Annotated in this window: 43 protein-coding genes, 5 tRNA genes and 1 other RNA gene (2 of these 49 cut by a window edge); 17 read left to right on the top strand and 32 right to left on the bottom strand. The window is 70.0% G+C overall.

The genetic code is table 11. The annotated features are described in order from the left end of the window. Positions 1–507, top strand: the 3' portion of a protein-coding gene (locus tag KF708C_RS22615) for an endonuclease/exonuclease/phosphatase family protein (protein ID WP_059413351.1). The gene continues 363 nt to the left of window position 1, outside the view; only the last 507 of its 870 coding nucleotides appear in the window; the start codon falls outside the window, past its left edge; it ends in the stop codon at positions 505–507. A gap of 94 nt (positions 508–601) precedes the next feature. Here the strand turns inward: KF708C_RS22615 and KF708C_RS22610 are convergent, their stop codons facing one another. The 5 genes from KF708C_RS22610 to surE are packed head-to-tail and all read right to left on the bottom strand — an operon-like array spanning position 602 to position 5,175. Next, a complete protein-coding gene (locus KF708C_RS22610) occupies positions 602–1,450 on the bottom strand; it encodes a 3'-5' exonuclease (RefSeq protein ID WP_029044439.1) in 849 nt (282 codons plus the stop codon). Next, positions 1,447–2,613 carry an RNA polymerase sigma factor RpoS gene (gene rpoS, locus KF708C_RS22605; protein WP_059413350.1) on the bottom strand — a complete coding sequence of 389 codons (1,167 nt, stop codon included), beginning with the start codon at positions 2,611–2,613 and terminating at the stop codon, positions 1,447–1,449. The genes KF708C_RS22610 and rpoS overlap by 4 nt, the downstream gene beginning before the upstream one ends. Before the next feature lie 6 nt (positions 2,614–2,619). Beyond that, complete coding sequence (locus tag KF708C_RS22600) at positions 2,620–3,483, bottom strand: peptidoglycan DD-metalloendopeptidase family protein (RefSeq protein ID WP_059413349.1); 864 nt, start codon at positions 3,481–3,483, stop codon at positions 2,620–2,622. An 8-nt stretch (positions 3,484–3,491) separates the two neighbouring features. Beyond that, complete coding sequence (locus KF708C_RS22595) at positions 3,492–4,391, bottom strand: protein-L-isoaspartate(D-aspartate) O-methyltransferase (RefSeq protein WP_059413348.1); 900 nt, start codon at positions 4,389–4,391, stop codon at positions 3,492–3,494. Between the two features lie 31 nt (positions 4,392–4,422). Beyond that, on the bottom strand, positions 4,423–5,175 hold the full coding sequence (gene surE / locus KF708C_RS22590; protein ID WP_059413347.1) for a 5'/3'-nucleotidase SurE: 753 nt from the start codon (positions 5,173–5,175) through the stop codon (positions 4,423–4,425). A 276-nt stretch (positions 5,176–5,451) separates the two neighbouring features. Here surE and KF708C_RS22585 point away from each other — a divergent pair, with 276 nt between their 5' ends. After that, the gene (locus KF708C_RS22585) at positions 5,452–6,426 is read left to right on the top strand and encodes an NADPH:quinone oxidoreductase family protein (RefSeq protein ID WP_020206724.1); all 975 of its coding nucleotides are present in this window, start codon (positions 5,452–5,454) and stop codon (positions 6,424–6,426) included. A gap of 282 nt (positions 6,427–6,708) precedes the next feature. Next, entirely contained in the window at positions 6,709–8,748 is a 2,040-nt protein-coding gene (locus tag KF708C_RS22580) for an alkaline phosphatase D family protein (protein ID WP_059413346.1), read from the top strand. Positions 8,749–8,940: 192 nt separating this feature from the next. Here KF708C_RS22580 and KF708C_RS22575 read toward each other — a convergent pair whose 3' ends face one another. The 11 genes from KF708C_RS22575 to KF708C_RS22525 all read right to left on the bottom strand — a co-directional run bounded on the left by KF708C_RS22575 (position 8,941) and on the right by KF708C_RS22525 (position 22,675). Then, positions 8,941–9,732, bottom strand: coding sequence for an ABC transporter permease (locus KF708C_RS22575; RefSeq protein WP_020424019.1), 792 nt, complete (start codon positions 9,730–9,732; stop codon positions 8,941–8,943). Between the two features lie 63 nt (positions 9,733–9,795). Further along, on the bottom strand, positions 9,796–10,608 hold the full coding sequence (locus tag KF708C_RS22570) for an ABC transporter ATP-binding protein (protein WP_020206727.1): 813 nt from the start codon (positions 10,606–10,608) through the stop codon (positions 9,796–9,798). Positions 10,609–10,765: 157 nt separating this feature from the next. Then, on the bottom strand, positions 10,766–11,806 hold the full coding sequence (locus KF708C_RS22565) for an ABC transporter substrate-binding protein (protein ID WP_059413345.1): 1,041 nt from the start codon (positions 11,804–11,806) through the stop codon (positions 10,766–10,768). Between the two features lie 219 nt (positions 11,807–12,025). After that, positions 12,026–13,078 carry a Bug family tripartite tricarboxylate transporter substrate binding protein gene (locus KF708C_RS22560; RefSeq protein WP_082079707.1) on the bottom strand — a complete coding sequence of 351 codons (1,053 nt, stop codon included), beginning with the start codon at positions 13,076–13,078 and terminating at the stop codon, positions 12,026–12,028. A gap of 119 nt (positions 13,079–13,197) precedes the next feature. Next, entirely contained in the window at positions 13,198–14,262 is a 1,065-nt protein-coding gene (locus KF708C_RS22555; RefSeq protein ID WP_059413344.1) for a hydroxymethylglutaryl-CoA lyase, read from the bottom strand. Next, positions 14,259–15,455, bottom strand: coding sequence for a CaiB/BaiF CoA transferase family protein (locus tag KF708C_RS22550; protein WP_059413343.1), 1,197 nt, complete (start codon positions 15,453–15,455; stop codon positions 14,259–14,261). Before KF708C_RS22550 ends, KF708C_RS22555 begins: the two co-directional genes overlap by 4 nt. Positions 15,456–15,608: 153 nt before the next feature. Next, on the bottom strand, positions 15,609–16,514 hold the full coding sequence (locus KF708C_RS22545) for a LysR family transcriptional regulator (RefSeq protein ID WP_029044400.1): 906 nt from the start codon (positions 16,512–16,514) through the stop codon (positions 15,609–15,611). 21 nt (positions 16,515–16,535) lie between these two features. Next, positions 16,536–17,150, bottom strand: coding sequence for a recombination mediator RecR (recR, locus tag KF708C_RS22540; protein ID WP_020206733.1), 615 nt, complete (start codon positions 17,148–17,150; stop codon positions 16,536–16,538). Between the two features lie 97 nt (positions 17,151–17,247). Next, entirely contained in the window at positions 17,248–17,580 is a 333-nt protein-coding gene (locus KF708C_RS22535; protein WP_020206734.1) for a YbaB/EbfC family nucleoid-associated protein, read from the bottom strand. A 99-nt stretch (positions 17,581–17,679) separates the two neighbouring features. Continuing rightward, positions 17,680–20,055 carry a DNA polymerase III subunit gamma/tau gene (locus KF708C_RS22530; protein ID WP_059413342.1) on the bottom strand — a complete coding sequence of 792 codons (2,376 nt, stop codon included), beginning with the start codon at positions 20,053–20,055 and terminating at the stop codon, positions 17,680–17,682. Positions 20,056–20,161: 106 nt separating this feature from the next. Then, positions 20,162–22,675 carry an adenosylcobalamin-dependent ribonucleoside-diphosphate reductase gene (locus KF708C_RS22525; RefSeq protein WP_059413341.1) on the bottom strand — a complete coding sequence of 838 codons (2,514 nt, stop codon included), beginning with the start codon at positions 22,673–22,675 and terminating at the stop codon, positions 20,162–20,164. A 148-nt stretch (positions 22,676–22,823) separates the two neighbouring features. Between KF708C_RS22525 and ffs the strand changes: the two genes are divergently transcribed. After that, positions 22,824–22,922: signal recognition particle sRNA small type (gene ffs, locus KF708C_RS22520), an RNA gene on the top strand. Between the two features lie 250 nt (positions 22,923–23,172). Here ffs and KF708C_RS22515 read toward each other — a convergent pair. The 3 genes from KF708C_RS22515 to KF708C_RS22505 all read right to left on the bottom strand — a co-directional run bounded on the left by KF708C_RS22515 (position 23,173) and on the right by KF708C_RS22505 (position 30,102). Beyond that, positions 23,173–26,790, bottom strand: a complete 3,618-nt coding sequence (locus tag KF708C_RS22515) for a UvrD-helicase domain-containing protein (RefSeq protein ID WP_059413340.1) — start codon at positions 26,788–26,790, stop codon at positions 23,173–23,175. Then, a complete protein-coding gene (locus tag KF708C_RS22510) occupies positions 26,787–29,702 on the bottom strand; it encodes a PD-(D/E)XK nuclease family protein (protein ID WP_059413339.1) in 2,916 nt (971 codons plus the stop codon). Before KF708C_RS22510 ends, KF708C_RS22515 begins: the two co-directional genes overlap by 4 nt. A 133-nt stretch (positions 29,703–29,835) precedes the next feature. After that, the gene (locus KF708C_RS22505) at positions 29,836–30,102 is read right to left on the bottom strand and encodes a hypothetical protein (RefSeq protein ID WP_059413338.1); all 267 of its coding nucleotides are present in this window, start codon (positions 30,100–30,102) and stop codon (positions 29,836–29,838) included. A gap of 485 nt (positions 30,103–30,587) precedes the next feature. Here KF708C_RS22505 and trxA point away from each other — a divergent pair, with 485 nt between their 5' ends. The 6 genes from trxA (at position 30,588) to KF708C_RS22475 (ending at position 37,404) form a co-directional block, all read left to right on the top strand. Continuing rightward, positions 30,588–30,914: a thioredoxin TrxA gene (gene trxA / locus KF708C_RS22500; protein WP_020202914.1), complete on the top strand. Its 327-nt coding sequence runs from the start codon at positions 30,588–30,590 to the stop codon at positions 30,912–30,914. A 189-nt stretch (positions 30,915–31,103) separates the two neighbouring features. Further along, entirely contained in the window at positions 31,104–32,366 is a 1,263-nt protein-coding gene (rho, locus tag KF708C_RS22495) for a transcription termination factor Rho (RefSeq protein ID WP_029043590.1), read from the top strand. A gap of 162 nt (positions 32,367–32,528) precedes the next feature. Further along, complete coding sequence (locus tag KF708C_RS22490; protein ID WP_020202913.1) at positions 32,529–33,389, top strand: M90 family metallopeptidase; 861 nt, start codon at positions 32,529–32,531, stop codon at positions 33,387–33,389. A 218-nt stretch (positions 33,390–33,607) separates the two neighbouring features. Beyond that, on the top strand, positions 33,608–33,871 hold the full coding sequence (locus KF708C_RS22485; protein ID WP_020202912.1) for a type B 50S ribosomal protein L31: 264 nt from the start codon (positions 33,608–33,610) through the stop codon (positions 33,869–33,871). Between the two features lie 277 nt (positions 33,872–34,148). After that, complete coding sequence (locus KF708C_RS22480; RefSeq protein ID WP_059413337.1) at positions 34,149–35,933, top strand: ArnT family glycosyltransferase; 1,785 nt, start codon at positions 34,149–34,151, stop codon at positions 35,931–35,933. Positions 35,934–36,051: 118 nt separating this feature from the next. Beyond that, positions 36,052–37,404 (top strand): MATE family efflux transporter, encoded by a 1,353-nt coding sequence (locus KF708C_RS22475; protein WP_059413336.1) that lies wholly within the window; start codon positions 36,052–36,054, stop codon positions 37,402–37,404. Positions 37,405–37,611: 207 nt separating this feature from the next. Here the strand turns inward: KF708C_RS22475 and KF708C_RS22470 are convergent. The 4 genes from KF708C_RS22470 to gltX form a co-directional block, all read right to left on the bottom strand. Continuing rightward, positions 37,612–37,688: transfer RNA gene (locus tag KF708C_RS22470), tRNA-Asp, on the bottom strand. A gap of 69 nt (positions 37,689–37,757) precedes the next feature. Continuing rightward, a tRNA-Glu gene (locus KF708C_RS22465) sits at positions 37,758–37,833 on the bottom strand. 110 nt (positions 37,834–37,943) lie between these two features. Further along, positions 37,944–38,019: transfer RNA gene (locus tag KF708C_RS22460), tRNA-Ala, on the bottom strand. Between the two features lie 281 nt (positions 38,020–38,300). Then, the gene (gltX, locus tag KF708C_RS22455; RefSeq protein WP_059413335.1) at positions 38,301–39,707 is read right to left on the bottom strand and encodes a glutamate--tRNA ligase; all 1,407 of its coding nucleotides are present in this window, start codon (positions 39,705–39,707) and stop codon (positions 38,301–38,303) included. Positions 39,708–39,956: 249 nt separating this feature from the next. On the opposite strand from gltX, the gene KF708C_RS22450 reads away from it, so the two are divergent. After that, positions 39,957–40,898: a patatin-like phospholipase family protein gene (locus KF708C_RS22450; RefSeq protein ID WP_059413334.1), complete on the top strand. Its 942-nt coding sequence runs from the start codon at positions 39,957–39,959 to the stop codon at positions 40,896–40,898. 144 nt (positions 40,899–41,042) lie between these two features. Here KF708C_RS22450 and KF708C_RS22445 read toward each other — a convergent pair whose 3' ends face one another. From KF708C_RS22445 to KF708C_RS22425, 5 genes are all read right to left on the bottom strand, one after another. Beyond that, entirely contained in the window at positions 41,043–41,732 is a 690-nt protein-coding gene (locus KF708C_RS22445) for a C40 family peptidase (protein WP_029043588.1), read from the bottom strand. Positions 41,733–42,039: 307 nt separating this feature from the next. Beyond that, positions 42,040–43,680, bottom strand: a complete 1,641-nt coding sequence (locus KF708C_RS22440) for an ABC transporter ATP-binding protein (protein ID WP_059413419.1) — start codon at positions 43,678–43,680, stop codon at positions 42,040–42,042. Between the two features lie 80 nt (positions 43,681–43,760). Next, on the bottom strand, positions 43,761–44,888 hold the full coding sequence (locus tag KF708C_RS22435; RefSeq protein ID WP_020202904.1) for an ABC transporter permease: 1,128 nt from the start codon (positions 44,886–44,888) through the stop codon (positions 43,761–43,763). Continuing rightward, complete coding sequence (locus KF708C_RS22430) at positions 44,885–45,934, bottom strand: microcin C ABC transporter permease YejB (protein WP_059413333.1); 1,050 nt, start codon at positions 45,932–45,934, stop codon at positions 44,885–44,887. Before KF708C_RS22430 ends, KF708C_RS22435 begins: the two co-directional genes overlap by 4 nt. A gap of 27 nt (positions 45,935–45,961) precedes the next feature. Continuing rightward, positions 45,962–47,842 carry an extracellular solute-binding protein gene (locus KF708C_RS22425; RefSeq protein WP_059413332.1) on the bottom strand — a complete coding sequence of 627 codons (1,881 nt, stop codon included), beginning with the start codon at positions 47,840–47,842 and terminating at the stop codon, positions 45,962–45,964. A gap of 239 nt (positions 47,843–48,081) precedes the next feature. Between KF708C_RS22425 and fabI the strand changes: the two genes are divergently transcribed. Further along, positions 48,082–48,870, top strand: coding sequence for an enoyl-ACP reductase FabI (fabI, locus tag KF708C_RS22420; RefSeq protein WP_059413331.1), 789 nt, complete (start codon positions 48,082–48,084; stop codon positions 48,868–48,870). An 84-nt stretch (positions 48,871–48,954) separates the two neighbouring features. On the opposite strand, the gene KF708C_RS22415 is transcribed toward fabI, so the two are convergent. The 3 genes from KF708C_RS22415 to KF708C_RS22405 form a co-directional block, all read right to left on the bottom strand. Next, positions 48,955–49,857 carry an alpha/beta hydrolase gene (locus tag KF708C_RS22415; protein ID WP_059413330.1) on the bottom strand — a complete coding sequence of 301 codons (903 nt, stop codon included), beginning with the start codon at positions 49,855–49,857 and terminating at the stop codon, positions 48,955–48,957. A 215-nt stretch (positions 49,858–50,072) separates the two neighbouring features. After that, positions 50,073–50,149 (bottom strand) — tRNA-Arg (locus KF708C_RS22410). A gap of 100 nt (positions 50,150–50,249) precedes the next feature. Next, the gene (locus KF708C_RS22405; protein WP_059413329.1) at positions 50,250–51,467 is read right to left on the bottom strand and encodes a GGDEF domain-containing protein; all 1,218 of its coding nucleotides are present in this window, start codon (positions 51,465–51,467) and stop codon (positions 50,250–50,252) included. A 407-nt stretch (positions 51,468–51,874) separates the two neighbouring features. On the opposite strand from KF708C_RS22405, the gene KF708C_RS22400 reads away from it, so the two are divergent. The 4 genes from KF708C_RS22400 to KF708C_RS22385 all read left to right on the top strand — a co-directional run bounded on the left by KF708C_RS22400 (position 51,875) and on the right by KF708C_RS22385 (position 54,854). Then, a tRNA-Pro gene (locus KF708C_RS22400) sits at positions 51,875–51,951 on the top strand. Between the two features lie 771 nt (positions 51,952–52,722). After that, positions 52,723–52,944: a translation initiation factor IF-1 gene (infA, locus tag KF708C_RS22395; RefSeq protein WP_017230249.1), complete on the top strand. Its 222-nt coding sequence runs from the start codon at positions 52,723–52,725 to the stop codon at positions 52,942–52,944. Positions 52,945–53,343: 399 nt separating this feature from the next. Further along, positions 53,344–53,820 carry a SixA phosphatase family protein gene (locus tag KF708C_RS22390; protein ID WP_020202898.1) on the top strand — a complete coding sequence of 159 codons (477 nt, stop codon included), beginning with the start codon at positions 53,344–53,346 and terminating at the stop codon, positions 53,818–53,820. Positions 53,821–53,999: 179 nt separating this feature from the next. Continuing rightward, a complete protein-coding gene (locus tag KF708C_RS22385; RefSeq protein ID WP_082079703.1) occupies positions 54,000–54,854 on the top strand; it encodes a GNAT family N-acetyltransferase in 855 nt (284 codons plus the stop codon). A 103-nt stretch (positions 54,855–54,957) separates the two neighbouring features. On the opposite strand, the gene ppx is transcribed toward KF708C_RS22385, so the two are convergent. Next, on the bottom strand, positions 54,958–56,490 hold the full coding sequence (gene ppx / locus KF708C_RS22380) for an exopolyphosphatase (RefSeq protein WP_029043585.1): 1,533 nt from the start codon (positions 56,488–56,490) through the stop codon (positions 54,958–54,960). A gap of 145 nt (positions 56,491–56,635) precedes the next feature. Between ppx and ppk1 the strand changes: the two genes are divergently transcribed. After that, a protein-coding gene (gene ppk1, locus KF708C_RS22375) for a polyphosphate kinase 1 (RefSeq protein WP_081651385.1) crosses the window boundary here: on the top strand, positions 56,636–56,944 show its beginning. It continues 1,815 nt past the right edge of the window; only the first 309 of its 2,124 coding nucleotides appear in the window; its start codon is at positions 56,636–56,638; the stop codon falls past the right edge of the window.

Here is a 56,944-nt window from a genome sequence, read left to right as displayed (position 1 = left end):
GAAGCCACCGTGGTGGCCGGCGAGCGCCACCTGCGCGTGATCTGCACCCACCTCGAGTATTACTCCACGCACCAGCGCGCGGCGCAGGCCGACGCGCTGCGCGTCTGGCACCGCGAGGCATGCGAGCATGCCAGCCAGCCGGGCCGGCGCGAGCACAAGCCCGGCCCGTTCACGCCCGAGCCGCGCCCGGTCTCGGCCGTGCTGTGCGGCGACTTCAACAGCGCGCCCGACGACATCGCCTACCTGCGCATGCTGGCCCCCTACGACAGCCCGCACGAGCCCGCCACGGTGGCGTGGCACGACGCCTGGATGCGCGCCCACCCGGGCCAGCCGCACGCGCCCACCTGCGCGCTGCACGACAAGGAGCAATGGCCGCAGCCGCCGTTCGCCTGCGACTTCGTCTTCCTCACCGAAGACCTGATGCCGCAACTGCTGTGCTGCGAGGTGGACGGCGAAACGCAGGCCTCCGACCACCAGCCCATCTATCTGTCGCTCGCGGACGAATAGCCGGCGGCCGTGGCCGCATGGCAAACGCCCCGGCGCGGCATGGCCGGACCGGGGCGCGACAGGACAGCCGGCAGAACCGGCCATCGCGGCGGGGTCAGATCTCGGGTTCTTCCTCGTCATCGCCGCCGGCGTACACCGGCTTGATGCGGAACGCGCGCAGGTAGTCCATCCACTGCGCGCCGGGCAGTTCGGCCAGCGACTGCTGCACGAACTCGACCTCGGTATCGAACTGCCGCGGCGTGAGGCCGCCGCGCATCAGCTGGAAGCGGCAGTACACCAGGTAGGTGTTGACGACGTCGGTCTCGCAGTAGTCGCGGATCGCGCCCAGCTGGCCGTCCTGGTAGGCCTGCCAGACCTTGCTGCCGTCCATGCCCATCTTGCCGGGAAAGCCGCACAGCTTGGCGAGATCGTCGAGCGGCGCGCTGGCGCGCGGCTGGTACATCGCCAGCAGGTCCATCAGGTCCAGGTGCCGCATGTGGTAGCGGCTGATGTAGTTGTTCCACTTGAATTCGCGGCTGTCGGACTCGCTGCCCTCGCCCATCTCCCAGTAGCGCGGCGCCACGATGCCGTGGACCAGCCCGCGGTAATGCAGCACCGGCAGGTCGAAGCCACCGCCGTTCCACGACACCATCTGCGGCGAGTAGCGCGCCACGAGGTCGTAGAACTTCTGGATCAGCACGGCCTCGCCGTCTTCCGGCGTGCCGAGCGAGCCGACGTGGAACACCGGGCTGCCGTCGCGCTGGTTGCGCCGCAGGACGCACGAGATCGCGGCGACGCGCTGCAGGTAGTGGGGCAGGAAATCGCTGCCGTTCTTCTCGCGCCGCGCCGCGAAGGCATGCTCCGCGACTTCGGCGTCGGTCATGGAATCGGGATGGTCGTGGAGACGACGCAAACCATCGACATCGGGAATCGTCTCGATGTCGAATACCAGCACAGGTGTCATAGAACGGCGTCCTTGCGCACGCCTTGGGAAGCGAAATGGCGCTTGAGCTTGACCAGCGCCTCTTGCTGGATCTGGCGCACGCGCTCGCGCGTCAGCCCCATTTCCTCGGCAAGTTCTTCCAGCGTGGCCGGCTCGATATGGTTGAGTCCGAAGCGGCGCTCGACGACGTAGCGATGTTTCTCCGACAGCCGCGCGAGCCACTGCTTCATCAGGTTTTCCAGCTCGCGGTGCGCGACTTCCTGGTCGGGCGCGGCGTTATGCTCGTCCGAGAGGAAATCCAGCAGGCTGGAGCCGGGGTCGAGGTCGAACGGGGTGTCGAGCGAGGTGGTGTGCTCGTTGAGCGCGAGCACGTCCTGCACTTCGTCCGGGGTCTTGCCCAGCAGGTGGGCGATGTCTTCCAGGCTCGCGTCGCGCCCGTCCGTGCCGCCCTTCTCCAGATGGCGCTTGGCGCGCAGCACCTGGTTGAGCTCGCGGATGACATGGACCGGCAGGCGCACGGTGCGCGCCTGGTTCATGATGGCCCGCTCGATGCTCTGGCGGATCCACCACGTGGCATAGGTCGAGAAACGGAAGCCGCGCGAGGGATCGAATTTCTCGATGGCGTGCATCAGTCCGAGATTGCCTTCCTCGATCAGGTCCAGCAGCGGCACGCCGCGGTTGAGGTAGCCCTTGGCGATGCTGACCACCAGCCGCAGGTTGCGCTCGATCATGACCTGGCGCGCGGAGAAGTCGCCGCCCTTGGCCAGCGTGGAGAAATGCAGCTCCTCGGGCGCGGACAGCAGCGGCTTGATGCTGATGCGGTTCAGGTAGTGCTGGACGGTGTCGGCTGCCAGCTCGGTGTGCAGCACGGTGCGGAAGTCGTCGTGGTCGGGCGCGGCGGCCTCGCTCTCGCCCTCTTCCTCGTCGTCGGATTCCTCGTCCTCTTCGTCGCGGGCCTGGCGCTCGACTTCCTCGACCATCAGGTCGGCCTCGCGCAGGCCGGCGGTGCCGCCCGCCGTGATCGGCTCATCGGTCAGCGGCACCAGCTCGGCGGCCGGGTCCTGGTCGTAGGCATCGGCCTCGGCATCGGCCTGGGCCACGCCAGCGGTCTGCTGCATCTCCGGCTGCTTGGAACGCCGGGTCCGGCTGGTGCTTCCGGTTGAGACAGTTTTCTGGCGTGCCATGAATCCTCACTGTGGCGGCAGATACCGCATCGGATCGACTGGTTTCCCGTTCTTTCTTACCTCGAAATGCAGTTTCACACGATCGGTGTCACTGTTGCCCATCTCTGCAATCTTTTGCCCCTTGCGGACCGTTGCCTGCTCTGTGACCAGCACCTTGTCATTGTGGCCATACGCAGTGAGATATGTATCGTTGTGTTTGATGATGACAAGATTCCCGTAGCCGCGCAAGGGGCCAACGTGAATCACGCGGCCATCGTCCGCCGCCTGCACCGGATCGCCTTTCTTGCCGGCAATATCGATGCCCTTGTTGCCCTTTTCGTCGAAGTGGCCGATCAACTGGCCGGTCACCGGCCAGGCCAGCTTGATGCCGCTGTCGGCCGCCGCGGCCGAGGCCGGCGCCGCCGGCGCGGCGGTCGCGCCGGGCGCCGACGATGCCGAGGCCGCCGGCAGCGGCACGAGCACCGGGCGTGCCTGGTCGATCGGCTGGCCCTGCACCGCGCCCGGCGTCACCGGCATGGTGGCCACGCCGGTGCCGGCGTTCACGTCCGCGCCCGGCGGCGCCACGCGCAACAATTGACCCACTTCGATCTGGTTCGGATTGGTGAGCTGGTTCCAGCCCGCCACGTCGCGATAGGATTGGCCGTTCTCGAGCGCGATTCGATAAAGCGTATCGCCTCGCTTGACGCGATAGTAGCCGGGCGGCGCCGGCTCCAGCGGCGCGACCCCGGCCACGCCGGCACCGGAAGTGCGGTCCACCACGGGAGCCGGCATCGGCGAAGAGGCGCAGGCCGCCAGCAGCGACAGCAGCAACGAGGCGGTGACAAGCTGCCCGGCGCGGGCGAAACGTTCCGTATTCACGATATTGTGCATAGTTCGACTCAGATAGTGCCCGATTTTAATGGCACAAAGAAAACGGCTTCAAGCGCGGTCCGGTGAAATCGATGGCGGTTGCGCCGCTCGATCAACAATAACTGCTGCGTGATGGTCTGGCCCGGCCCGCCGGCGGTGGGCGCCACCGCCACCGGGGCGATCAGGCGCCCGCCGATGGCGAGCTGCTCCAGCAGCGCCTGCGGCACCTCCATGCCGGCAGCCGCCAGGATGATCGCGGAAAACGGCGCCGCCTGCGGCAGGCCCAGCATGCCATCGCCGTAATGCAGGCGCAGGTTTGGCACGCGCAGCGGCCGCAAGTTCGCCTTGGCTTGTTCGTGCAGCGGACGGATCCGCTCGATGGAGAACACTTCGCTGGCCACCAGGCTCAGCACCGCCGCCTGGTAGCCGCAGCCGGTGCCGATCTCCAGCACGCGCGCGAGCGGCTCGTCGGCGGCCAGGCCGTCGCGCAGCAGCTCGATCATGCGCGCCACCACCGACGGCTTGGAAATGGTCTGCTGGTGGCCGATCGGCAGCGCCGCGTCCTCGTAGGCCTGCGACGCCAGGCCCGGCTCCACGAACAGGTGGCGCGGCACCGTGGCGATGGCGTCGAGCACGCGCTCGTCGCGGATGCCGGCCGCGCGCAGCCGGGCCGCCAGCGCGCCGCGCGCGCGCCCGGAGGCCATGCCGCCGCCGCCCGCGGTGGCGGCGCTGGCGCGGGCCTGCACCGCGCTGGCCGGCGGCACCGGCGCGGGCACGCCCGGCGCGCGCGCCTTCGCCGCCTTGGCGACCGCCGCGCCGCGCGCGCCGCCCACGGCGGGCAGCCCCGCGGTGCGTGCCGGCGCGGGCTTGCGCTCGACGACGGCGTCCAGCGAGAGCGGGAATTTCGGGCGGCGCGGGGCAGTGCTCATGTCGGCCGGGGACAGCGCAGGAAAGACGGGCTTATGCCAGCCACTGGTTGATCTGCTCGAGCTGGGCGCGGTGCGTCAGGTCGAGCTGCAAGGGAGTCAGCGAGACGTAGCCTTCGCCGGTGGCATGGAAATCCGTGCCCTCGCTCGCGTCGCGCGCGTCGCCGGCGGGGCCGATCCAGTAGTTGGTGTCGCCGCGCGGGTTGACCTGCGTGATCACCGGCTGGGACGGATGGCGCTTGCCCAGGCGCGTGGCGCGGTAGCCGCGGATATGCTCGAACGGCAGGCTGGGAATGTTGACGTTGAGCAGGAACGGCTCGGCCGCGGGCCTGGCGATGTAGCGCTCGACGATGTCGCGCGCCACGCGCGCGGCGGCGTCGAGATGGGTCCAGCCCTTGTCCACCTGCGAGAACGCGATCGAGGGAATGCCGAGCAGGAAGCCTTCGATGGCGGCGGCGACGGTGCCCGAGTACAGCACGTCCTCGCCCATGTTCTGGCCCTGGTTGATGCCGGACACCACCAGGTCGGGCCTTTCCTCGAGCAGGCCGGTCAGCGCGATGTGCACGCAGTCGGTCGGCGTGCCGTTGACGAAGCGGAAACCCTTCTGCACGCCTTCGCGCGCCTCGTAGATCGACAGCGGGCGTTGCAGCGTCAGCGAATTCGAAGCGCCGCTGTGGTTCTGCTCCGGCGCGATCACCGTGATGCGCCCCAGCGGCGCCAGCGCGGCATGCAGCGCGGCGAGGCCGGGGGCCAGGTAGCCGTCGTCGTTTGCGAGAAGGATATGCATGGCCGCGATTGTACCTGACAAGAATGCCGCGCAAGCCGCGCGCGCGCCGCAAAAGGCAGCGCGCCGCCGCGCCGCGGCGATGCCCGCGCGGGAGCTAACAGAACGACCGTGCTATTTTGCGCTACACTTGCCCGGGCCTGTTGCAGGATGTTGCAGGACCCGCCTGGCGCGAGGCCCGCGCAGCCGGCACGGCGCGCGCGTGCACCCGTGTCCGCGCCCCCGTGCGCCGCCGCGCGGGGGACACGACGACGCCGACGACCATATACCGGAGACATGATGAAAGCCGTACTGTGCAAAGCCTGGGGCCCGCCCGATTCGCTCGTGCTCGAAACCCTGCCCGACCTCGTGCCCGCCCAGGGCGAGGTGGTGATCGACGTGAAGGCCGCCGGCGTGAACTTCCCCGACGTCCTCATCATCCAGAACAAATACCAGGCCAAGCCGCAGCTGCCCTTCTCGCCGGGCTCGGAACTGGCCGGCGTGGTCAATGCCGTCGGCGCGGGCGTGACCCACGTCAAGCCCGGCGACAAGGTCATCGCCTATCTCGGCAACGGCGCCTTCGCCTCGCAGGCGAAAGCCCCCGCCAGCGCCGTGGTGCCGATGCCGCCGGGCATCGACTTCGAGACCGCCGCCGCGTTCACGCTGACCTACGGCACCTCGCACCACGCGGTGGTGGACCGCGGCGAGCTGAAGGCCGGCCAGACCATGCTGGTGCTCGGCGCGGCCGGCGGCGTGGGCCTGGCGGCCATCGAGATCGGCAAGGCCATCGGCGCGCGCGTGATCGCGGCCGCGTCCACCGACGAAAAGCTGGCGGTATGCAAGGAACACGGCGCCGACGCGCTGATCAACTACAGCACCGAGGACCTGCGCGAGCGCGTCAAGGCCCTGACCGACGGCAAGGGCCCGGACGTCATCTATGACCCGGTCGGCGGCGTCTATGCCGAGCCGGCCTTCCGCTCGATCGGCTGGCGCGGCCGCTATCTCGTGGTGGGCTTCGCCAACGGCGAGATCCCCCGCATCCCGCTGAACCTCGCGCTGCTCAAGGGCGCCTCGCTGGTGGGCGTGTTCTGGGGCGACTTCGCGCGCCGCGAGCCCAAGGCCAACCAGGCCAACATGGCGCAGATGCTGGGCTGGATGAAGGAAGGCAAGATCCGCCCGCACATCTCCGCGCGCTATCCGCTCGAGCAGGCGCCGCAGGCGCTCAAGGACATGGAAGCGCGCAAGGTCACGGGCAAGATCGTGATCGTGCCGTGACCTTCATGCCGTGACCCACTGACGCGCGCCTCGCGGCGCCGCGCGGCACGCCCAGCGGAAGCCGGGAAAAAAGCGCCCGGATGCTCGACGCATCCGGGCGCTTTTCCGTTTCGGGCGCGGCCGCGGCCGCGCCGGGAGCGCCGCGCGGCGATTCGTAGGAAACCTCTATATCGCGGGTATCCCCGGACACACAGCAGTCACGCGGCGAGGCAAGAATCGCGGGCTGAGCCAACGCGCGCGTGCGCGGCAGCCAACGCATCCACCTATAAGGAGAAACAAGCCATGGATCGCCGCCGATTCTTGAAATGGGGAAGTTTCATCACCGTCTCGGTCGCCACCACCGGCCTGGCCGGCTGCGGCAACGACGACAGCGCGACGCCGGATCCGGCGCAGCCCGCCGCGCCGGCCGCGCCGAACCCCGCGGACAATTTCAGCTTCCTGCACGGCGTGGCCTCGGGCGACCCCAAGCCCGACAGCATCGTGCTGTGGACCCGCGTGGAAGGCGACAACGGCAAGCAGCCGGTCGCCGTCAAGCTGCAGGTATCGGCCCAGTCCGATTTCTCCACGCTGCTCGTCAACGACACCCTGAACGCGCTGCCCGACTGGGACTACACGCTGCGCAACAAAGTCACCAACCTCGCCGCGGCCACCACCTACTACTACCGCTTCGTGGTCGGCAGCAAGACCAGCCCGGTCGGCCGCACGCGCACCGCGCCGGCCGCCGGCACGCCGCTCACCCAGCTCAAGTTCGCCTTCGTCAGTTGCCAGGACTGGAGCGTGAACCACTGGGCCGGCATGGAAGAGCTGGCGACGCAGGACCTGGATTTCATCGTCCACGTGGGCGACTACATCTACGAGACCGTGGGCGCCAGCTTCCAGACCGGCGCGGTGGAAAGCCGCCACGCCCAGCTCAAGCTGCCCGACGGCACGCTGCGCGACGACGGCGCCACCTACGCCACCACCGTCAACGACTACCGCTATCTGTACAAGTCCTACCGCAGCGACGCGCGCCTGCAGGCCCTGCACGCGCGCTTCCCGGTGATCGCCATCTGGGACGACCACGAGTTCTCTGACGACTGCTGGCAGGACCGCCAGACCTACAGCGTCGCCGACGACGCCACGCCGCGCACCGCGCGCCGCCGCAGCGCCAACCAGGCCTGGTTCGAGTTCATGCCGGCCGACGTGAGCCTGGACCTGAACAACCCCTCGTTCCAGAACATCCAGATCTACCGCGCCTTCACCTTCGGCAACCTGGCCACGCTGGTGATGACCGACGAGCGCCTCTACCGCGCCGACCACGTGATCCCCGAGCAGGCCGCCGGCAGCGAGATCGGCAGCCGCTACTTCGTGCCCAAGGCCACGCTGGCCGCGCTCGAAGGCGCCAAGATCGCCGGCGCCGGCAACGCGCTGACGCCGGTCTCCATCCTCGGCGACACCCAGCGCGCCTGGTGGCAGACCCAGATGAGCAGCGCCGCCACCACCTGGAAGCTGTGGGGCAACGAGGTCTCGCTGCTGCGCATGCAGATCGACGGCACCCAGGCCATCGCCGCCATGTTCGCCACCGCGCTGGTCCAGGCCAACGCGGCGCTGGCGCCGCTGCAGGCCGCCATGACCGCCGCGCTGGCCGCCGACCTGAGCGCCGCCAAGAGCGGCGGCACCTACCCCGGCGCGGTGACCTACGCCAACCTCAAGGCGCTGCTCGGCGCGGCGCCCGTCAACATGCCCGGCGCAACCTTCGACGCCGGCATCAAGCCCCTGCTGGACGCCCAGCTGCCGCCGGTGGCGCTGCTCGACCAGTACATCCTGAACGCCGACCAGTGGGACGGCTACAACGCCGAGCGCAAGAGCCTGATGGCCTTCCTCAAGGCCCAGGGCATCGCCAACGTGGTGGCGCTGACCGGCGACATCCACGCGTTCTTCGCCGGCCCGGTGATGGACGACTACGACGCCGCCACGCCGGTGCCGGTGATGGTGGACCTGGTCACGGCCGGGTTGTCGAGCAATTCGTTCCAGAGCTACTTCAAGAGCGTGGTGGACACCGACGCCGCCTTCGCCGCCGCCAAGCCGCTGGTGTACGTCACGCAGGGCGGCACCGTGGTCAACACCTTCAACGACACGCTCAAGGCCTTCAACCCGTGGATCAAGCACGTCGATTCCGACGCCCAGGGCTACGCCGTGGTGACGCTGACCGCGGCCAAGCTGAGCTGCGAGTTCCACAAGCTCAAGACCCAAGCCAACGGCACCGCGCCGGCGCTGCCGGCCACGGCCAGCACGCAGGTGATCGAGGTGGCGGCGGGCGTGGCGGCGGTCACGGTGGTTTGATCTGGTGGTCTGATCTGGAGGTTTGCTGACTTGCTGGCTTGAGGACTTGCCGGCTTGCCGGCGACGCCACGGTCGGCCGCCGGTTTGCTCCCCTCTCCCGCCTGCGGGAGAGGGGTCGGGGGAGAGGGCCGGCGCGGGCGAATGCCGCCGTGCCGATAAAAATCGGTGGCGTCGTTCATTGCCCCAGCGACCCTACAGCTTCTCCGTCTCCCCCGTGCGCGGCTGCCACTTCATCAGCCGCTTTTCCACGCTGCCCACCAGCGTGTCCAGCACCAGCGCCGCCGCGGTCAGCACCACGATGCCGGCGAACACGGTGTTGATGTCGAAGGTGCCTTCGGCCTGCAGGATCAGGTAGCCCACGCCGCTGGCCGAGCCCAGGTACTCGCCCACCACCGCGCCGACGAAGGCCAGGCCGACCGAGGTATGCAGCGACGAGAACACCCAGCTGGTCGCGCTCGGCAGATAGACGTGGCGCAGCAGTTGCCGCTGGTTGGCGCCGAGCATGCGCGCGTTGGCCAGCACCACGGGGCTGACTTCCTTGACGCCCTGGTAGACGTTGAAGAACACGATGAAGAACACCAGCGTCACCGCCAGCGCCACCTTGGACCAGATGCCGAGGCCGAACCACACCGCGAAGATCGGCGCCAGGATCACGCGCGGCATCGAGTTGGCCGCCTTGATGTAGGGGTCGAGGATGGCCGAGGTGAGCGGGCTGAGCGCCAGCCACAGGCCCACGCCGAGGCCGGCCGCGGTGCCGATGCCGAACGCCAGCAGCGTCTCGGCCAGCGTCACGCCGAGGTGCAGGTAGATGTCGCGCTCGACCACGAACCAGCTCCAGATGCGCTGGGCCACCATCAGCGGCTCGCCGAAGAAGAACGCGACCTGCTGCGAGCGCGTGGCGAAGTGCCACGCGGCGAGGATCACAACGAGGACGAGCAGTTGCCAGAAGCGCAGCATGCCCTTGGAATCGGGACGGAATGCCATGAGGATAGAAATAGAGTCGGACCGGATTGGATGGCGGATGCCGGGGTTGCGGCGGCGGCCGCTTCAGGCCACCTTGCGCTGCTGCGCGTAGCCCTTGAGCACTTCCTCGCGCAGCACGTCCCAGATGGCGGCATGCAGCTCGACGAAGCGCGGGTGGTTGCGGATCTCGGCCACGTCGCGCGGGCGCGGCAGGTCGATGGCGAACTCGCCGATCGGGTGCGTGCCCGGCCCGGCCGACAGCACCACCACGCGGTCGCTCATGGCGATGGCCTCGTCGAGATCGTGGGTGATGAACAGCACCGCCTTGCGCTTGGCCGCCCACAGCTCCAGCACCTCGTTCTCCATCAGCTGGCGGGTCTGGATGTCGAGCGCGGAGAACGGCTCGTCCATCAGGATGATGTCCGGGTCCAGCACCAGCGTCTGCGCCAGGCTCACGCGCTTGCGCATGCCGCCCGAGAGCTGGTGCGGATAGCGGTCGCCGAAGCCGCCCAGGCCGACGCGGCGCAGCCAGGCCTCGCCCTGCCGCGCGGCCTCGGCGCGCGGCACGCCGCGGAACTCGAGTCCGGCGATCACGTTGTCGAGCGCGCTGCGCCACGGCATCAGTGCCTCGGCCTGGAACATGTAGCCGGCGCGCGCGTTGATGCCGCGCAGCGGCTCGCCGAACACGCGCACCTCGCCGGCCGACGGCTGCAGCAGGCCGGCGCCGACGTTGAGCAGGGTGGACTTGCCGCAGCCGGTCGGCCCCACCACGGAGACGAACTCGCCCGGCGCGATGGCCAGGGTGACGTCCTTGACGGCGGTATAGCGCTGGCTGCGGTCCTCGCGCGAGACGAAGGTGCAGGTGACGTTGTCGAGGGAAAGTGCGGCAGTGCTCATGGCTGGCTCTGTGCCGGCCCGGGGCGACGGCGGTGCCGGGCACCGCCGCGCGGCCCCGGGCCGCGGTGGAATACTGGCGCCGCGGGTTGCCCGCGGCGCAAATGCAAAGGCCCGCTGCGCGCAGCGGGCCGCCGGTTCCCGTGGCGCGGGCGGTGGCTTACTTGTACTTGGCGTTGGCCTTCAGCACGAAGGCGTTGGTGAAGGTGTCATCCAGCCTGATGGCCTTGCCCTTGAGCTCCGGGTCGAACTGCTGCAGCGTGTTGAGCGCGGTCCGGGGGCCGTCGGCCGGCATCACGCCGTCCGGCGAGATCGCTTCCTTGACCTTGTCCCACGCCGCCAGGTACAGCGCGCGGTCGCCCAGCAGGTAGCTCTCCGGCACGGTCTTGACGATGTCGGACGGGCCGGCCTTCTGCAGCCACTTGAGCGCGCGCACCATCGCGTTGGTCATGGCCTGCGTGGTGTTCGGGTTCTGCCGGATGAAGGCGGCCGAGGCATAGAGGCAGCCCGACGGCATGTTGCCGCCGAACACGGCCTGGGTGTCCTTGAGCGTGCGCGTGTCCGAGGCGATGCGCACTTCGTTCTTCTGCGTGAGCATCGACACCACGGGATCGAGGTTGGCCATCGCGTCGATCTGGCCCGAGCGCATCGCGGCCACCGCGCCGGCGCTGGCGCCCACGCCGATGAACGACACGTCGGACGGCTTGAGGCCGGCCTTGGCCAGCACGAAGTTGGCCATCATGTTGGTCGACGAGCCGGGCGCGGTGACACCGATCTTCTTGCCCTTGAGGTCGGCGACGGACTTGAAGTTGGGCAGGTTCTTGTTGGAGACCACCAGCACGATCTGCGGGGCGCGGCCCTGCAGCACGAACTCCTGGTACTGCTGGCCCTTGGCCTGCAGGTTCAGCGTGTGCTCGTAGGCGCCGGAGACCACGTCCGCGCTGCCGCCCACCACGGCCTGCAGCGCCTTGGCGCCGCCGGCGAAGTCGACGATCTCGACGTCGAGGCCTTCGTCCTTGAAGTAGCCGAGGCGCTCGGCGATGGTCAGCGGCAGGTAGTAGAACAGGTTCTTGCCGCCCACGGCGACAGTGACCTTGGTCTTCTCGGGCTTGCCCTGGGCCTGGCTGCCGAAAGTGAACCAGCCCGCCAGGAACAGCGCCAGCGCGATCAGCGCCTGCTTCCAGAATTTCTTGTTATACATTGCTTTCTCCTACCTGTTCTATCCGCTCGTCCTGCCCGCTCGTTCTGCCCGTTGTCTCCGCGGCGCAGTGCCGCGCAGCGGCAAGCTGCGATGCTAGCGGATGCGGCGCATGCCCGCATCGGGACCAACACCTATGCCGCGTGCGGCGGCCAGCATACAGGACATGCCTTTCGACGGGCTTTCGACGGGCTGCCGGCAGCCCGCCGCGGCCCGCCAGCCTCACTCGGCGTGGATGTCGGCGGACTTGATCACCTTGGCCCAGCGCGCCAGCTCGCCGCGCTGGTAGGCATCGAGCTGCTTCGGCCCCATGAACTTCGCCTCGGCGCCGAGCTCCTCGGCCTTCTTGCGGAAGGCCTCGGTCTGCATGATGCGTTCGATCTCGCCGGCCAGCTTGTCGACGATGGGCCTGGGCGTGCCGGCCGGCGCGTACATGGCGAACCACGACGACACGTCGAGGTCGGGATAACCGGCCTCGGGCGCCGAGGGCACGTCCTTCAGGCTGGGCAGGCGCTGCTTGCTGGTCACGACCAGCGGGCGCAGCTTGCCGCCCTGGATATGCCCCATCAGCGGCGGCGGCGTGGTGATGGTGAGGTCGACCGAGCCGCCCAGCAGGTCGGTCATGGCCGGGCCCGTGCCTTTGTATGGCACATGGGTGATGCGGATGCCGGCCATCTGGTTGAGCAGCTCGGTCGAGACGTGCTGCAGCGAGCCGTTGCCCGACGACGCGTAGTTGAGCTTGTCGGGATTGGCCTTGGCGTAGGCCACCAGTTCCTTGAGCGACTTGACCGGCAGGCTCGGCCGCACCACCAGCACCTGCGGCGCGGACAGCAGGTTGGCCACCGGCGCGAAGTCCTTGACCGGGTCCCACGCGGTCTTGGTCAGCAGCGGCGTGATGACCTGGTAGCCGGAATACTGCACCAGCAGGGTGTAGCCATCCGGCTTGGCGCGCGCCACCACCTGCGCGGCGATGCCGCCCGAGCCGCCGGGCCGGTTGTCCACCACCACCGGCTGGCCGAGGGCCTTGGCCAGCGGCTCGGAAATCATGCGCGCGGCGAGATCGGTGGTGCCGCCGGCTGCGGCCGAGACCACCAGCGTGACCGGCCGCTGCGGCCAGGCGCCGTCCTGCGCGAAGGCCGACGTGCCGGCCAGGCCCGCCACGGCGAGCGCGGCGGCGGCGCCGAGCGCCCTGCGGCGCGCGGCCGAGGCGCCGCGCGGCGCGCGGGTGTGGGAAAGCGGCGAACGTGCGGCGGCAAATGCCTGGATGCTGGACATGGGTGTCTCCTGCCTGATGCGTGTTGGTCTTGATCTGGTCTTGCGCCCGCGGCGGCCCTCGCCGCGCGGTGCGCGCCCGTTGCTACGGGGTGATGCGGCGAATCTCCGGCGCGCGCCGCTCAGCGCCGCGCACCGTCCTGCGAACCGTTCCGCAAATCTTCGTGCGGTGCTTGCGGTGCCTGCTGCAATGCCTGCTGCGCGGCTTCCTGCGCGGCGAAATGCGCCGCCATCCAGGCCGGCGGCTGGTGCGTGCGCAGGCGCGGGCCGGCGCTCAGCAACTGGCTCGGCGTGTCGCGCCGCACCAGCTCCGGCAGCCCCGCCACCACCTCGAGCAGGCGGCCGAGGTCCACGCCGGTGTCCACGCCCATCGAAGCGAACATGTGCACCAGTTCCTCGGTGCTGACGTTGCCGCTCGCACCGGGCGCGTAGGGGCAGCCGCCCAGGCCGCCGGCGGCGGCGTCGAAGCGCGCCACGCCGGCCTGCCACGCGGCCAGCGCGTTGGCCAGGCCCATGCCGCGCGTGTTGTGCAGGTGGATGGTCAGGCCGGCCTGCGGCAGCTCGCGCCGGAAGCGCTCGCACAGCGCGGCGACCTGCGTGGGATAGGCCATGCCGGTGGTGTCGCACAGCGTGATGCCGGCCGCGCCGGCGGCGGCGAACGATGCCGCCAGCGCCATCACCGCGTCCGCGTCGACCTCGCCTTCGAACGGGCAGCCGAACACCGTGGACAGCGAGACATTGACCGGCACGCCGGCCTGCCCCGCCGCCGCGATCATCGCCAGCAGTTGCGCCTGCGACTGCGCGCGCGTCATGCGCAGGTTGGCGCGGTTGTGCGTCTCGCTGGCCGACATCACGAGGTTGAGCTCGTCGGGCCGGCACGACAGCGCGCGCTCCATGCCGCGCAGGTTGGGCACCAGCGCGGTGTAGCGCACGCCGGGCGCGCGCGCCATGCGGTGCATGACGGCCTCGGCATCGGCCAGCGCGGGAATCGCCTTGGCGGAGGTGAAGGAGGTCGCCTCGATGCGGGCAAAGCCGCACGCGGACAGCGCGTCGAGGAAGGCCACCTTGGCGTCGGTCGGCACCACCACCGGCTCGATCTGCAGGCCGTCGCGCGGCGCCACCTCGTTGATCTCGATGCGGGCCGGGCCGGCGGAGGCGGCGGAAGCGGCGAACGTGGCGGCGCTCATGCCACCACCCCGCGCGCGCGCAGGTCGGCGATGGTGGCGGCATCGAAGCCCGCCTGCGCCAGCACCGCGTCGGTATGCTCGCCCAGCGCGGGCGCGCGGTCGTGGATGGCGCCCGGGCTGGCCGACAGCTTGGGGATGATGCCCGGCACTTCCACGGTCAGCCCGGCGGCCGAGGTCACGCTCTCGATCACGCCGCGCGCGCGGTAGTGCGGGTCTTCGGCGATGTCCTTGACGGTGTAGATGCGGCCCGACGGCACCTCGGCCTGCCGGAGCACGGCCAGCGCGTCCTCCACGCTGTGGGCGCGGGTCCAGGCCGCGATGGCGGCGTCGATCTCCTCGACGCGCTGCACGCGCCCGTCGTTGCGCGCGAGTGCCGGGTCCTCGGCGAGGTCGGCGCGGCCCAGCGCATGCATCAGGCGCTTGAAGATGGCGTCGCCGTTGGCCGCCACCAGCACGTACTCGCCGCTGGCGCACGGATAGGCGTTGGACGGCGCGATGCCCGGCAACGCGCCGCCGGCCGGCTGGCGCACCGCGCCGAACGCGGAGTATTCCGGCAGCAGGCTCTCGCTCAGGTTGAACAGCGATTCATACAGGGCCACGTCGATGACCTGCCCCTTGCCGCCGCGCGCGTCGCGCTCGTACAGCGCCAGCAGCACGCCCAGCGCGCCGTGCAGGCCGGCGATGGTGTCGCCCAGCGACAGGCCCGCGCGCACCGGCGCGCGGCCGGGCTCGGCGGTCAGGTGGCGCAGCCCGCTCATGGCCTCGGCCACCGCGGCGAAGCCGGGTTCGTCCTTCTTCGGGCCGGTCTGGCCGTAGCCCGAGACCCGCACCATGATGAGGCCGGGGTTGTCGGCGCTCAGCGTGTCGTAGCCCAGGCCCCATTTCTCCATCGTGCCGGGGCGGAAGTTCTCGATCAGCACGTCGGCCTCGGCGGCCAGGCGGCGCACCACGGCCTGGCCCTCGGCCTGGCGCAGGTCGATGCAGATCGACTGCTTGTTGCGCGACTGCGCTTCCCACCACACCGAGGTGTCGCCATGCAGCATGCGCCATTTGCGCAGCGGGTCGCCCTGCCCGGGCGGCTCGACCTTGACGATCTGCGCGCCGAAATCGGCCAGGGTCTTGGCGGCGAAGGGGCCGGCAATCAGTTGTCCGAGTTCCAGGACCCGGATGCCCTCTAGAATCTGTCGCGCCATGTGCGGGGTCTCCATGCATTTCGATTGCGGCGGGCCGCGCTGACGATCGCGCCGGCGCCACGCCTTGTTTCGACGCAGTGTGCCCCAGCCGCGCGCATGGCGGAATCGGCATTCGGAGAAGCGGGCCTTCTTGGAACGCGAAAGGCGGGGGCGTCAGAAAGGGGCGCGGTCGCCGCAGAGATGCGTGATGAGCAGGCGCGCCGACACCGTCAGCCCGGCCGGGTCGCGCATGCCGATCAGCAGCGTGCGGCGCGCCCAGGCGTCCTGCAGCGCCACCAGCGACAGGCCCATCGACTGCACGTGCGGCTCGGCCGCGATGCGCGGCAGCACGCCCACGCCCAAGCCCGCCATCACCATGCGGCACATGGCATCGAAGCTGCGCACCTGGATGCGCAGGCGGAACGGCCGCTCCAGCCGGCTGCTTTCCTCGAGCAGGCGCGCGGCCAGCGAAGTCACCTGCGGCAGGCTGACGAAGTCGTATTCGAGGGTGTCGGCATAGCGCACCGGGCCGCGCTCGGCCAGCGGGTGGCCCGGCGGCGTGACCACCACCAGCTCGTCCTGGCGGTACTCCACCGTGACCAGCCCCGCGCTCGGGGTGCGGTCGGCGAAGATGCCGACGTCGGCGCGGTTTTCCACCAGCGCGGCCACGATCTCGCTGCTGTTCTGCTCTTCGAGCTCGATGCGGATGGTGGGATGCAGCGCCATGAAGCTGGCGAGGTCGTCGGGCAGGAACTGCGTGATGGCCGAGGTATTGGCGCACACGCGCACCTGCCCGCGCACGCCGCTGGCGTAGTCCGACATCACGCCGGCCATGCGCTCGACGTCCTGCAGGACGGTGAGCGCGTGGTGGAAGCAGGCCTGCCCGGCCTCGGTCAGCTGCACGCCGGCGGCATGGCGGAAGAACAGCGGCGCGCCGACCGCGGCCTCCAGGTCGGAGATGCGCTTGCTGGCCGCCGCCACCGCCAAATGGGACTGGCGCGCGCCCGCCGAGATGCTGCCCTGGCGCGCCACGGCGACGAACAGACCCAGCGTGACCAGATCGAAACGGGCGAGATTCATGCGCATGCGCTGGCGGCGCGCTTACACCGAGCGCCGGTCCATCACCGCGCGGGCGATGGTGCCGGCATCCACGTACTCGAGCTCGCCGCCCACCGGCACGCCGCGCGCCAGGCGCGTGACCTTGAGCCCGCGCGCCTTGAGCATCTCGCCCACGTAGTGCGCGGTGGCCTCGCCCTCGCTGGTGAAGTTGGTGGCGACGATCACCTCGGACACCGGCCCGCCCAGCGCCGGGTCGGTGGCGCGCGCCAGCAGCCGGTCCAGGTGGATCTCGCGCGGGCCCACGCCGTCCAGCGGCGAGAGCCGGCCCATCAGCACGAAATACTGGCCGCGGTAGGTCAGGGTCTGCTCGATCATGGCCTGGTCGGACGGCGTTTCCACCACGCACAGCAGCGAGGCGTCGCGCCGCTCGTCCAGGCAGGTCGAGCAGATTTCCTGCTCGGTGAAGGTGTTGCAGCGCGAGCAGTGCTTGATGCCGTCGGCCGCGCCGCGCAGCGCGTCGCCGAGCTTGCGCGCGCCGTCGCGGTCGTGCTGCAGCAGGTGGTAGGCCATGCGCTGCGCGGACTTGGGGCCCACGCCGGGCAGGACCCGCAGCGCTTCGATCAGCGCCTGCAGCGAAATCGGGGGCGCGTTCTTCAAGCGACGCCTCCGCCGGCGAACACCACCATGCCCGCCGGCGGCGCGCGATGCGGTGCGGATTCGAGACTCATTGCCGGCTTCCTTGCGCGTGCCTGGCTCAGAACGGCATCTTGAAGCCCGGCGGCAGCGGCAGGCCGGACGTCATCGAGCCCATCTTTTCCTGCGTGGTCGCCTCGGCCTTGCGCACCGCGTCGTTGAAGGCGGCCGCCACCAGGTCTTCCAGCAGTTCCTTGTCCTCGCCCTCGGCCAGCAGGCTGGGGTCGATGGTGACGCGCTTGACGTCGTTCTTGCAGGTCATGACCACCTTGACCAGGCCGGCGCCGGACTGGCCCTCGACCTCGATCAGGGCAAGCTGCTCCTGCATCTTCTTCATGTTCTCCTGCATCTGCTGGGCCTGTTTCATCAGCCCGGCCAGTTGACCCTTCATCATGGAAAGCTCCTGATAGCGTGTTGGATGGAAACCACGGGCCGCCGCGCGTCATGGGCGCCGGCGGCCCGTCATAAAAAGAAACGGTGGCGCGGCAGGTGGTCAGGCCGCGCGTGGCTGGATCGATCCCGGCAGGATATGGCCGCCGAACTCGCGCAGCAAGCCTTGCACGAACGGGTCCTCCCCGATGGTGGCCTCGGCCTCGCGCTGGCGCTCGGCGCGGGCCTGCGCATCGGCCGCCGCCGCGGTGTCCGCGACCGCGCCGATCTCGCACTGCACGCGCACCTCGGTGCCAAGCTGCTCCGACAACGTCTGCTGCAGGCGCTCGACCACGCCGGCCTCGGTGATCGGCGCCACCGGCGCGCGCAGGTGGAAGGTGCGCCCCACCACCTGCACCAGTTCGCTCTGGTAGGCAAGCTGCTGCGCCAGGCCCTTGAGCGGCAGGCTGGCGGCCAGCGCCGGCCAGGCGCCGGTAAACACCGGCGGCGTGCCGTCCTCGCCGGCCACGGGCGGCCTGGGCGGCGCCAGGCGCACCGGCGCGGCCGCTTCCGCCGGCGCGGCGGCGGGAGCGGGCTGTGCCGATTGCGCCGATTGCGCGGACGGACGCGACGGCTCGCGGCGCGGCGCGGCCTGCCGCATGGGCATGGGTTCGGGATCGCTGTCGTAGGGGCCGATGACCGGCAGGTCCGGCGGCAGGTCTTCCCACGGCGGCACGTCGCTACTGCCGGCGAACTCCCACGGCGGGACCTCGTCCGACGGACCGTGATTGGCGGCTTCGGCGGCTTCGGCGACTTCGGCAGACGCGGCGGCCGGCGCGCGGCGCTCGGGCGACCCGGCGCGGGCCGGAGCCGGAGCGGGCGGCGCGGGCCGCACCGCGGCGGCGGCCGGGCCGGGCGGGCGCAGCGGCTGGGCCGCCGGCGCGCGCGCGGCGGGCGCGGCAGGCGCGGAAGGCGGCATGGCAGCCGGCGTCATGCGCGGACTGCCGCCGCGCGCGGCGGAAGCCTGGCGCGCGGCGGCCAGCGCGGCGCGCGCCGGCGACAGCGGCGCCGTGGCGGCGGGCGCGGCGGCGGCCGCTGCCGCAGCGGGCTGCGCCGGCGCCGGTTCGGGCGGGCGCGCGGGCGCGGGCGCGGGCTGGCTGGCGGCGGGCGCCGGCGCGGCGGCCGGCGGGCGCAGCGAGTGCACGGCCGGCGCGGCCGGCGCGACAGCAGGCGCGGGCGCAGTGGACGCAACGACAGCAACAGCAGGAGCGACGACGGCGGCAGGCGCCGCCGCAGCCGTGGCGGCGGCCGCATCGGCGGCCACGCGGCCGGCGGGCGCGGCGGCGCCACGGGCGGACCGGGCCTGCTGCCCGCCGCCCTGCGCCGGCGCCGCCGGGCTGGCCGACGGGCGGAACGCCAGCATGCGCAGCAGCGTCATGGTGAAGCCGGCGTATTCGTCCGGCGCCAGCGCCAGCTCGCTGCGGCCGAGATTGGCGATCTGGTAGAACAGCTGCGCTTCCTGCGCGTCGAAGGCGGCGGCCAGGCGGCGCACCTCGGCGGCTTCCGGCCATTCTTCCTGCACCGAGGCGGGCACCGCCTGGGCCAGCGCGATCTTGTGCAGCAGCGAGGCCAGATCCTGCAGCGCGCCCGCGAACGACAGGCTGCGGTCGGCCATGCCGTCGGCCACCGCCAGCATGGCGGCGCCGTCCTCGGCGGCCAGCGCGTCGAGCAGCTGGACCAGGTAGCTCTGGTCGATGGCGCCGAGCATGCCGCGCACGGCGGCCTCGGACACCTGGCCGGCGCTGTAGGCGATGGCCTGGTCGGTCAGCGACAGCGCGTCGCGCATCGAGCCGTGCGCGGCCTGCGCCAGCAGGCGCAGCGCGTTGGCGTCGCGCGCGATGCCTTCCTCGCCCAGGATGTGGTCGAGGTGGCTGACGATGTGGCCCGGCGGCATCTGCTTGAGGTTGAACTGCAGGCAGCGCGACAGCACCGTGACCGGGATCTTCTGCGGGTCGGTGGTGGCGAGGATGAACTTGACGTGCGCGGGCGGCTCTTCCAGCGTCTTCAGCATGGCGTTGAAGGCGTGGTTGGTCAGCATGTGCACTTCGTCGATCATGTAGACCTTGAAGCGCCCCGCGGTCGGCGCGTAGACCGCCTTGTCCAGCAGCGACGCCATCTCGTCGACGCCGCGGTTGGAGGCCGCGTCCATCTCGATGTAGTCGACGAAGCGCCCGCTGTCGATCTCGGTGCAGGCCTTGCACACCCCGCACGGCTGCGCGGTGATGTCGCCGCGGCCGTCAGGGCCGACGCAGTTGAGCGCCTTGGCCAGGATGCGCGACAGCGTGGTCTTGCCGACCCCGCGCGTGCCGGTGAACAGGTAGGCGTGGTGCAGGCGCTGTTGCTCCAGCGCGTGCGTGAGCGCGCGGACCACGTGCTCCTGGCCGACCAGCGTGGTGAAATCCCGGGGGCGCCATTTGCGCGCTAGCACTTGATAACTCATGGCGGCGATTGTAGCAAAAGGCGGCCGCCCGTCAGGGACGATCGGCGGCGGCGCGCGCGCATCCGCGGCGGATCGGGCGCCGCCGGCCGCGCCCGGGGCGATCCGGCTAGCCGCACTCCCCCACGTAGCCGCAGTTGGCGCACTTGGCGCAGCCGTCGACCTTGTGCAGCGCATGGGCGCCGCATTCGGGGCAGGTCTTGCCCGAGCCAAGGCCCAGCCCGAGGCCGGCTGACGGCCGGGCGCCCGCGCCGGCGGGCTGGCCGGCGGCCGCGTCCTGCGCGCCGGGGCCGGCGCCCCCGCCCGCTTCCTGCGCGGCCAGGCGCGCGGCAAGCGCCGCCACCGGCACCTGCACGCCGTCGGCATCGAGGAAGCCGCGCTTGATCAGGATGCGCTGCAGCGCGTAGCCGATCGCCGCCACCTCGGAGTCATGAAAGCGCGGCGCCTCGCTGCCGTCCTGGCGCTGCAGCGTGCCGTAGCGCACCGTGCCCTTGTCCCACACCACGTTGCGCATATCGGCCAGCGCCTTGGCGATCGAGCCGCCCGAGCGCGCCACCATCGACAGCAGGCGCATGGTGGAAGTGATCCACTGCTGGCCGTCGTTGCGCTGGCCGGCCGGCATGAAGAATTCCACCGGCCGCTCCACCGCCACCGGCTTGCCGTCCAGCACGCCGGCCACGCGCATGAAGTTGACGGTGAGGTAGACCGTCTTGTGGCCCTCGTAGGTCATGTACTCGACCTTGGACGTCACCCCTTCGAGGTCGCCCACGGGGCGGCTCTCGAACGGCTTGCGCAGCGGGTCGTCGGCCGGCGCCCCGGCGGCGGGCGCGGCCGGCGCGGCGGGCGTCACCGACAGCACCGCGCCGAGCACGCTGTTGGGGCGGTAGGTGGCCAGGCCCTTGAGCCCGGCGCGCCAGGCATCGAGGTAGAGGTTGCGGAAGGCCTCGTAGGGATAGTCCTCCGGCACGTTGACGGTCTTGCTGATGCTGGTGTCGATGTAGGGCTGCACCGCCTCGAGCATCTTCATGTGGTCGAGCGCGGACATCTGCAGCGCGGTGACGAAGCTGTCCGGCAGCCGCGCCATGTCGCCGCCGAGATGGCGGTACAGCCGCCAGGCGTGGTCGGCCACCTCGAACACCTGGTAGGTGTCGTCCGGCATGCGCTTGCGGCGGTTGTAGGTCCACGAGAAGGCCGGCTCGATGCCGTTCGAGGCATTGTCGGCGAAGGCCAGCGTGATGGTGCCGGTGGGCGCGACCGAAAGCAGGTGCGAGTTGCGGATGCCGTCGCGCGCGATCGTCTCGCGCAGCGCCGGCGGCAGCCGCCGGGCGAAGCCGCTGGCCAGGTATTCATCGGCCTTGAACTGCGGGAAGGCGCCCTTCTCGCGCGCCAGCGCGGCGGAGGCCTGGTAGGCCGTGTCGCGCAGCACCTCGGCGACGCGCGCGGCCAGCGCGCGGCCGGCCTCGGCGTCGTAGCGGATGCCCAGCATCACCAGCGCGCTGCCCAGCCCGAGGAAGCCCAGGCCGACGCGGCGCTTGGCCTGGGCCTCGGCCTGCTGCTCGGGCAGCGGCCAGAAGGTGACGTCGAGCACGTTGTCGAGCATGCGCACGGCCAGCCGCACGACCTCGGCGAAGGCGTCGAAGTCGAAGCGGCTGTCCGCGGCGAACGGCTGGCGCACGAAGCGGGTCAGGTCGATGGAGCCGAGGCAGCAGCAGCCGTAGGCGGGCAGCGGCTGCTCCGCGCACGGGTTGGTGGCCTCGATGCGCTCGCAGTAATAGAGGTTGTTGTCGTCGTTGATGTGCGAGAGGAACAGGATGCCGGGCTCGGCGTGGTCGTAGGTGGCCTGCATCACCTGGTCCCACAGCTGCCGGGCCGGCACGCGGCGGTAGACCCACTGGCCGTCGCCGCGCCGGTACGCGCCGGCGGCGATGGCCTCGGCGGCGGGCTCGGCCTCGTGGATCAGCTCGACCTCGCCGTCGGCCTCGACCGCGCGCATGAAGTCGTCGCTCACGCCGATCGAGATGTTGAAATTGGTCAGGTCGCCGCGGTCCTTGGCGTGGATGAAGGTCTCGATGTCCGGGTGGTCGCAGCGCAGCACGCCCATCTGCGCGCCGCGGCGCGAGCCGGCCGACTCCACCGTGGCGCACGATGCGTCGAACACCTTCATGAACGAGACCGGCCCCGAGGCTCGCGAATGCGTGCCGCGCACCAGCGCGCCGGCCGGCCGTATCGCGGAGAAATCGTAGCCCACCCCGCCGCCGCGCCGCATGGTCTCGGCGGCCTGCGCCACCGCGGTGTAGATGCTGGGCTTGCCGCCGCGCGCGTCGGACACCGAATCGCCGACCGGCTGCACGAAGCAGTTGATCAGCGTGGCCTCGATGCGCGTGCCGGCCGCCGAGGCGATGCGCCCCGCCGGCACGAAGCCCTGCTCCTGCGCCCACAGGAAGCGCCCGGCCCACTGCTCGCGCTCGGTCGGGGCCTCGGCCTCGGCCAGCGCGCGCGCCACGCGCAGGCGCACGTCGGCAACGCTGGCCTCCTCGCCCTTGGCGTATTTCTCCAGCAGGACTTCGGTGGAGATGTCTTGCGGCGGCAAGGTGGCGTGGAGCATCTGGTCTTTGGCGTTCATCGCTGGTCTCGCTGGTTGTGGTGGCGGCCCTGCGCGCCGCGCCGGCACGGTTCCACTGTAGTACCGGCCCGGGCCGGCCATGCGGCTTGCCGGGTCAATTTCACGGGAAATAGGCGGGCCCGCCCGCACTGGGTTACAATGCGCACCGGACGGGCCTCCTCGCATGGCGGCGCGGTCAACCTGGTCAGGTCGGGAACGAAGCAGCCACAGCCGTTTTCCGCCAGTGCCGAGGGTCAGGCTCGTCCCCCTATTCCGCTATTCCGCTATTCCCCTGTCTTCTGCCTTCTTGCCGGATCTTCCGCCGGACCCGCTCACGAACCCTGTCGCCAGGTCCTTCCCCGCGGAATCCGCGCCGCAGGACTTCCCGGCAAAGCCATTCGTCCCCCGGTCATTCGCTCCCCGGCAGTTCCCCGGCCGCGTCCGCGCGTTGCGCCCTGCGCACCGGTGCGGCTATTGTGCCGCGCATGGCAAGCCGCGCGTCATGACACAGGACAAGTCTAGAACAATGCCCCCTGGCGCGGAACCTGCAATGCATCCGCCGCGATCCACTCCCCGTCGGCCGTGGCCACGCCGGCCTCGACGCGCCGCCCCGGGAACATCGGCCTGACCGCCGCCACGTAGCGCGCGAGCTGCTGCGCGTAGGCCGCGTGCTCCTGCGGCAGCAGGCGCAGCTTGTAGTCGACGATGACCACGCGCTCGTCGAACTCCACCAGCCGGTCGATGCGCAGCAGGCGGCCGCGCGCGTCATATAGCTCGACCTCGTTGCGCGCGCTGCGCGCGTCCTGCGGGAACAGCAGCGGGCGCAGCGCGGGCGCTTCCAGCATGCGCCGCGCCGCGCCGATGGCGGCCTCGGCCTGGGCCCGCCACTGCGCGCGCGCCTGCGCATCGCCGCCGCCGGCCAGCGGGAACCAGCGCATCACCACGTCCGGCCCGGGCAACGCTTCGAACGCCTCGGGATAGCGCGTGATGCGCTCGACCAGCGCGTGGATCAGTTCGCCGTGGCGCGCCGCCTCGGCGTCGAAGACGATGGCGTGGCTGTCCTCTTCGACGTCATCCCGCGCCGCGTCCTCGTCTTCCCATTCGTAGGCCGGCACCAGCGTGTCCGCCGCCTCGCGGTAGCGCTCGCGGAAATCGGCATAGCGCACGCGCGCGTCGTGGCCGGGCCGCTGCCAGGCGTCGTCGCCGGCCGTCGCCGGCGGGAACGCCTCCACCGGCGCGCCCGTGCCGGCCGACTGCAGGCGCACGTACCAGCTCCCGGCGATCTCGCGGTTGCCTTCGCCCTCGGCGCCGCGCGCGGCGCGCCCTTTCACGCCGCTCACCAGCAGGCCCTGGCACGCGCGCGTCATGGCCACGTAGAGCAGGTTCCAGTTCTCGCGCTCGGCCAGCGCGGCCTCGGCCTCGAACAGCGGCGCGCGCGCCAGCCCGCGCGTGCTGCGCTTGCCGTAGGCGGAAAAATGCACCGGCACCGGCGACGACGGCGGCCAGTCGATCAGGATGCCGCCGTTGTCGGCGGCGGGCTCGCTGTGGTTGGCGTCGAGCAGCACCACGAACGGCGCCTCCAGGCCCTTGGCGGCGTGCACGGTGAGGATGTGCACGGCGTCGAGCGCGCTGTCCGCCGCATCGGCCGCATCGGCATCGCCTTCTTCGGCGCGGTCCGCCATGCCGCCTTCGTCGGGGCTTTCGCCCTCTTCGCCGCGGCGGATCTCCTGCAATTCGTCGATGAACTTGGGCAGGCTCGGATAGCGCCCGCCGTCGAGGTCGAGCGAGAGCTTGAGGAAAGCGTCGAGATTGGCCAGCACCTGGTCGCGGATGTCGGCGGGCGCGGCCTCGGCATAGCGCCGGCGCACCTCGCCGCCGTGATAGATGTGGTCGATCAGGTCGTGCACGGGCCGGTGCGGCGCGACTTCCAGCCAGTGCCGCAGGCGCGCCACGCCGTCGCGCAGCGCCGCGCTGGCGAACTCCGGCAGGCCCTGCCCGCGCAGGCAGGCCCACCAGCCCGGGCGCGGCTCCTGCGCCTGCACCTGCTGCGCGATGGCGATCAGGTCTTCGTCGGTGGCGCCGACCAGCGGGCTCTTGAGCACGTGGGCGAGGTCGAGGTCGGACTCCGGCGTCATCAGGAAGGCCAGCAGCGCCGACAGGTCGAGCGCCTCGAGCGTGGCCAGCAGGCCGCCGCGACGCGGGCTCAGGCACGGAATGCCGGCCTCGCGGAAGGCGCGCTCGTATTCCGCCAGATAGGTCTTGCGGCGCACCAGCATGTGGAAATCGCTCCAGCGCGCCGGGCGCGTGCCGCCGCCTTCGGCCACCGGCACGGTGGCGCGGACGTGGCGCAGCCACGCCGCCACGCGCCGGCCTTCTTCGAGGCGCAGCGAGTCGCCTTCGTGCCGGCGCGGCTGGGTCAGCGTGTCGCGGTGGATGGCGGCGGTTTCCAGCGCGCCGTCTTCGGCCGCCTCCGCACCTCCGGCATCTTCCCCGGCATCTTCCGCCGCCTCCGCTTCGGGCTCGACCAGCGGCAGCAGCCATACCGGGCCGCCCGGCTCTTCGAGCGCGGTGGTCTGCGTCTCGAACAGCGGATAGCGGCCGTCGGCGCGCGCGGCATCGAACACCGCGTTGACCCACTCAAGCACCTCGGGCCGGTTGCGGCGGGTGCGGTTGGTGCGCAGCACGGTGGCGCCGAACGCGGCCTGCAGCATCTCGCTGGCGGTCTGGAACAGGCGCGCGTCGGCGCGGCGGAAACGGTAGATGGACTGCTTGGGGTCGCCCACGAGGAATACCGAGGGCCGCTCGCCGAGGCCCGCGTAGCCGGCCAGCCAGCCTTGCAGGATGCGCCACTGCAGCGGGTTGGTGTCCTGGAATTCGTCGAGCAGCAGGTGGCGATAGCGCGCGTCGAGCCGCACCTGCAGGTAGGTGGCGGTTTCCTCGTCGCGCATGAGCCGCGCGGCCAGCCATTCGAGGTCGGCGAAGTCCATCGCGCGCTGCTCGGACTTGTGATGCTGGTAGCGCGTCAGCAATGCGTCGCCGAGGCGGTAGAGCGCGAGGTTGACGGCCAGCACGGCGGCCTCGCAGCGGCGCTGCGCCACCTGTTCGAGCGCGGCGCAGCGCTCGCCGTGCGCGGCCACGAACGCCTCGACCGCGGCCTCGCCGCCGAGCGCCTTGGTCAGCGCGGCGGTCGCGCGCAGCGAGCGCGGCTTGCCGGCGGCGGTGAAGAACGCATCGCGCAGGACCGCGAAGGCGCGCTCGGCCGGCGCGCCGTCCGCCGCCCCGCCCTCGCGCCACGCGCGGATCGCCATGACCGCGTCCGCCAGCCGCGCGGCATGGGCCTGCTCGGTCTTGCCGCCGCGGCCCAGTTGCGAGGCCATGTCCTGGCAGGCGTCGAGCCAGGCGTCGTCGGCCAGCACTTCGGGCAGCACGTCGACGCGCGCGTCGTCGCCGAGATCGGCGGCCAGCGCTTCGGCGGGATCGGCGCTTTCCTTGAAGGCGAACCACTCGCTGCGCGCATGGAACATCGCGTCCAGCAGCGCGCGCGCCTGGAACTCGCCGATGGCGTCCACCAGTTGCTCGAAGGCGGCGCGCAGCTCGGCATACGGCGGCGTGGCCAGCGCCTGCCAGAACGGCGCCCAGGCCTCGCGCTTCATGCGCAATGCGTCCTCGCGCAGCGTGGCGCCGGGCACGATGCCCGAGGCCAGCGGCGCGCCGCGCAGCAGCGTGCCGAACCAGCCGTGGAAGGTGTCGATGGCCATGCGCCCCGGCGCGGCCAGCACCTGCGCGTGCAGGCCGCGCGCGCGCGGCAGCGCGGCGCGCGCGGCGTCGGCGGACAGGCCGCGCTGGACCAGCGCGGCGATCACCGCGTCGTCGTCGTCGCGCGCCAGCTGGGCCAGCACTTCGAGCAGGCGCTCGCGCATTTCCTCGGCGGCCTTGCGCGTGAAGGTGATGGCGAGGATCTCGTGCGGCGCGGCGCCGGCCAGCAGCAGGCGCAGCAGGCGCGCCACCAGCAGCCAGGTCTTGCCGCTGCCGGCGCAGGCCTCCACCACCACCGAGGCGGCGGGGTCGCAGGCCGCGCGCGTGAACTCGGCTTCGGCGACCGGCGCGCCGTCGCGCAGATAGGCGTGCGCGCTCATGCGCGGCCTCCCACCTGCGGCGGCAGCGCCGTGCTTTCCCAGAAGCCCTTGCGGCACAGGCCGCGCGCGGTGCAGTAGGTGCACGCGCCGGCATCGCCGAAGGCCGGCAGCGGCGCGTCCCGGCGCAGGCGCATCACGTCCTCGCGCAGCTGGCGCTCCAGCCAGGCCACGGCGGCGTCGAAATCGGGCAGGCCGACTTCGCGCTGGGCCGCGGGCGGGCCGTCCTTCGTGCCTTCCAGCGCCACCCAGCTGCCGACGCGCACGTCGGCGCGCAGCAGGCCGTAGAACGGCAGCTGGCAGTCCTCTTCCACGTCGTCGACCTTGCGCTTGAGGCGCAGCACGCTCTGCGTCTTGTAGTCCAGCACGGCGCGGCTGCCGTCGCGCGCGCGGTCGAGCCGGTCGATGCGGCCGTTGACGCGCAGCGGCTGGCCGTCGGGCATGGGCAGGTCGACGGTGGCGTCGATCTCGCCGCCGTCCCAGAACCAGCCCTGCGCCTCGCGCTCGGCCTGCCACGCCACGTAGGACGGCAGCACCTCGCACCAGCGGCGGTAGTAGCCGATGGCGTTGCCGTCCTCGCGCATCAGCGCGCCGAATTCGTGGTCGGAAATCTCGCGCAGCCGCGCCAGGCGCGCGTCGTCGTGGCGCAGGCCGTCCTCGCCGGCCTCGCGGTGATAGCGCAGCAGGATGCGGTGCAGCAGCTCGCCGATGTCGCGCTTCTCCAGATCGTCGCTGACCACTTCCAGCCCGGCCAGGCCGAGCATGCGCCCGGCGAAGAACTGGTAGGGACAGCGGCGCAGCATGTTGTACGCCTGCGCGCTCCAGCGCGCGGGCACCAGCTCCGCGGCGGCCGGCGCCGGCATGCCGCCCGCTTCGGCGAAGGTCTCGTGCAGCGCCGGCAAGGCGCTCGCCTCGATCGGCGCGCCGGCGCGCGAGCACAGCGCGCCGAGCCGCTCGATCCAGCCCGACACGTGCTTGGGCTCGCCGCGCGCGCCCAGGCGCTGCCAGGTCAGCACCACGTCGTCGTTGTTGAGCAGCACTTCGGCCAGGTCGCGCGCCTGCTGGGCGAAGCGGATCTCGCGGTCTTCCAGCGCCAGCTCGCGGCGCATCTGGTTGGAGAAGAACATCAGCTCGGCCGCGCTCGACGGCAGTTGCGCGTCGTCGCAGCCGACCACCACCACGCCGTCGAAGCGGCGCATGCGCGCGCCGTTGAGCGGCAGGATGGTGATGCGCGCGGCGCCGCTGGCCGAGGGCTCCTTGTAGGCCACCGATTCGAGCAGCGCCGAGAGCATCGAGCGGAATTCCGCCAGGTCGAGCGTGGCGGCCGCGCCGGTTTCGTCGTGCGGCAGGTCGGCCAGGCGCGCCAGCGCGTCGAGCAGCTGGCGGCCGGCATCGTCGGCGGCCAGCGCCGCGCGCATGGCGAGCGCGTCGAGCGTGGCGTCGAGCCGTTCGAGCCAGGTGGACACCGGCTGCTGCGTCCGGCCGCGCGGCCACGCGCCGGCCTCGGCGGCGAGCCGCTGCACCAGTTCGCAGGCGGCCTGGCGCGCGGCGTGGCGGGCATCCTCCCCGCCGGCGGCATCGTCCGCGTTGTCGACGTTGCCGGCCGCGGTCTCGCGCCGGGCGTCGGGCGCGAAACGCTGCTGCAGGCGGCGCCAGCCGCCGCTGATGCCGTCGCGGCGGATCCGCTGCTCGAGCGCGGCGATGGCGGCGCCGCGCGCGGGGAAGTCCGGCAGGCAGAACGGGCTCTTGAGCAGGTCGAGCAGCGCCGCGGTGTCACCGTCCTGGTTGAGCAGGTCGAACCAGCGCATCAGCGCGGCGGCGGCGCGCGTGGTGGAGAGCTTCCAGCCGGTCTCGTCGCGCACCGGCGCGCCGGCGCGCGCGAGCAAGGCGCGCGCGCGGCGCGCCACCACGCGGTCGTGCGCGACCAGCGCCACGTGGCGCCGGCCCTGGTTGAGCCACGCCACCAGCTGGCTGGCCGCGGCCGCGGCCTCGTCCTCGAAGCGCGCGCTGCCGACCACGCGCACGCGCGGGCGCGTTTCGGGCAATGCGCGTGGCGGCGCGCGGCGCGCGGCGGGCTCGCCGGCGCCGGGCAGGCGCGCCTCGGGCCACAGCGCGAGCAGCGTGTCGTACCAGTCGCCGGGTTCCGGGCCCTCCTGCGCCGTGCCCGCTTCGGCATCGTCCGCCTGCGCGCTCCAGTCGTAGCCGATGCGCATCACCGGCACCAGTTCCGCGGCCTGGCGCAGGAACGCTGCGTCGATGGGCGTGGGCGGCGTGGGGCCGAGCCAGATGACCGGGCCGTCGACGTGCGTGGCCAGCCGGTGCAGCATGCGCCGGCGCGCCGGCAAAGGGTCGTCCGGGCCGGACAGCGCCTGCCAGAACGCCATCACGATGCGCGCCTCCTCGCCGAGGAAGCGCGACGACAGATGGGCGTAGGTCCGCTCCAGCGCGCCTTGCAGCAGCGCCGCGCGGTCGTCGCCGTCGATCTCGTCGTCGCGGATGGCGTCGTCGTCGAGCCAGCGCGCGCTCAGTTCGTCGCTGACCGTGAGCAGCGTCTGCGCCAGGCCCCAGGCGGCGGCCTCGGTCTGCGCGCCGAACGCGCGCCGCAGCCAGTCCTGCGCGCGGATGGCCTGCTGCACGGCGAGCAGCCGCGCCGCGTGGCTACGCACCGGCTGCGCCTCGGGCGGCAGGTCCAGCAGCCAGTGGCCGAGCGTGAGCACGCGCGGCAGCAGGCGCGGCGCGCCGGCCGCGCGCGCGGCCGCGTCGAGCGCCTGGCGCACGCCGGGAATCTGCGCCGCGGTGGGCACCACCACGTGCGCGGCGGCCTGCTGCCCGCCGCAGCGGTCGAGGAAGTACCAGGCCGCGGCGGCGGCCTGCGGCAGGAAGTCCGGGCCGGGCCGGAATTGCAGCGCGGTCATGAAGCTGGCGTGGCGGGAAAAGCGAAACGCCGGGCGCACGGCGACCGGTCCGTGGCGCGCGCCGCGGGCACGGACGATGCCGTCACTGGCGCCTGCGCCCGCAAGCCGGGAATGCCGGAAATACCCGCAGCCTTCAGTGGCCGCCGCCCTCGACGCGGGCGCGGATCTCGCGCGCGGTCTCGAGCAGGCCCTGGTAGCCGGAGCGCGCGTGCTCGGGCAGGTCGGGGTCGCCGATCAGCGCGCCGAGCGTCTCGATCACGCTGAACAGCAGGCCCCTGGCCGCCCCGCCGGCAATGCTGTTCTGCTCGACCGCGGTGTTGATGTGGTCCAGCGCGTCGCTCAGGTGCTCGACGGTGGGCGATTGCTGCGGATCGGTCTTGGGAGAATGGTCGGACGTCATGGTTGGTGGCCTTGTCTGGAGCGCGTGATTCTATCTATTCTACGCGCCGCATTCCCCGGGACCTTGTTCCGGGACAGCGAAAAGCCGGATCGCAGGCACTTTCGCGGTGTGCTCGGTAATTCATACGCGAATCATGCGCGAGCCATATGCGAAGGCCGCGCGCGATTGAGAAAAGCTCTCGCGCCCATTAATACAATCACTCCACGGCACCGGCATTCCCGGGCAGAATGTCCCCCAAGTGCCACCGTGCCGGCAAGGCTTCGCGCCATGTACGGCAACGCACCGCCAGCCTGCCGGGGCCGCTATTGAATTCCAGGCAACTGGTAACATATCAGCAACATCCGCGTTGGCCGGCCATCCCGTCGCTCGGGACTGCCGGCACCGGGTAAGGCGCCCGCCCACGGGCATGCGCAAACTCGTGTAATGTAGCGGTTCGGCAAATCCCGCCTTCAAAATCAACAGAGCGAAACCAGAGGTTTTCCGCCATGAGTGAACAAATCAAGTATGTGAGCGACGCCTCCTTCGACGCCGACGTGCTCCAGTCCGACAAGCCTGTCCTGCTCGACTTCTGGGCCGAATGGTGCGGTCCGTGCAAGATGATCGCCCCGATCCTGGACGAAGTGGCCAAGGACTACGGCGAGAAGCTGCAGATCGCCAAGATCAACGTCGACGAGAACCAGCAGGTGCCGGCCAAGTTCGGCATCCGCGGTATCCCCACGCTGATCCTGTTCAAGAATGGCGCGGTGGCCGCGCAGAAGGTCGGCGCGCTGTCCAAGTCGCAGCTGACCGCATTCCTCGACGGCAATCTGTAAGACGATTGCGCGGGGCGCGGCGCCACCAGGCGCGGCCCCGTTTGTCGCCACAATCCGACGTGCGTGCGCCAGCCCTGGCGCACCGGCCGGATTGTGCTAAGATGGCACCAACAACTTCCCCGAGCGTCCGCTCATTTCTTCCCCCCTCTTTAGGTCCAGCCCGTCCGGGCGCCTCTGTACCCCTCGTCTATGCACCTGACAGAACTCAAATCGCTTCACGTGTCTGCGCTTCTCGAAATGGCCGCGACCCTCGAGATCGACAACGCACAGCGGATGCGCAAACAGGAACTGATGTTTGCCATCCTGAAGAAGCGCGCCAAGCTGGGCGAAACCATCTTTGGCGACGGCACGCTGGAAGTCCTGCCTGACGGATTTGGCTTCCTGCGCTCGCCCGAGACGTCGTACCTGGCGAGCACGGACGATATCTACATCAGCCCTTCGCAGATCCGCCGCTTCAACCTGCATACCGGCGACACCATCGAAGGCGAGGTGCGGACCCCCAAGGACGGCGAGCGCTACTTCGCGCTGGTGAAGGTGGACAAGGTCAACGGCCAGGCGCCCGAGGCGGTGAAGAACCGCATCATGTTCGAGAACCTGACGCCGCTGCATCCGAACCGGCCGCTCACGCTCGAACGCGAGATCCGCGCCGAGGAAAACATCACCGGCCGCATCATCGACATGATCGCGCCGATCGGCCGCGGCCAGCGCGCGCTGCTGGTGGCCTCGCCGAAGTCGGGCAAGACCGTGATGCTGCAGCACATCGCCCACGCGATCGCCAACAACCATCCGGAAGCCGACCTGTTCGTGCTGCTGATCGACGAGCGCCCGGAAGAAGTGACCGAGATGCTGCGCTCGGTGCGCGGCGAGGTGGTGGCGTCGACCTTCGACGAACCGGCCATCCGCCACGTGCAGGTCGCCGAAATGGTGATCGAGAAGGCCAAGCGCCTGGTCGAGCTCAAGCGCGACGTGGTGATCCTGCTGGACTCCATCACGCGCCTGGCGCGCGCCTACAACACGGTGGTGCCGGCCTCGGGCAAGGTGCTGACCGGCGGCGTGGACGCCAACGCGCTGCAGCGCCCGAAGCGCTTCTTCGGCGCCGCGCGCAACCTGGAGGAAGGCGGCTCGCTGACCATCATCGCCACCGCGCTGATCGAGACCGGCAGCCGCATGGACGACGTGATCTACGAAGAGTTCAAGGGCACCGGCAACATGGAAGTGCACCTCGAGCGCCGCCTGGCCGAGAAGCGCGTCTATCCGTCGATCAACCTGAACAAGTCGGGCACGCGCCGCGAGGAGCTGCTGATCAAGCCGGAAATCCTGCAGAAGGTGTGGGTGCTGCGCAAGTTCATCTCCGACATGGACGAAGTGCAGGCGATGGAATTCATCCTCGACAAGATGAAGGCGACCAAGAACAACGCCGAGTTTTTCGATATGATGCGCAGGGGCGGCTGAGCGCTGGCCATGCCGCGCGCGGTGGCTCGCCACGGCGCGCGCGTATCGCGCAGGAGGGCGTGCCACGGCACGCCCTTCTTGCTTTGCGGCGCGCTACGAGCGCGACCTACGAGCGCAACCTGTCGGCGAAGCACGCAGTCCGAAGAACCAGGCAGGAGAACCATGTTCGGCAAACTCAGCCACTTCCTGCGGGGCCGCTCGCGCGAGCGCAAGCTCGAGCACTACGCCATCCCCGACGCATTGTGGGCGCACACCGTGGCGACGCTGCCGTTCGTGCAGCGCTACGGCGCCGCCGACCTCGCCACGCTGCGCGAGCTCGCCACGCTGTTCATCGCCGAGAAAGAATTCTCCACCGCGCACGCGCTGCCGCTGGCCGACGAGATGGTGGCCAGCGTGGCGACGCAGGCCTGCGTGCCCATCCTCAAGCTCGGCATCGAGTGGTATCGCGGCTGGCGCGGCATCGTGCTGTATCCGGGAGAGTTCATCATCCGGCGCACCGTCGAGGACGACATCGGCCTGGTGCACGGCGTGGTCGAGGAAGCCAGCGGCGAGGCCTGGGAGCACGGCCCGGTGATCCTGTCCTGGCCCGACGTGCAGGCCCCCGGCGCGGGTGCGGGCGCGCATCACGCGCATCACGCGCACCCCGACGACAGCTACAACGTGGTCATCCACGAGTTCGCCCACAAGCTCGACATGCTCGACGGCGAGCCGGACGGCGTGCCGCCGTTCTCGCGCGTGCTGCACCCGGGCGTGGACCGCGAGCAGTGGGCCGAGACGCTGCTGGGCGAATACGACCGCTTCGCCGATGCCTGCGACCGCCAGTCCGACCATGCCTGGGACCATCCCGAGCGGCTGCCGCCGGCGCTGCGCGTGATCGATCCCTACGGCTGCGAGGCGCCGAGCGAGTTCTTCGCGGTGGCATCGGAGACCTTCTTTGTCGAACCGGCCGGGCTGCGCAGGCACTGGCCGGCGCTGTATGGCGCATTGGCCACGTTCTACCGCCAGGACCCGGCCGCGATGTGACGCATCTGGCCTATTTCCGGGCGCCCGGCCGACACTGTCGGCACGCTCGCAAATCTTGCCCATGTTTTTGTTTTTCTGCGATAATCCCGGTTTGTCCGTTATCGGCAAGTGGTTCGTTCGCCGCAACACTGCCAACCGGTTCGACCGGAACCCCGGAAACCCCGGCAGCGGCAGCGCGGCATGCAGCGGACTGGCTACCCAACCTGAAAGGAAGCACCATGAAAGAAGGCATTCACCCGAATTACCGCGAAGTCGTGTTCCACGACGTGTCGAACGACTTCAAGTTCGTGACCCGCTCGACGATCCAGACCCGCGACACGATCGAATACAACGGCAAGGAATACCCGCTGGCGAAGATCGAAGTCTCGTCGGAATCGCACCCGTTCTACACCGGCACCCAGAAGATCATGGACACGGCCGGCCGCGTCGAGAAGTTCCGCCAGAAGTTCGGCAGCAAGCTGGGCAAGGCCGCGGCGAAGTAATTCGCTGCGCGAGCCTGCTCGCAGCCCGGCCTCGGACGATGCTCCGGCGCCGCGCACCCAAGCAAAGAGGCAGCATCGGCTGCCTCTTTGCTTTTGCGGCCCGCGCCGCCCGGCCCTGCTTCCGCTGTCTTTGCGGCGGTCGTTCCGGCAGCTGTTCCGGCAGTCGTTTCAGTAGTCCCTTTTGCAGTCCCTTTTGCAGTCTTCGCGCCCCGCGCGCCGGCGACAGACGCAGCCAACCGCAGGCGCCCGCCCGGCCGCCACCCAGCCCTACCCATCGATGAGCGCAGCCAAGACCTCCCGAGTCCACCTCACCGCAGCCGCCACCGGCACGCTCCCGCGCGCGCTGCTGCTGGCCATCTGCATCATCTATGGCCTGGCCGGCCTGTTCGGCCGCGACCCGTGGAAGAACGAGGACGCGGCCGGCTTCGGCGTGATGTGGCAGCTGGCCACCGGCGGCGCCCAGGACTGGCTGATGCCGAACATCGTGGGCCGCCCGTACAGTGACGACGGTCCGCTGGTGTTCTGGGTCGGCGCCGCCATGATCCGCCTGTTCGGCGGCTGGCTGGGCGCGCCCGACGCCTCGCGCCTGGCCACGGCGCTGTTCTACTTCGGCACCTGCGCGCTGATCTGGTATGCCACCTACCTGCTCGGCCGCCGCGCCGAGGTGCAGCCGTTCGCCTACGTCTTCGGCGGTCAGCCCAACGCGCGCGACTACGGCCGCACGCTGGCCGACGGCGCGCTGCTGATCTTTCTGGCCTGCGTGGGCCTGGCCATGCGCGGGCACGAGACCACGCCGCAGGTCGGCCAGGTCTGCTTCGTCGCCATGAGCCTGTACGGCATGGTGCGCAGCCTGGACAAGCCGCTGCAGGGCGGGCTCTGGCTCGGCGCCGGGCTCGGCGCGCTGACGCTGTCGAGCGGGCCGATGCTGCCGGTGGTGCTGCTGCTGGCCGTGATCGCCTGCGGGCTGGCCTGCAGGCCGCTGCCGCTGCCGCGCCTGCTGCTGGCCAGCGTGCCGCTGGCGCTGGCCCTGGTGGCCGCGTGGATGGCGGTGGCCTACCTGGGCGCTGCCGACCACAACGACGCCGTGACCTTCATCCGCGAGTGGTCGCGCGACGACCGCCGCACCTACGGCGCGCCCAACGCGCTGGCGCTCAACTTCATCGCGCGCAACCTGCTGCTGTTTACCTGGCCGGTGTGGCCGATCGCGTGCTGGGCGTGGCTGAGCTGGTCGGGCATGCGCCGCGCGCCGCATGTGGCGCTGCCGCTGTCGCTGCTGGTGCCGCTGGTGCTGCTGCTGTTCCTGCTGCGCCAGCCCGGCGACGTGCAGTTCATCCTGCTGCTGCCGCCGATGGCGGTGCTGGCCGCCTTCGGGCTGCCCACGCTGACGCGCGCGGCCATCAATGCGATCGACTGGTTCGCGCTGCTGTTCTTCACGATCTTCGGCGGCTTCGTCTGGTTCATGTGGATCGCCCGCACGACCGGCCAGCCGCCGCGCATCGCCGCCAACATCTACCGGCTGCTGCCGGGCTTCCAGCAGGACTTCACCGTCAGCGCGGTGGTCTACGCGCTGATCGTCACCGCGGCCTGGGTGCTGATCGTGCGCTGGCGGCTGTCGCGCGCGCCCAAGCAGATCTGGCGCCCGGTGGTGATCTCGGCCGCCGGCACCACGCTGATGTGGGTGCTGGCGATGACGCTGTGGATGCCGTCGATCAACTACGGCAAGACCTACCGCGACGTGGCGCAGGCCGCGTCGATGGCGCTGCCGGCGACCTACAACTGCGTGCAGCCGATCCGCATGGGCGACGCGCAACTGGCCTCGTTCGCCTACTTCGGGCACATCCGCTTCGGCGGCCCGAGCGACGGCTGCGACATCCTGCTGCGCCACGATTCGGTGGACTACGGCGAGCCGACCAGCATCTCGCATTTCGAATGGCGGCTGGTCTGGGAAGGCCGCCGGCCGTCGGACCGCGACGAGCGCTTCCGCATGTACCGCCTCGTCGATATGTCGAAGGCGCCGCCGCCCAAGCCGGTCCTGCCGCAGCGCCGCCTGCCGCGCCGCTAGGACGCGCCGGCGGGACGTACCAACGGGGCGTGCCGTCACAACCGACGCGGACAATGCGGACAACACGCACTCAACAGCCACAGCTATCCGGCAGCGCCGCGGCGCGCCGGCCCATCGGATGAAACTGCTGCAGGATATCCGCCGCATCGGCGAACTGGCCGCGCCAGTCCTGGTCGGCCAGCTCGCGGTGATCGCCTTCGGCGTGATCGACACCATCATGTCCGGGCGCGCCTCTGCCACCGACCTCGCCGCCGTGGGGCTCGGCGGCTCGATCTACGTCACCGTCTACATCAGCCTGATGGGCGTGCTGCAGGCGCTCGCCCCGATCGCCGGGCAGTTGCACGGCGCGGGCCGCGCGGCGGAGATCGGCAGCGAAGTCAGGCAGGCGGCGTGGCTGGGCGTGGCACTGGCGGTGCCGGGCATGCTGCTGCTGGCCTTTCCCGGGCCGTTGCTGCAGTTCGCGCAGGCGCCGCCCGAACTGGTCGAGAAGGCCACCACCTACCTGCACATCCAGGCCTTCGGCCTGCCCGCCGCGCTCGGCTTTCGCATCTACTCGGCGCTGAACAACGCGCTGTCGCGGCCGGTGATGGTGACGGTGCTGCAGATCGTCGGGCTGGCGGTGAAGATCCCGCTCAATGCCTGGTTCATCGACGGCGGCCTCGGCCTGGCGGCGATGGGCGGCCCCGGCTGCGCGCTGGCCTCGACGCTGATCAGCTGGATGTGGTGCGTCTCCGGCGTGCTGATCCTGCGGCGCAACGCGGCCTACCGGCCGCTGCAGATCTTCTCGAGCTGGGCCTGGCCGCAGGCGCGGCCGATCCGCGCGCTGCTGCGCCTGGGCGTGCCGATGGGCCTGACCTACCTGATCGAGATCACCTCGTTTACGCTGATGTCGATCTTCATCACGCGCATGGGCACGGTGGTGCTGGCCGGCCACCAGATCATCGCCAACCTCGGCGCGGTGGCCTACATGCTGCCGCTGTCGCTGGCGATCGCCACCTCCACGCTGGTGGCCCAGTCGATCGGCGCGCGCGACCTGCCCGCGGCGCGCCGCATCGCGCGGCGCGGCATCTGCCTGGCGGCGCTGCTCGCCGTCATGGTCGGCAGCCTGCTGTGGATCCTGCGCGAGCCGCTGCTGCACGCCTACGCCAAGGACCCGGCGGTGGTGCGGGCCGCCCTGCCCCTGATGCTGTTCATCGCGTTCTACCAGGCCTTCGACGCGGTCCAGGTGATGACCGCCTTCATCCTGCGCGCCTACAAGATCGCGCTGGTGCCGACGCTGATCTACGCGCTGTCGCTGTGGGGCGTGGGGCTGGGCGGCGGCTACGTGCTGGGCTTCGGCCTGATCGGCTCGCTGCCGGCCCTCACGCGCGGCGCGGCGGGCTTCTGGCTGGCCAACAGCGTGAGCCTGGCGCTGGCCGCGACGCTGCTGGTGCGCTATTTCGTCACGGTAAGCCGGCGCCCGCAGGACTGAAGCCGGCGCCGGGATAATCGCTCGCCGGCGCGCCGATAATGCGCCGCGGCGGTATCCGGCCAGCGAGGCGGGCGATTATCGAGGCACGGCCGGAGCGAATACCGCGAACGCATGCCGCGGCAGGAAATGCAGCAGGAAAAACCGAAGACGGGAAAATGCGGGCGGAAAAAGAAAAACCCGCATGGCATAACCATGCGGGTCTTGATTTGGCGGAGTGGACGGGGCTCGAACCCGCGACCCCCGGCGTGACAGGCCGGTATTCTAACCAACTGAACTACCACTCCAATACTTCTACTTGCTGCCGGCAGCGATGCCGCCGACGACAAACCGGACGTTTGGTTACGTCCGTTATCTGGCGTCCCCTAGGGGATTCGAACCCCTGTACTCACCGTGAAAGGGTGATGTCCTAGGCCTCTAGACGAAGGGGACAGAAACTTGTCTTCCGACTTGTTCCGTCTGGCGCGGCGAATATCCGGATAATCCGGTCTTCACCACACCGGGAAGTTTCGCCATGACCGCAATCGAAACTTCCGGCATTTTGGTGGAGCTAAGCGGGATCGAACCGCTGACCTCTTGCATGCCATGCAAGCGCTCTCCCAGCTGAGCTATAGCCCCAAGGCACTACGTTACTGCTGATTTACTGCTCCAGCTTGCTGCTGCTGTCGTTTCGCGTTTGTTTCTTTGTTTCAGCGAAGACAAGATTATATAAACAACCTTGCTTTTTGACAACCCCTTTTTTTAACTTTTTTCAGCGATCCGCATTACTGCGGGAATTACTACTGTTCGCTGCCGTCCGTTAAGCCCGCTTGGTTTTTGTCCGCGCTGCAGGGAGAACGAGATTATGCTCAAGTCGCGGCAGGAGCGCAAGCCCCTTCCGCGACTTTCCGCAAAAAATTTCAGGCGAGGCCAGCTTGCAGCCGGCGCAGCACCGTTTCGCGGCCGAACAGCTCCAGCACCGCGTCGATGGCGGGCGTCTGCAACTGCCCCGCCACCAGCAGGCGCACCGGCATGGCCAGCTTGGGCATCTTCAGGCCGAACTCGGCCAGCACGGCCTTGAAGGCCGCGCCGATGTCCTCGCGCTTCCACTCGGCCAGCGCGCCCAGGCGCGCCGCCAGGGCCTGCAGGGCGGGCAGCACGTCGGCGTTGAGGTGCTCGGCCTTGAGCGCGGCGTCCGGCTGCGTCTCGCCGCGGTAGAACAGCAGCGCGGCCTGGGCCACGTCCTTGAGCGTGTTGGCGCGGTCCTTGACCAGGCCGATCACCGCTTCGAGGCTGGCGCCGCCTTCCACCTTGCCGCCCAGCGCCTCGATGAACGGCCGGGTCAGCGTGGCCAGGCGCGCGTTGTCGCCCACCTTGATGTAGTGGTTGTTGAGCCAGGCCAGCTTTTCCGGGTTGTACTGCGCCGGCGACTTGCCCAGGTGCTCGAGGTCGAACCACTCGATGAACTGCTCGCGCGAGAAGATCTCGGCGTCGCCGTGCGCCCAGCCCAGCCGGGCCAGGTAGTTGAGCACGGCCTCGGGCAGGTAGCCTTCGTCGCGATAGCCGGTCACGGGCATGGCGCCGTGGCGCTTGCTCATCTTCTCGCCCTGCTCGTTGAGCACGGTCGGCAGGTGGGCATAGACCGGCGGCGTGCCGCCCAGCGCGCGGATGATGTTGATCTGGCGCGGCGTGTTGTTGACGTGGTCGTCGCCGCGGATCACGTGGGTGATCTTCATGTCGAGGTCGTCGACCACCACGCAGAAATTGTAGGTGGGCGTGCCGTCGGGGCGGGCGATCACGAGGTCGTCCAGCTCGTCGTTCGCGATCTCGATGCGGCCCTTGACCGCGTCGTCCCACACCACGCTGCCGCCGATCGGGTTCTTGAAGCGGATCACCGGCTGCACGCCGGCCGGCGGCGCGGGCAGCACCTTGCCCGGCTCGGGGCGCCAGAAGCCGTTGTAGCGCGGCTTCTCGCCGCGCGCGCGCTGGGCCTCGCGCAGCGCGTCGAGTTCCTCGGTGCTCATGTAGCACGGGTAGGCCAGCTCGCTGTCCAGCATCTGCCTGACCACCTCGCGGTAGCGGTCCATGCGCTGCATCTGGTAGTAAGGGCCTTCGTCGATGTCCAGATCGAGCCAGGCCATGCCTTCCAGGATCACGTCCACCGCTTCCTGGGACGAGCGCTCGACGTCGGTGTCCTCGATGCGCAGGATGAAATCGCCCTTCATGCGGCGCGCGAACGCCCAGGGGTAGAGCGCGGAGCGGATGTTGCCGAGGTGGATGAAGCCGGTGGGGCTCGGCGCGAAGCGGGTGCGGACGCGTTGTGTCATGTCGGAGCGAAACAAAAAAGCCCGCGCGCGGATGCGCGCAGGCCGGGGTGTAGGATCGCCGCATTATAGCAAGCGGGGGCGCGCCGCCCGGCCCCGCCGCGCGCCGGGTGCCGCCGCGCGTGGAATCATTTATGCTTTGCCCGGTCTGAAATGCTGCCGCGCCAACGCGGCGCCGGCGCCGGCGGCACATTCGCCGCGGCACCGCACCGGCTGTGACGGCCGCGGCATTTCCCCTTCCCTCACGGATCCATGCAACGACGCCATTTCCTCGGCGCGGGCGCGGCAGCGCTGCTCGCCGCCTGCTCTTTCGGCCCCAAGCCCGGGACCCTCACCGCCCAGCCGGAAGCGCCGGCAGCCGCGCCGCCAGCGCCGCCGCGCCCGCTCAAGATCGGCCTGGCCCTCGGCGGGGGCGCCGCGCGCGGCTTCGCCCATATCGGGGTCATCAAGGCGCTGGAAGCGCAGGGCATCCACCCGGACCTGGTCGCCGGCACCAGCGCCGGCGCGGTGGTCGCCGCGCTCTATGCCTCGGGCATGAGCGGCTTCCAGCTCAACAAGCTGGCGCTGACCATGGACGAAGCCGCCATCGCCGACTGGGCCCTGCCCTTCGGCACCCGCTTCGGCGGCTGGCTCAAGGGCGAGGCGCTGCAGAACTACGTGAACAAGCTGGTCGGCAACCGCCCCATCGAGGCCATGAAGCTGCCGCTGGGCATCGTCGCCACCGACCTCAAGACCGGCCACGGCATCCTGTTCCGGCGCGGCAACACGGGGCAGGCGGTGCGCGCCTCCAGCAGCGTGCCCGGCGTGTTCCAGCCGGTCTCGATCCAGGGCCACGATTACGTCGACGGCGGGCTGGTGGAACCGGTGCCGGTGGATTCCGCGCGCGTCATGGGCGCGGACTTCGTGATCGCCGTGAACATCTCCGCCGACCCGTCCAGCCAGAAGAACGGCGGCCAGAGCGGCGTGCTGCTGCAGACCACCGCCATCATGGGGCAGTCGCTCAACAAGATGGCGCTGGCGCGCGCCGACGTGGTGATCCGCCCCGACCTGCCCGACATGGGCGGCAGCGACTTCACCGCGCGCAACCGCGCCATCCTGGCCGGCGAGCAGGCCACCGCGGCCGTGCTCGCCAGCCTGCGCGACAAGCTCGCGCAGGCGCGGCTCAAGCCCGCCGGCGCGGTGGCCGCGCAATAGCGGAAACCGATCGCCGCCCGTCCGCGCGGCAAACCCACCGCGCCATCGACGAGACCAACGGCCCGGCCTTCACGGACGGCGAGGACGACGCAAACGAAAAAGGACTGCCGAGGCAGTCCTTTTTTCATCCGGTCCGGGCCGAGATCAGCCGCCGTAGAGCGTCCGGTTGCCGGCGTTCGGATCGAAGCGCTTGAGCGTCTCGACCATGTTGCCGAGGTTGTCCGCGCCGACGCCGCCCTGCAGGTTGTCGTCGATGCGGCGCGCGCCGTTGTAGCGCGTGACCCAGTACGAGGCGCGCATGTCGTCCACGCGGATCTTGCTGCCGGTGGACGGCGCGTGCACGAACTTGTTGTCACCGATGTAGATGCCGACGTGCGAGAACGTGTGGCGCATGGTGTTGAAGAACACCAGGTCGCCGGGGCGCAGGTCGCTGGCCGCCACCGTGGTGCCGACCTGGCTCATTTCCACCGAGCGGCGCGGCAGCATGAAGCCGAACGTGTCGTTGAACACGTAGCGCACGAAGCCGCTGCAGTCGAGGCCCGATTCCGGGCTGTTGCCGCCGAAGCGGTAGCGCACGCCGATCAGCCCGAGGGCGTTCATGACGAGGTCGCCGGCCTTGCTGGCGACGTGGCTGGTGGAGCTCATCATCGAGGACAGCAAGCCGCGCTTGCCTTCCGGATGCGGGTCCGAGCTGAGCTCGCTACGCGCATCGATGCGGGCGTCGGGGTCCTTGAACACCGTGTCAGCCAGCACTCCATTCGACAGAGCAGCACCGCAGGCAATGGCAATTCCAACGGCGGCGCGCGCCAGGGAATGAAGTACCGTTCGCTGCATTGGTTCTCCTGTTCAATCGGTCTTGGCCTGGCCCGGGACGACACGCCGGGCCGGCTCGAATTCAACTGGGGTGATTTCCCCCGTGGGCGGCATGCAATAAGCAGACCAGCCGCTTATGTGATGCAAAACACTCGCGCCGCTCATAAGCGGCGCGCGAACCACCCCTGAAAATACTTCTCGCCGGATGGTATAAGGTTGTCACGCGCATGTCAAAGTGCGTTACAAAATCCCCCTAAAAGGCTTTGGAATCAAGCCCATACATCGGAAGTCGCATCTGCTTTCTTGTTTATCGTATGTCAGTCCCGAGTCAACCCGGTGACACCCCGGTTTCGGCTGCACCAATTTGCGGCCCGACCGGCTCGGGCGCACCAATCTCGGCCGCCAGCATCAGCTTGCGCGTATAAGCGTGCTGCGGCGCGCCCAGCACCGCCTCGGTATCGCCTGCCTCGACCACCTCGCCGGACTTCATCACGATGACGCGATGGGCCATCGCGCGGATCACCGCCAGGTCATGGCTGATGAACAGGTAGCTCAGGTTGTACTTGCGCTGCAACTGCGTCAGCAGCGCCAGCACCTGCTGCTGGATCGACACGTCGAGCGCCGAGGTCGGCTCGTCCAGCACCAGCACCTGCGGCTTGAGGATCAGCACGCGCGCGATCGCCACGCGCTGGCGCTGGCCGCCCGAGAACTCGTGCGGGTAGCGTCCCAGCGCGGTGCGATCCATGCCGACCTCGCGCAGCGCCTCGGTGACGCGCTGGCGCATGGCGTCGCGCGACAGGCCGGGCTGGTGCAGGGCCAGCCCCTCCCCCACGATCTGCTCGATGGTCATGCGCGGCGACAGCGAGCCGAACGGGTCCTGGAACACCACCTGCAAGCGCGAGCGCAGCGTGCTGCGCTCGCGCCGCGAGACCTCGTCCAGGCCGCGGCCCAGGAAGCGGATGTCGCCGCCGCTGCGCCGGGTCAGGTTCAGCACGGCGTGGGCCAGCGTGGTCTTGCCCGAGCCCGACTCGCCGACGATGCCGACCGTCTCGCCCTCGCGCAGCGTGAAATCCACGTCCTTGACCGCCGCGAACTGCTCGCGGCCGAACCAGCCGGCCATGCCGCGCTTCTTGCGCGCGTAGTTCACGCACAGCTGCCGGGCCTCCAGCAGCACCGGCGCCAGCGGCACCAGCGGCAGCACCTCGCGGCGCGGCCGGCTGTCGATCAGCTTGCGGGTATAGGGATGGCTTGGCGCGGCGAACACCTCGGCGGTCTTGCCGACCTCCACCAGCACGCCCTTCTCCATCACGCCCACGCGCTGGGCGAAGGCCCGCACCAGGTTGAGGTCGTGCGTGATCAGCATGACCGCCATGCCGAACTCGGCCTGGAGGTCGCGCAGCAGGTCGAGGATCTGCACGCGGATGGTGACGTCGAGCGCCGTGGTGGGCTCGTCGGCCAGCAGCAGCTTGGGCCGGCAGGCCAGCGCCATCGCGATCATGGCGCGCTGGCGCTGGCCGCCCGAGAGCTGGTGCGGGAAGCTGTCGAAACGGTTCGCCGCATCGCTGATGCCGGTGCGCTCGAGCAACGCCACGGCGCGCTCGCGCGCGGCGCGGCGGTCCAGGCCCTCGTGCAGCGACAGCGTCTCCACGATCTGGTTGCCGATCGTGTAGAGCGGGTTGAGCGCCGTCATCGGCTCCTGGAAGATCATCGCGATGTCGGCGCCGCGGATGCCCCGCATCTCGCGCTCGGACACCTGCATCAGATCGCGCCCCTCGAAGCGCACCGCGCCCTGGTAGCGCGCGTCCTCCACCAGCCGCAGCATGGCCAGCGCGGTCACGGTCTTGCCCGAGCCCGATTCGCCCACCAGCGCGAAACGCTCGCCGGCGCACAGGTCGAAGCTGACGTCGCGCACCGCGCGGGTGGCATCCTCGCCCTGGCCGAATGTCACCGACAGGCGCTCGATGCACATCAGCGGGCCGCCGCCACCGCCTGGCTCGCGGGGCTTGCCCCCCTTCGCGCGGCCGCCCGCGCCGGCCTGCGGCAGCGCGCTCATGGCGTCACCTCGGCGGCGGGCGAGCCTTCGGGCGCCTTCGGCTCCGCGCGGCCGCGCAGCTGCGCCAGGCCCAGGCGGGTGTCGAAGGCGTCGCGCAGCGCGTCGCCCATGAAGGTCAGCAGCAGCAGGGTCAGCACCAGCACGGCGAAGGTCGACAGGGAGATCCACCAGGCATCGAGATTGGCCTTGCCCTGCGCCAGCAGCTCGCCCAGGCTGGGCGTGGTGGGCGGCACGCCCAGGCCGAGGAAGTCGAGGCTGGTCAGCGCCAGGATGGCCGCGCTCATGCGGAACGGCAGGAAGGTGATGACCGGCGTCAGGCTGTTGGGCAGGATGTGGCGCCACATGATCTGCACGTTCGACAGGCCGAGCGCGCGCGCCGCCTTGACGTAGTCGAGCGAGCGGTTGCGGTAGAACTCGGCGCGCACGTAGTCCGACAGGCCCATCCAGCCGAACAGCGACAGCAGGATGATCAGCAGCGCCAGGCTGGGCGTGAAGATGGAGGCGAAGATGATGAGCAGGTAGAGCTCCGGCATCGAGCTCCAGATCTCGATGGCGCGCTGGGAGATCAGGTCGAAGCGCCCGCCGAAGAAGCCCATCAGCGCGCCGGTCAGCGTGCCGATCAACACGCCGATCAGCGTCAGCGCCAGACTGAACAGCACCGAGACGCGAAAGCCGTAGAGCAGCCGCGCCAGCACGTCGCGCCCGCGGTCGTCGGTGCCCAGCAGGTTCTCCGCCGAAGGCGGCGCCGGGTTGGGCTCCTTCGAGAAGTAGTTGAGCGTGTCGTACGAATACCGGTTGGGCGGGAACACGGCGAAGTTGCCGTTGCTGGTGATGCGGTCGCGGATGAACGGGTCGAGATAGTCGGTGCGCGTGGGGAAGTCGCCGTCGAAGGTGGTCTCGGGATAGACCTTGACGATCGGGAAATACCACTCGCCCTTGTACTTCACCACCAGCGGCCGGTCGCTCGACAGCGCTTCCGCGAACAGGCTGAGCACGAAGATGCCGATGAACAGGATCAGGCTCCAGTAGCCCAGCCGGTTGCAGCGAAAGCGCTGCCACGCGCGCTGGCGCGGCGATGGCGAATGCGGCAGGCCGCTGGACGGCGCGCGCGTGCGGAATTTCATCGGTGCACCGCCTCGAAGTGGATGCGCGGGTCGACCATCACGTAGCAGACATCGGAGATCAGCCGCGTCACCAGGCCGATCAGGGTGAACAGGTAGAGCGTGCCCAGCACGACCGGATAGTCGCGCCGCAGCACCGCCTCGTAGGACAGCAGGCCCAGGCCGTCGAGCGAGAACAGCGTCTCGATCAGCAGCGAGCCCGTGAAGAAGGCACCGATGAAGGCCGCCGGGAAGCCGGTCACCAGCGGGATCAGCGCGTTGCGGAAGATGTGCTTCCACAGCACGCGGCGCTCGGCCAGGCCCTTGGCGCGCGCGGTCAGCACGTACTGCTTGCGGATTTCCTCGAGAAAGGCGTTCTTGGTCAGCATGGTGATGACCGCGAAGCTGCCCACCACCGAGGCGGTGATCGGCAGCACGAGGTGCCACAGGTAGTCCATCACCTTGCCCATCATCGAAAGCTGGTCCCAGTCGTCGGAGGTCAGCCCGCGCAGCGGGAACCACTGCACGAAGGTGCCGCCGCCGAACAGCACCAGCAGCAGCACGCCCAGCACGAAGCCCGGAATGGCATAACCGACCAGCACCACCATGCTGGTCACGACGTCGAAGCGGCTACCCGCGCGGATCGCCTTGGAGATGCCGAGCGGCACCGATATGAGATAGGTCAGGAAGAAGGTCCACAGGCCCAGGCTGATCGACACCGGCATCTTGGACTTCACCAGCTCCCACACGCTGCGGTGCTGGAAGTAGCTCTGCCCCAGGTCGAAGCGCGCGAAGCGCTTGAGCATGATGAAATAGCGCTCCAGCGGCGGCTTGTCGAAGCCGTACAGCGCCTGGATCTCCTTGATCTTGTCCGGGTCCACGCCGCGGCGGCCGCGGTATTCCGCGCCGCCGCCGCTGGCCTCGCCGCCGGCGCCCCGCCCCTTCATCTCCATCATCATCTGCTCGACGGGGCCGCCGGGCACGAACTGGATCACCACGAACGTCAGGGTGATGACGCCGATCAGGGTCGGGATCATCAGCAGCACGCGCTTGAACAGGTAAGCGAGCATCTCGGTTCCTTCAGTTGCCGTCCGCGCTCAGCGGGCGGCCGGCCTGGCGTCGGCGCGCCACCAGTTGCTCAGGATCCATCCCTCGGCCGTGTAGTAGTACGGCAGGCGCTGCGGATAGACCAGTTCCTTGCGGTACGCCACGCGGTGCGACGCGCTGTACCAGTTCGGCACGATGTAGTAGCCGTGCATCAGCACGCGGTCCAGCGCGCGCCCGGCGCTGACCAGGTCCTCGCGTGTGTGGGCGTGCAGCACATTGTCCACCAGGCGGTCGACCGCCGGCGACTTGAGGCCGAACAGGTTGTCGGAGCCCGGCGTGCCGGCGGCCTCGCTGTTGAAGCGGTCGCGCAGCTCGTTGCCCGGGCTCTGCGAGTCCGGGAAGCGGATCGACACCATATCGAAATCGAAATCCTCGAGGCGCTTCTGGTACAGCGCGAAATCCGTGGTGCGCTGGTTCACCTCGATGCCCAGCTTTTCCAGGTTGCGCACGTAGGTGGTGATGACGCGGCTCATGGCGCCGCCGTCGTCCAGGAACTCGAACACGAAGGGCTCGCCCTTGGCGTTGCGCAGCGCGCCGTCCTCGTAGGTCCAGCCCGCCTGCGCCAGCAGCCGGCGCGCGGCGCGCAGGTTGTCGCGCAGCGAACGCGGCGCATCGGTGTTGGGCTGCGTGACGATGGGGCCGAACACTTCGGGCGCCAGTTGCGCGCGCAGCGGCTCGAGCAGCGCCAGCTCGCCGGGGCCGGGGCGCCCGTCGAAGGTGGCGCTGGCGGCCAGCTCGCTGTTGGAGAACCAGCTGTCGAGCCGCCGGTAGGCGCCGTAGAACAACTGGCGGTTGAGCCATTCGAAGTCCAGCGCCAGGATCAGGGCCTGCCGCACGCGCACGTCCTGGAACATCGGCTTGCGCATGTTCATCACGAAACCCTGCATGCCGGCGCCGTTGCGGTGCGGGAAATCGGTCTTGAGCAGCTCGCCGCTGGAGAAACGCTTGCCCTCGTAGCTCTTGGCCCAGCTCTTGGCCTTGTATTCCACGATGGCGTCGAACTCGCCGGCCTTGAAGGCCTCGAGCTTGGCGGTCTCGTCCTTGTAGAGGCGGTAGACCACGCGGTCGAAGTTGAAGGTGCCGCGCCGCACGGCCTGGTCGTTGCCCCAGTAGCCCGGGTCGCGCTTGAAGGTGATGCCGCGCCCGGCGTCATAGCGCTCGATCAGGTACGGGCCGCTGGCCACCGGCGCCTCGAAGGTCAGTTTCTCGAACGGCGTGGTGGCGGTCCATTTCTTCGAGAACACCGGCAGCGAGCCGACGATCAGCGGCAGCTCGATGTTGCGCTGGCGGAAATCGAAGCGCACCGTGCGCGGGTCCACCACGGTGACCGACTTCACGTCCATGCACATGCTGCGGTAGCCCGGGCTGGAAGCCTTGCTCATCAGCATGTCGTAGGAATACTTGACGTCGCTGGCCCGCACCGGGTCGCCGTTGCTGAAGCGCGCCTGCGGGCGCAGGCGGAAAGTCACCGAGAGCTCGTCCGGCGCCACCGCGACATCCTCGGCCAGCAGGCCGTAGGCGCTGGCGGTCTCGTCGGCGCTGGCGATCAGCAGCGACTCGAACATCAGCGTGTTCACGCCCGGGGCCGAGGTGCCCTTGAGCGTAAACGGGTTGAACTTGTCGAAACTGGTGCGGCGGTCGGGATTGGCCAGCGTCAGCGTGCCGCCGCGCGGGGCGTCGGGATTGACGTAGTCGAAATGGGTGAAACCGGCGGGGTACTTGAGTTCGCCATACTGCGCAAAACCGTGGGCCGCGCCGGCGGACAGGGGGAAACCCGCGGCAGCCAGGGCAAGAAGTCCACAACCCAGCACCGCAAACGTGCGCATGCGCTGCCATGCCGCCTGAAGCGGTCTACGTGCGCGAATATACATCCGGTTGGAAACCTCCGCCTGAATCGGACAAGCCGCGGCCGTCGGCGGCGCGGTCAAGTTATGAGACAATTTTACATTGGATCGGATGACACCCAGCCATCCGGACATTCCAGTACGCGGCGCAGCAGACACGCCGGCCCTCGGGCTGCCGCAGCGCGGCCTTCGCGCGGGGCGCGCCGCAACCCCGGACGGCATTGCACGAATCGTGCCCGTCCGCCCCGAACATCATTGGAGAACCTATGGGATTTCTGGCAGGTAAGCGAATCCTGATCACCGGCTTGCTGTCCAACCGCTCGATTGCCTACGGCATCGCATCGGCCTGCAAACGCGAAGGCGCGGAACTCGCCTTCACCTACGTCGGCGAACGTTTCAAGGACCGCATCAACGACTTCGCCAAGGAATTCGACAGCAGCATCGTGCTCGAATGCGACGTCGCCAGCGACGAGCAGATCGCCGCCACCTTCGCCGAACTGGGCAAGCACTGGGACAAGCTCGACGGCTTGGTCCACTCGATCGGCTTCGCGCCGCGCGAGGCGATCGCCGGCGACTTCCTCGAGGGCCTCTCGCGCGAAGCGTTCCGCGTGGCCCACGACATTTCCACCTACAGCTTCCCCGCGCTGGCCAAGGCCGCGCTGCCGATGCTGTCGGACACGGCCTCGCTGCTGACGCTGACCTACCTCGGCGCGGAACGCACGGTGCCCAACTACAACACGATGGGCCTGGCCAAGGCTTCGCTGGAAGCCAGCGTGCGCTACCTGGCCGCGTCGGTCGGCCCGCGCGGCATCCGCGCCAACGGCATCTCGGCCGGCCCGATCAAGACGCTGGCGGCTTCCGGCATCAAGGGCTTCGGCAAGCTGCTGGGCCACTTCGAGGAAGCCGCGCCGCTGCGCCGCAACGTGACCATCGAGGAAGTCGGCAACGTGGCCGCCTTCCTGCTGTCCGACCTCGCCAGCGGCGTGACCGGCGAGATCACCTACGTGGACGCCGGCTTCAACACGGTCGGCGCGAGCCTGCCCGCGGAAGCGTAGGCGGCGCGGCGGCAACGCCGCCACCGCAAGAAAGGGCGCGCGGCTCCGGCCGGCGCCCTTTTTTCGTTCGCGCTGCCAGCGGCCTTAGTCGCCGGCCGCAGCGCCCATGCCGCCCGCCTCGCCAAGATTGCCCGAACGCAGGTAGGCCACGACCGGCGCCCAGAACGCCTCCTGCCATTGCGGCTCGATGGCGGCGTCGTGCGGCAGCGCCGCCAGCGCGACCAGGCGCCGGGGCCCGGCGGCGGCGCGCGCCAGGCGCTCGGCATGGGAAAACGGAATCACGTCGTCGGCGCGGCTGTGGACCACCAGCACGGGCAGCCGCGAACGGCGCAGGCGCTCCTCGTTGTCCCACGGCTCGGGCAGCAGGCGCGCCATCCAGGCCGGCACGCGCCCCGTGACCACCGCCGCCGCGCGCGCCGAGGTAAAGCCGGCCGCGATCACCATGCCGGCCGGCGCCGGCCGCAGCGCCTGCGCCACGTCGAGCAGCGCGCCCGAGCCGAGCGAGAATCCCATCACATAGCGCCGCGCCGCACGCGGCGTGGCCGCCAGGAACTGGTCGTACGCCGCCATGCCGTCCTCGCGCAGGCGGCGCACGCCGGGCTTGCCGCCGCTCGCCCCGTAGCCGCTGTAGTCGAACACGCACGAGGTGATGCCGTTGCGATACAGCAGCGCCTGCGCATGGGCCCAGTCGGAGAGGTTTTCCTCGTCGCCGTGATAGATCAGCAGCGCCGGCGCGTCGGCGCGCGGCGCCTGCACGCACGACGCGCGCAGCAGGCGCGCGCCGCTGGCGAACGCGAACTGGCGGGACGGCGCGCCGAGCCGGTCGGGCGTGAGCGCGCCGGCGGCGCTGGCCGGCTTGGGCTCGAACGCGCCGCTCTCCACCGCCAGGAGCAGCGCGTGGCGCGCCGCCGCCGCGGCCAGCAGCACGCAGGCACCGCCGGCCAGCCAGTAATGCACCTTGCTGGTGCCGCCGCGGGAATTCAGCATGGACTTGCCTGGGAAGGTCATCGTGGCATCTTAGTCCACGCCGGCGCGCGGCGCCGGCCAGGACCCGGACGGATGCTGGATGCGCGCGCGATGCCTTCCTACCGAGGAAGCGACTGGCGCTCGACCATGTTCACCGCATGCGTCATTGATGCCGTGAAGCCGGACGTGGCGGAGCACCTGGAAGTGGAAGACCTACGGAGAGCGGAGAGAGGCAGTGGCCCGCCCTACACGACTCGAACGTGTGACCGCTCGCTTAGAAGGCGAGTGCTCTATCCAACTGAGCTAAGGGCGGATGGCGCGGCCGCGGCAAGCAAGCGCCGGGCCGGCGTGGAGGCCAGCATTCTACCTCAGCGCACGCCCGGCGTGAGCACCGCCATGCGCCCCGGCGCGCGTCAGGAAGCCTGGGAGACGCGGATGCGGGCCGCCGAGCCCAGGCCGGCGGCGCGCTCGGTGGGCTGGGTGGAGACGCAGTTGCGCCCCATCGTCTTGGCGTCGTAGAGCGCGTTGTCGGCGCGGCGCATGAGGCCGTCCGCGCCTTCGCCCGGCAGCCGCTCCGCCATGCCGATGCTGACCGTGTACGAGATCGCGTCCGGCTCCGACGGGCACGGCGTGGCGCGCACCAGCGTGCTCAGGCGCAGGCTCAGCGCGCGCCCCTGCTCGAGCGCGGTGCCGGGCATGGCGATGCCGAATTCCTCGCCGCCCAGGCGCCCGGCGAAATCGCCGCTGCGCACGGTCTTGCGCAGCAGGCCGCCGAAGTGGCGCAGCACGCTGTCGCCGGCGAGATGCCCGTAGAGATCGTTGATGGCCTTGAAGTGATCGAGGTCGATGAAGGCGACCGTGAGCGGCTGGTGCAGCCGCTCCGCTTCCTGGCAGGCTTCCTCCAGCGTCGCCCAGTAGGGGCCGCGCGACAGCACGTCGGTCAGGTCGTCATAGCTGGCGCGGCGCTCGAGCCGGCGGCGCAGGCGGTCGTGCGCCATCAGCGCGAAGCTGACCGACAGGCTGACGATGCCGAAGGCGTGCAGGATAGTGAAGGTCTCCTGCGGCACCTGCCTGGGCAGCGCCAGCAGCCCGGCCGGCACCAGCGTCAGCTCGGCGGCCTGGTAGAAACCCATGCCCGCGCATGCCAGCGCGATCAGGCCGAGCGACAGCGCGGCCAGGCGGCCGGTGCCGCGGCGCGCGGGCACCTGCGGCGCCACCACGCGCAGCAAGGCCAGCGGCAGATAGAGATTGGCCAGCGCGGACAGCAGCGCGGGGCCGGCCGGCGGCGCGCCGGACAGCTCGAAATAGACCGTGCCGCCCAGCACCACGAGGTTCAGCATGCACAGCGAGGCCGCGGCCCCGCTACGGTCGTAGAAGCGGCGCGTGCCGTACACCATCAGCGAGAGCGCCGCCGTCATCAGCACGTCGGCCAGGCCGAGCACCGGCCAGCCCGGCAGGTGGCCCTGCGCGGCCAGCAGCGCGGCGGCGGCCGTCACCAGCAATTCACCGGCCACCCACGCGCTCAGCCCGGCGCGGCCCATGCCCGGCGTGCGCCGCAATACGGCGAAGACGACCGCCATCTGCAGCCCGAATACGGCTGCGACCAGCACACTGACCTGCGACTGAAACATGATTTCCCCGTCCAACTTGGCAGGCGGCGCTACGTCGCGCCGCCATGCGCCTCCCGGGACCCGCAGCCCGGAAGGTTTGCGCCATTCTTTTTGCACATCGGCCGCCTTCCTTGCGCCCCGGCGGTCTGGGGCAGGCCCCGCTATCGTGGCGGGGCGCTCTTGTGGTCGTTGCTGCGGCCCTGTTTTCATGGCCGCGGGCCGCCGGCGGCCCGCCCGCCCTGCGCCTGACCGGGCGCGGGAGCGTGGCTGCCGGGGTGTGCGGATTATGTCAGCGCTCGCGCTCAAGTCAAGCGGACCCGATCCCTTCCGATGGCGGCGGCAGCCGCGCCGGCGGTGCCGGGCAGCCTGCCCGGCAAGCCAAACAAAGTTTGACCCCCGCCCCCGCGCCGGGCTACAATTCGCCGCTTCGGGGCGTAGCGCAGCCTGGTAGCGCATCTGATTTGGGATCAGAGGGTCGCATGTTCGAATCATGTCGCCCCGACCAGTATTTGGCAATGAGATCAAAGGCTTAGACCATCGGGTCTAAGCCTTTTTTTCGCGCGTTTTTTCGTGCGCCGCGCGCCGCGAGCAGGCACTGGAAGATGAGGCACGCGCCACTTTCGTGCAGCCGCCGCGACCTTCGCCGCACCGCAACAATGCACCGCCGCGGCAAACGCGCGGGATGCCTTGCCCCGCACAAGGACCGCCGCCGGCTCTGGACACGGCCAGGCGCCGCCCGCGTCACTCCGCGGCCTGCCTTCCGTCCTCCCGCATGCTTTCCGCCCCACCCGCACCGGCCACGCAAGTGCCGGCGCGCCGGCATGCTGGCGCGCCTGCCGGGCCCGCTCATGGTACAATCGCGCGTTAGCCCGGGGTGAATGCAGCATGCCCTGTAACCGGGCGCCCCTGCCGGATGCCGCTTTGCAGCACGCTTTGCGGCGCAGTGCCGGCGAGCCACCGGAAGCATCCTGCCCTCGCATCGCTCCGCGCCCACCACGGTAGCACGGCCGCCTTGGCACGCGGCCGCAACCGGCAAGGCAATCGGCCGGGCTCTGACGCGCCCCCTGGCGATTCCCTAACGTGGACCTCATTGCACGCGCAGTTGCCGTGCCGGTCCGGGTCAGCTTGCCTCTTCGCAACCTTCGGCGCACCCAAGCAAGCCGGCGCTTGTCACTGCCGGCACCCGGACCTTGCGGAAACGCCGGCGGCAAGCCGGCACCCGCCTCACCGGATTTACCGACATTCATGCAGCCCCGGCTGCAGTAAAGGAAAGAGATTGGCTAAGGAAGAACTGATTGAATTTGGCGGTGTTGTCTCGGAAGCCCTGCCCGACAACCGTTACCGCGTCACGCTGGAAAACGGCGTGGAGATCTGGGCCTATGCGTCGGGCAAGATGCAGAAGCACCGCATCCGCATCCTGGCCGGCGACCGCGTGACGCTGGAAATGTCGCCCTACGACCTGACCAAGGGCCGCATCAACTTCCGCCACAAGGCCTGATGCTCTGCGGCGCCCGCCGCCACGGCGGACGCCGCGCCTGACCGCTTCCCGAGGGCGCCGCCCGGCGCGGCCCTGCCCCGGAGCGGTGTCGTGCCGCCGCGGTCCGGATGTGCGTTCCCGCACAGACCGGCTTCGGCGGCAGCGTCATATCCGCGCATCCGACATCCGCGCGTCCCCCTCCCCCGCATTCCCGCACGACTGCTCCGCCCGCCGCGCTGCCGCGCCTCCACGCATGTCCCGCCGGTCACATGGCCGTCATGCCGGCGTGCAACGCTCGGGCGCATCCGGCGGGTGTTTGCCCGCCTTGCGCGCCGCGGCGCGCGTCGCCATACTCCTCGTGCCGTCCGCTCCGTTGCCGACCTCGCCCCGCCACCCCATCCCGCGATTTTCCCCGCTGCCATGAACCTGATCCTGTGGCGCCACGCCGAAGCCGAGGAACTGCCCGCCGCGCTCGGCCTGACCCGCAATGCCGACCTGCAGCGCCCGCTGACGCGGCGCGGCCACAAGCAGGCCGATGCGTCCGCCGCATGGCTGCGCGCGCATCTGCCGCCCGGCGCGCGCGTGGTGTGCAGCCCCGCGCTGCGCACGCGCGAAACCGCCGCCGCGCTGCGCGAGAACGCCGAAGTGCTGCCCGACCTCGCGCCCGGCGCGGACGTCAGCGCGGTGCTGGCCGCCATCGACTGGCCGCAGGGCGCCGAGCACACCGTGGTGGTCGGCCACCAGCCCTGGCTCGGGCGCCTGGCCAGCCTGCTGCTGGCGGGCTCCGAGATCAACTGGAGCGTGCGCAAGAGCGGCATCTGGTGGCTGTCCGGCCGCACCCGCGAAAGCGAATCGCAGGTCGTGCTGCGGGCCGTGATCAACCCCGAATTCCTCTAGCGCCAACGCCGCGCGCCGGAGCCCCGGCGCCGCCGCCGGTGCCATCCAGGCAACACTGCCGTTGCAGAGGTGGCGCGCGCCGTTGTACAGTCACCGAACCGTCATGACCGCTTCACGGCACTGTCACCTGCCGTATCTACATTCGGTTGCAACAGTTTCGTCACCTAAAGGACATACTGATGCGAGATCTCCCAACGCCCACCCAGCCGTTGTTCGATTCCCTGCCCAATGGCCAAGCCGGCCATTCGGCGCGGAGGCGTCTTCATCGCCCGCCACCTGCGCAAGCACATGCCCAAGCGCATGAACAGCCTGCTTTCAGCGTGGCGTGGGCGCGCCACCAGGATGAAGTAGTCGAGGCCCAGCGCCTGCGCTACAAGGTCTTCGCCGAGGAAATGGGCGCGCGGCTGAACCCGTCCGCGCACGAACTCGACGTGGACATGTTCGATGCCTATTGCGACCACCTGATCGTGCGCGACCTCGCCACGCTCAAGGTCGTCGGCACCTACCGCGTGATGGCGCCGCACCAGGCCAAGCGCATCGGCTGCCTGTACGCCGAGTCGGAATTCGACCTCGTGCGCCTGGCCCACCTGAAGCCCAAGATGGTCGAACTGGGCCGCTCGTGCGTGCACCGCGACTACCGCTCGGGCAGCGTCATCATGGCGCTGTGGGGCGGCCTGGGCGAGTACCTGCAGCGCTGGGGCATCGAGTCGATGCTGGGCTGCGCCAGCGTGCCGATGAGCGACGGCGGCCACTATGCGGCCAGCCTGTACCGCGTGTTCGCCGAACGCGCGCTGGCACCGATCGAATACCACGCCTTCCCGCGCCTGCCGCTGCCGATCGACGAGCTGAACCAGACGCTCGACGTGGAGCCGCCCGCGCTCATCAAGGGCTACCTGCGCCTCGGCGCCCGCATCTGCGGCATGCCGGCCTGGGACCCCGACTTCAACGTGGCGGACTTCCTCACGCTGCTGCGCGTCAACGACATGAACCCGCGCTACGCGCGCCACTTCCTCGGCCTGAACCGCGGCGTCTGAGCACCGCGCGCGGCGCAGCGCGGACGGCCGCCGTTCGCGCGGGCCGGGCCAGCGGTGGCCGCGGGCGGGGCGCTCCTGCCCTCCCGCCTTCGCCATGCGCCGTTCAGGCGTACACCACCTTGTAGCGCTTGCCGATGCGCTCCCACTCGTCGGCCTCCTGCGCCAGGCTGTATTCGACCAGCGGATTGGCTTCGATCCAGGCCTTGGGCAGGCGCACCTCGAAACCGTCGTCGAGCGCGTCCGAGCGCTGGCCCACGGTGATGTCCGGCAGCGGCTCGTCGGCGCGGCGCCGGCACAGCACGAAGGCCAGCCGCAGGCTGAACAGCATGCGCCAGTCCACGAACTTGCCGCTGCCCGACAGCTTGCCCAGCTTGCCGGCATGGCCGAGCAGCAGCGTGGCCAGCCGCGCCTGGTCGGTCTTCGAGAAGCCCGGCATGTCGGCATGGGTGGCGATGTAGGCCGAGTGCTTGTGATAGCCGCTGTGCGAGATGCTCATGCCGATCTCGTGCAGGCCGGCGGCCCAGCCCAATAGCGCGAGGTTGTCGTCGCGCCGCTCGTGGCGCGGCTCCGGGAACTGCGCCAGCAGCCCCAGCGCGGCCTGCTGCACGCGCAGCGCCTGCGCGCGGTCGACGCCGTAGCGCCGCATGAACTGGTCCACCGTGATGGTGCGCATGTCCTCGTGGTGCGTGCGCCCCAGCAGGTCGTACAGCACGCCCAGGCGCAGCGCGCCGTCGGTGACGTCCATGCGCTCGATGTCCAGCTCGGCGAACACGCCGAGCATGATCGACAGGCCGCCCGGCAGCACCGGGATGCGGTCCGCCTTGAGCCCCACCAGCTTGACGCGGTTGGCGTTCTCCGCCTTGACCAGCGCGCGCTTCAGGCGCTCCAGGCCCTCGCGCGTGATGCCGTGCTCGGCCGGGTTGTCGTTCATGCCGTTGAGCTCGATCAGCTCGGCCAGCGCGCGCGCGGTGCCCGACGAGCCCACCGCCTGCTGCCAGCCGGCGGCGCGGTACTGGCGCACCAGCACCTGGATCTCGCGGCGCGCGGCCAGCTCGGCCTGCTTCATCGCGTATTCGTCGACGTTGCCGCTCGGGAAGAACTGCCGGCTGTGCGAGACGCAGCCGATGTAGAGGCTCTCCATCAGCTTGGACGAGTAGCCGTTGCCGATGATGAACTCGGTCGAGCCGCCGCCGATGTCCACCACCAGCCGGTTGCCGGTGCAGGCCGGCGCGTCGTGCGAGGCGCCCAGGTAGATCAGCCGCGCTTCCTCGCGCCCGGCGATCACCTCGATCGGGAAGCCGAGCGCGTTCTCCGCCTCGATCAGGAACTCCGAGGCGTTCTTGGCCACGCGCAGGGTGTTGGTGGCCACCGCGCGCACGTGGTCGGCGGAGAAGTCGCGCAGGCGGTCGCCGAAGCGCCGCAAGGCATCGATGCCGCGCCGGCGGGCCGGCTGGTCGAGGTACTTGTCGGGCGTCAGACCCGCCGCCAGGCGCACCGGCTCGCGCAGGGCGTCGACCTGGAAGATCTGGCTCGCCGTGCCGGACGCGGTCTGGCTTTCGTCGACCCGGCCGATCATCAGGCGGAAGCTGTTGGAGCCCATGTCGACGGCGGCCAGCAAGCGTGGGTTTTGGTTCATCGCGGTAGGGAAATCTGGATAGCGGCCGCACGGCGCGGCACAGTTAGCAGTGTCACGGGACGCCATGCGCCCGGGAACAGAAAATATGTCTTTATCGTGTCGACATCATGACAAAATCACTTTGTCATCAATCTGACACGATTCTATGAAAAAGTCGCCGCATCACCATAAGAAGGTCATGCCAATGTCGACTAGCCCCCCCGGCGCGCTGCTCAATCGCGAGCTGGGCCTCCTGGAATTCAATTCGCGCGTGATGGCGCAGGCCGCTGACCCCAAGGTACCGCTGCTGGAGCGGCTCAAGTTCATCTGCATCGTTTCAAGCAATCTGGACGAGTTCTTCGAGATCCGCATGGCCGGGCTCAAGGAACAGATGCGCGACAATCCGTCCGGCATCACGCCCGACGGCCTCTCGCTGCAGCAGGCCTACCAGCTCGTCACCGAGCGCATGCAGAAA

This window comes from Cupriavidus basilensis, from assembly GCF_000876015.1.
Classification (GTDB): domain Bacteria; phylum Pseudomonadota; class Gammaproteobacteria; order Burkholderiales; family Burkholderiaceae; genus Cupriavidus; species Cupriavidus basilensis_B.
Note: the sequence above shows the minus strand (reverse complement) of the source record. Positions and strands in the feature narration are given on the sequence as shown.

What these genes read in the sequence shown, in the direction of transcription:
- KF708C_RS22600 (WP_059413349.1), bottom strand. Translation starts at nt 3,483, where the DNA reads ATGCACAATATCGTGAATACGGAACGTTTCGCCCGCGCCGGGCAGCTT.
- KF708C_RS22610 (WP_029044439.1), bottom strand. Translation starts at nt 1,450, where the DNA reads ATGACACCTGTGCTGGTATTCGACATCGAGACGATTCCCGATGTCGAT.
- KF708C_RS22560 (WP_082079707.1), bottom strand. Translation starts at nt 13,078, where the DNA reads ATGTCCAGCATCCAGGCATTTGCCGCCGCACGTTCGCCGCTTTCCCAC.
- fabI (WP_059413331.1), top strand. Translation starts at nt 48,082, where the DNA reads ATGGGATTTCTGGCAGGTAAGCGAATCCTGATCACCGGCTTGCTGTCC.
- rho (WP_029043590.1), top strand. Translation starts at nt 31,104, where the DNA reads ATGCACCTGACAGAACTCAAATCGCTTCACGTGTCTGCGCTTCTCGAA.
- KF708C_RS22485 (WP_020202912.1), top strand. Translation starts at nt 33,608, where the DNA reads ATGAAAGAAGGCATTCACCCGAATTACCGCGAAGTCGTGTTCCACGAC.
- rpoS (WP_059413350.1), bottom strand. Translation starts at nt 2,613, where the DNA reads ATGGCACGCCAGAAAACTGTCTCAACCGGAAGCACCAGCCGGACCCGG.
- KF708C_RS22430 (WP_059413333.1), bottom strand. Translation starts at nt 45,934, where the DNA reads ATGCTCGCTTACCTGTTCAAGCGCGTGCTGCTGATGATCCCGACCCTG.
- KF708C_RS22480 (WP_059413337.1), top strand. Translation starts at nt 34,149, where the DNA reads ATGAGCGCAGCCAAGACCTCCCGAGTCCACCTCACCGCAGCCGCCACC.
- KF708C_RS22585 (WP_020206724.1), top strand. Translation starts at nt 5,452, where the DNA reads ATGAAAGCCGTACTGTGCAAAGCCTGGGGCCCGCCCGATTCGCTCGTG.
- surE (WP_059413347.1), bottom strand. Translation starts at nt 5,175, where the DNA reads ATGCATATCCTTCTCGCAAACGACGACGGCTACCTGGCCCCCGGCCTC.
- KF708C_RS22505 (WP_059413338.1), bottom strand. Translation starts at nt 30,102, where the DNA reads ATGACGTCCGACCATTCTCCCAAGACCGATCCGCAGCAATCGCCCACC.
- KF708C_RS22530 (WP_059413342.1), bottom strand. Translation starts at nt 20,055, where the DNA reads ATGAGTTATCAAGTGCTAGCGCGCAAATGGCGCCCCCGGGATTTCACC.
- KF708C_RS22565 (WP_059413345.1), bottom strand. Translation starts at nt 11,806, where the DNA reads ATGTATAACAAGAAATTCTGGAAGCAGGCGCTGATCGCGCTGGCGCTG.
- KF708C_RS22435 (WP_020202904.1), bottom strand. Translation starts at nt 44,888, where the DNA reads ATGAAATTCCGCACGCGCGCGCCGTCCAGCGGCCTGCCGCATTCGCCA.
- KF708C_RS22390 (WP_020202898.1), top strand. Translation starts at nt 53,344, where the DNA reads ATGAACCTGATCCTGTGGCGCCACGCCGAAGCCGAGGAACTGCCCGCC.
- KF708C_RS22575 (WP_020424019.1), bottom strand. Translation starts at nt 9,732, where the DNA reads ATGGCATTCCGTCCCGATTCCAAGGGCATGCTGCGCTTCTGGCAACTG.
- KF708C_RS22525 (WP_059413341.1), bottom strand. Translation starts at nt 22,675, where the DNA reads ATGAACGCCAAAGACCAGATGCTCCACGCCACCTTGCCGCCGCAAGAC.
- KF708C_RS22510 (WP_059413339.1), bottom strand. Translation starts at nt 29,702, where the DNA reads ATGACCGCGCTGCAATTCCGGCCCGGCCCGGACTTCCTGCCGCAGGCC.
- KF708C_RS22555 (WP_059413344.1), bottom strand. Translation starts at nt 14,262, where the DNA reads ATGAGCGCCGCCACGTTCGCCGCTTCCGCCGCCTCCGCCGGCCCGGCC.
- KF708C_RS22490 (WP_020202913.1), top strand. Translation starts at nt 32,529, where the DNA reads ATGTTCGGCAAACTCAGCCACTTCCTGCGGGGCCGCTCGCGCGAGCGC.
- KF708C_RS22440 (WP_059413419.1), bottom strand. Translation starts at nt 43,680, where the DNA reads ATGTGCATCGAGCGCCTGTCGGTGACATTCGGCCAGGGCGAGGATGCC.
- KF708C_RS22425 (WP_059413332.1), bottom strand. Translation starts at nt 47,842, where the DNA reads ATGTATATTCGCGCACGTAGACCGCTTCAGGCGGCATGGCAGCGCATG.
- KF708C_RS22475 (WP_059413336.1), top strand. Translation starts at nt 36,052, where the DNA reads ATGAAACTGCTGCAGGATATCCGCCGCATCGGCGAACTGGCCGCGCCA.
- gltX (WP_059413335.1), bottom strand. Translation starts at nt 39,707, where the DNA reads ATGACACAACGCGTCCGCACCCGCTTCGCGCCGAGCCCCACCGGCTTC.
- KF708C_RS22550 (WP_059413343.1), bottom strand. Translation starts at nt 15,455, where the DNA reads ATGGCGCGACAGATTCTAGAGGGCATCCGGGTCCTGGAACTCGGACAA.
- KF708C_RS22405 (WP_059413329.1), bottom strand. Translation starts at nt 51,467, where the DNA reads ATGTTTCAGTCGCAGGTCAGTGTGCTGGTCGCAGCCGTATTCGGGCTG.
- KF708C_RS22535 (WP_020206734.1), bottom strand. Translation starts at nt 17,580, where the DNA reads ATGATGAAGGGTCAACTGGCCGGGCTGATGAAACAGGCCCAGCAGATG.
- KF708C_RS22570 (WP_020206727.1), bottom strand. Translation starts at nt 10,608, where the DNA reads ATGAGCACTGCCGCACTTTCCCTCGACAACGTCACCTGCACCTTCGTC.
- KF708C_RS22450 (WP_059413334.1), top strand. Translation starts at nt 39,957, where the DNA reads ATGCAACGACGCCATTTCCTCGGCGCGGGCGCGGCAGCGCTGCTCGCC.
- KF708C_RS22515 (WP_059413340.1), bottom strand. Translation starts at nt 26,790, where the DNA reads ATGAGCGCGCACGCCTATCTGCGCGACGGCGCGCCGGTCGCCGAAGCC.
- KF708C_RS22415 (WP_059413330.1), bottom strand. Translation starts at nt 49,857, where the DNA reads ATGCTGAATTCCCGCGGCGGCACCAGCAAGGTGCATTACTGGCTGGCC.
- trxA (WP_020202914.1), top strand. Translation starts at nt 30,588, where the DNA reads ATGAGTGAACAAATCAAGTATGTGAGCGACGCCTCCTTCGACGCCGAC.
- KF708C_RS22545 (WP_029044400.1), bottom strand. Translation starts at nt 16,514, where the DNA reads ATGAATCTCGCCCGTTTCGATCTGGTCACGCTGGGTCTGTTCGTCGCC.
- KF708C_RS22580 (WP_059413346.1), top strand. Translation starts at nt 6,709, where the DNA reads ATGGATCGCCGCCGATTCTTGAAATGGGGAAGTTTCATCACCGTCTCG.
- ppx (WP_029043585.1), bottom strand. Translation starts at nt 56,490, where the DNA reads ATGAACCAAAACCCACGCTTGCTGGCCGCCGTCGACATGGGCTCCAAC.
- KF708C_RS22445 (WP_029043588.1), bottom strand. Translation starts at nt 41,732, where the DNA reads ATGCAGCGAACGGTACTTCATTCCCTGGCGCGCGCCGCCGTTGGAATT.
- KF708C_RS22385 (WP_082079703.1), top strand. Translation starts at nt 54,000, where the DNA reads ATGCGAGATCTCCCAACGCCCACCCAGCCGTTGTTCGATTCCCTGCCC.
- KF708C_RS22595 (WP_059413348.1), bottom strand. Translation starts at nt 4,391, where the DNA reads ATGAGCACTGCCCCGCGCCGCCCGAAATTCCCGCTCTCGCTGGACGCC.